The following is a 56,164-nucleotide window of genomic DNA, read 5'->3' on the forward strand; positions in this document are numbered from 1 at the left end:
GCACCCGCCGCGAGCACGCCGCCATCCACCGGGCCCTGGTGGCCCACGACCCGGAGGCGGCGCGGGCGGCGGCGGCCGCGCATGTGGGGGAGGTGGAGGAGTGGCTGCGGGCACAGCTGGGCGGCTAAGCGGTCCGGGTGAAGTCGACTGCGGTTCGGCAGCGCCCCAAAGGGGCGCGGGGAACTGCGCGACCAGCCACGACGGCGCCGCAGCCGAACGACGGCCCATCACGGTACATCCAGCGGAGCGCTCAGCGCCGAGGGGCCCGGCATCGCCCAGGCCCGGCATGGCTCAGGAGTCGCCGGGCGCGGCTCGGGCGGTCGGTTCAGGACCAGGCGATCTCGCCGTACCGGTCGACGAAGCGTCCTGAACCCGAGCCCGGCTTCTCGGTCGCGAGCGTCACGATCGCGTCCGTCCCCTCGGTGACGGTCTGCGGGCCGCTGTGGCCGTTGAGGTCGGTGGCCGTGTAGCCGGGGTCGGCGGCGTTGACGCGGATGTCCGGGAGAGCCTTGGCGTACTGGGTGGTGAGCATCGTGAGGGCCGCCTTCGAGGCGGTGTAGAGGGGCGCGAGGGCGTGGGACTCGGCGCGGGACGGGTCGTGGGTGAACGCCAGGGAGCCCATGCCGCTGCTGACATTCACGATGACCGGGTCCGAGGACCGGCGCAGCAGCGGCAGGAACGCGGTGGTCGTGCGGACCACGCCCGCGAGGTTGACGTCGAAGACGGCGAGGACGTCGGCGCCGGTCAGCCGACCGGGGTCGCCGGACGGCCCGTGGATGCCCGCGTTGTTGACCAGGACGTCGATCCGCCCCTCGCGCTCGGCGACATCGGCGGCCGCGGCGGCGACCGACGCGTCGTCCGTGACGTCGACGCGCACGAACCGCGCGCCCAGTGCGGCCGCCGCCTCCGCCCCCTGCTCGGGGTCGCGGGCACCGACCAGCACGGTGTGCCCGAGTCCGACGAGACGGCGGGCGGTCTCGCGGCCGAGACCCTTGTTCGCTCCGGTGATGAAAGTGATCGTCATGCCGTCCATGCTCGATCGCCCGACGACATCCGGGCCAGGGACGGCTCGACGGTAGGAAAAGCAGTACCACCCGCCCACGCCTCCGGTGCAGGACGATGGACACCATGACGACGCCCCCCGGTGCCGAGCTCGGCGCGACGATCCGCACCTGGCGTGACCGGCTGCACCCGTCCGCCGCCGCGCTGCCGGTCGGCCGGACCCGCCGCGCGGCCGGTCTGCGCCGCGAGGAGCTCGCCGAGCTCGCGGGCGTGTCGGTGGACTACGTCGTACGCTTGGAACAGGGGCGGGCGACGACTCCCTCCGCGCAGGTCGTGGCGTCCCTGGCCCGCGCGCTCCAGCTGTCCGCCGCCGAGCGTGACCACCTCTACCGCCTGGCCCACCTCGCCCCGCCCGCGGACGGCACGATCTCGGGTCACATCACCCCCGGTGTCCAACGCGTCCTCAGCCGGCTCGCGGACGTCGCGGTCGCCGTGTTCGCGGCCGACTGGCAGCTGGTGTGGTGGAACCGCGGCTGGGCCGCTCTGCTGGGCGACCCCTCCTCCTCGCCGGCGCACCTGCGCAACTTCGCCCGCGACAGGTTCCCCCTGGACGCGGGCCCGCCCCGCCTGGCGCGGTGGCCGGTGACCGAGCTCGACCCGGACACCACCGACGCCGCCGTCGTCTCCGACCTGCGCCGGGCCACCGGCCGCTTCCCGCACGACCCGCGCCTGGCACAGCTGATCCGCCAACTGGCCGCAGGCAACGCGCGGTTCGCCGAACTGTGGGCGAGCGGCACGGTGGCCGGCCACCGCGAGGACCACAAGACGATCGAGCACCCCTCGGTGGGACCGGTCACGGTCGACTGCGACGTCCTGACCGACGGCGACTCCGACCTCAAGATCGTGATCATGAGCGCCGTGCCCGGCAGCGCGGACGAGACGAACCTCCGCCTCGCCGCGCTCGCCGGCGTGCCGGACGCACGGTGACGCCGAGAGCCGGCTAGGCCCGCCGCAGCCTCAGCGTCACCAGCTCGAAAGGACGCAGTCGTACGGCGATGCGGTTGCCGTCGCGCTCCGGCGTGGCCGACTCGGCCCACGGGCGCTCCAGCAGGTCGGTGACCGTCACCTCGGCCACCTCGAAGCCGGCCGTCAGTACCGCCTTGGCCCGTCCGCCGTGCGCCTCATGGAAGCGGACCACCACGTCGCCGCTGCCGTCGTCCGCGAGCTTCAACGCCGTCACCACCACGGCTTCCTGATCGACCGTCACCAGCGGAGCGACCTCGCCGCCGCCGGTGAGGCGTCGTTCCGGAAGGTTGATCCGCCATCCCTCGCGCACCGCGTCGCCGATGCCCGCACCGGGGACCAGGGCGTGCCGGAAGCGGTGGACGCCCTGGTCGGTCTCGGGGTCGGGGAAGCGCGGGGCGCGCAGCAGGGACACCCGGACCGTGGTGGTCGTACCGCGGTCGCCGTCCGTGCGGACCGTGCGGGTGACGTCGTGGCCGTAGGTCGAGTCGTTGACGACCGCCACGCCCCAGCCGGGTTCCCCGAGGTGGACGAAGCGGTGGTTGCAGGCCTCGAACTTGGCCGCCTCCCAGGAGGTGTTGGTGTGCGTGGGCCGGTGGAAGTGCCCGAACTGGGTCTCGGACGCGTACCGTTCGGCGTGCACGTCGAGCGGGAAGGCGAGCTTGAGGAACTTCTCCGTCTCGTGCCAGTCCACCTCGGTGTCCAGCACCAGCCGCCGCTCCTCCGGCGGCAGCGACAACACCTGCGTGACACGTGACGCACCGAAGGTACGGACGATCCGCACCGACGCCCCGTCCTCGCCGGCGGTCACCTCGTCGGCGTCCGTCAGGTCGGTGACGGTGTTGCGGTAGAACTCGTCGACGTCCCAGGCGTCCCACATGTTCGGGAAGTCCGGGTGCAGCTGGAGCAGGTTGGCGGCCCGCCCGGGGGCGATGGTCTCGCGGTCGGCGGCGATGTCGTGGACCGACACGACGAGACCGTGCCCGTCGATCTCCACTCTGAGCAGGCTGTTGTGCAGCACGAAACCGCCGCCCGCGCGAGGCACGAGTGCCGTCTCGCCCTCGACGGCCGAGGTGCCCGCGCCGCCCGCCGCCACCCCGCCCCGCGCATGCGGAGCCGAGTTGAAGACGAGCGGCGTCGATCCCTCCCCGGCCAGAGCACGCTGGGCCGCGTCGATGATGGCGTTCAGCTCGGCGGCGAGGCGCTCGTAGGTCGCCCGCGCCTCGCGGTGGACCCATGCGATGGAGGAGCCCGGCAGGATGTCGTGGAACTGGTGCAGCAGCACCGTCTTCCAGATGCGGTCCAACTCCTCGTAGGGGTAGGGGAATCCGGTGCGTACGGCGGCCGTCGCCGCCCAGAGTTCGGCCTCGCGCAGGAGGTGTTCGCTGCGGCGGTTGCCCTGCTTGGTCCTCGCCTGACTGGTCAGGGTGGCGCGGTGGAGTTCTAGGTAGAGCTCGCCGACCCAGACGGGCGGTTCGGGATACTCGGCCTCGGCCTTCGCGAAGAACTCCCCGGGCGTCTCCCAGACGACGGTGGCCGAGCCCTCCAGGTCCCGCAGCCGGGCCGCCTTGGCGACCATCTCGCGGGTCGTGCCGCCGCCTCCGTCGCCCCAGCCGGTGGGGGCGAGGGAGTGCCTGGCGACTCCCTTGTCCTTGAAGTTGCCCGCCGCGTGGGCGATCTCGCCGCCCTTCATGGAGCAGTTGTAGGTGTCGACGGGCGGGAAGTGCGTGAAGATCCGGGTGCCGTCGATGCCCTCCCAACGGAAGGTGTGGTGCGGGAACTTGTTCGTCTGCGACCAGGAGATCTTCTGCGTCAGCAGCCACTTGGAGCCCGCCGCCCGGATGATCTGCGGCAGCCCCGCGGCGAAGCCGAAGGTGTCCGGGAGCCAGGCCTCGTCGTTCTCGATGCCGAACTCGTCGAGGAAGAACCGCTTTCCGTGCACGAACTGACGGGCCATCGCCTCCGAGCCCGGCATGTTGGTGTCCGACTCCACCCACATCCCGCCGGCCGGCACGAACCGCCCGTCCGCCACCGCCTTCTTCACCCGCGCCCACACCTCGGGCCGGTGCTCCTTCACCCACGCCCACTGCTGGGCCTGGGACATGGCGAACACGAACTCGGGCTCGTCCTCCAGCAGCGCGGTCATGTTGGAGGTCGTGCGCGCCACCTTGCGGACCGTCTCGCGCAGCGGCCACAGCCACGCCGAGTCGATGTGCGCGTGGCCGACGGCGCTGATGCGGTGCGCGGAAGGGACGGCGGGCGCGGACAGGACGCCCGCGAGATGCGAACGGGCCGCGTCCGCCGTGCCGTTGACGTCCTGCAGGTCGACCGCGTCGAGCGCCTTCTCCACCGCCCGCAGGATCTCCCACCGGCGCGCCGACTCCACCGGCAGCTCGGCCATCAGCTCGCCGAGCACCTCCAGGTCGATCACCAGCTGCCACACCTGCTCGTCGAAGACGGCGAGGTCCATGCGGGTGAGCGTGTACTGGGGTTCACTGCCGGCGGTCTCCTTGTCGCCCAACCGCGTGGGCAGGAAGGGGTGGTAGTCGAGGATGACGGGATTGGAGGCGGCTTCGACGTGCAGGCGCACCTCCTCGCCGCCCTCGACGGGCGCGCCGATCCGCACCCACTGGTTGCGTGGGTTGAGGCCCTTCACCGGCGTGCCGTCGGGCCGGTAGACCAGGCCCTCGCACTGGAAGCCGGGCATGTTCTCGTCGAAGCCGAGGTCGAGGATCGCCTCGACGGTCTTCCCGGCCCACTCCTCGGGGACTCTTCCGGTCACCCGGAACCAGCTGGTGCCCCAGGGAGCACCCCACCGGGCGCCGACCGCGATCGGCTCGGGCTCGGCCGCAAGCCCCTCCGCCACGGGCACCGGCTCGCCGGGGGCATGCCACACCGCGACCTCCAGCGGCACGGACCGCGGGTACACGGCGGGGCGGATGCGCTCGTCGAGAACGCGCTTGAGACGGGCTTCGACCAGGCTGCGGTCGTCATGCATGCGGGGTGCTCCAAGGCTGGTGGCGGACGGTTGCCGGGGGTGGGTCGCGGACGGTTACCAGGTGTGGGTCACGGTGACGGGATCCGAGGTGTCGTACAGCTCCCCCACGGACCGCAGCTCGAACCGCGCGGCCCGCTCACCCTGCTCGGGCTGGAGGCCGGCCACGAAGAAGGCCTGCTGACCGGTGCCGCCGAGGAAGCGCCGGGTGCCGTCGGGGAGGAGGCGGTGCAGCTCGTAGTGGCGGACGGGGCCGGGGGCGGCGCTCCAGGCGAAGCGGAGGTCGCCGGCGGTGGCCGCGGTGACGCGAAGGTCGGTGGGGGCTTCGGGGGACAGTGCTATGTCACATATCACCAGCCCGCCGAGCCGCCACCGCACCGCCCCACCGGCCCCCGTAAGCCGAACCCCCACCCTCCGCAGACCCCCGGCCCCCACCCCCGTGAGCGGCACAGTCACCGTCTCCCACTCGTCGACCGAGTTCACAGGCAGATAGGTGTACGACGGTGTCGCCCCGGGCGAACCCGGCTCCACGGTGGCCACGGCCAGCTCGACGTTCACGCTCCCCTCGTCCGTCCGGTGCGTGAGCTGGACAACCGTGTTCACACCGACCGGCAGCTGTGTCGCGTACAGCTCCACGACCGCCGGCTGGTCCAGTTCACCGTCCACCAGCACACTGCTGCCGCCCCGCCACGCGTCCGCGAAGTCGAAGGAAACAGCCGGCCGCTCCCCGTCCGTCCGCACCACCCATTGCCGCGACGGCAGCCGGTCCTGGAGTCCGAGGTGGTTCCAGGGCGCGTCCGAGGTGACCACCCCGTCCTCGTACCAGCGCAGCCCATGCCCCGTGTTGAACACGGTCCCGAACGGCAGCGAGCCGACCGTGGACCGGTCGGCCACGGACACGGCGGGCGCCCGCCAGGGGTCGCTCGCGTCCGGGCGCGAGGGGTCCAGCGACCTTCCGGTCCAGAAGCGCTGGTCGGCGGCGTGGAAGTCGCCGGGTGTCCGGGAGGCGGGCAGGTGGTTGCGGGTCCACTCCGGCCGGTAGAAGCCGATCGAGGTGACGTGCGCCTTGCTGCTCGGCACGATCGCGTCCCAGCTCACACTCGTGTCGGACCCGTTGGACTCGACGTCGACGCCCGCCCACAACTCGTAGCGGCTGCGCCCCAGTTGGTCGGCCGTCGTCCCGGAGGAGGCGAGCGACGCCGTACTCCACCGGAAGTCGACGAACATGTCGTCGGCCGCCTGGAAGAACGCCTGGTTCTGGCTGTCGAGCGCTCCCTGCCAGCTGACGCTCCCGTTCACGGTCATCGCGTCGTACCAGGTCACCCGCTGCCCCCGCGCGCCGGCCAGGGACTTCAGCTCTTTGACGAAGCCGAGCATGTCGGCGCCGAGCGCGGCGTTCCCGCCCCCGGTCTCGGCGTTGACGAACCAGCCGTCGAAGCCGTACGCGGCGGCGACGGCGACCAGTTGGGCGGCGAGCGGGTAGTGCCCGGCGGAGTCCTTCTGCACCAGGTCCCGCGTCCACTGCAGCTGGCCGCCGTACGCGGTCGGCGGCAGGAAGATGTTCCCGAGGACCGGCACCCCGTGCCGGTGGGCGGCGTCGACGATCGGCGCGTTCGGCGCGAGGATCAGCCCCTCCCCCGCCGACCCGCCCCAGAACACCAGCTCGTCCACGTACCCCCAGTGCGTGAAGGCGTAGTAGTCGGCGCTCGCCGACCCCTGCGACGGGTTGCTCGACGTCGGCCCGAAGGAGACCAGCGACTGGACACGGGCCTGCCCGGACCGGGCGGTGGTGTTCACCGGCGTCGGGGTGAAGCGGGGCGCGAGCGGCACGGACGCGGCGTTGAAGGCGAGGTCCGCGTCACCGGCGGCCGTCCAGGTCTTCAGGCTGCGCCAGGTGATGCCGGAGCCCGGCGTCCCGGACGGCAGCGAGTCCGGGTACCAGTAGGAGGCGTACGGCGGGGTGGCGGCGGCGTCGGCCTTCGGGGCCGCGGCGAAGGCGGGCAGCGGCGGCAGGAGCGCGGCCGCCGCGCCGGCGAGCAGGACGGTGCGTCTGGTGGGGTTCACGAGCTGGTGCCTCCTTGTGGGGTGGGGAGTACCTGTTCGGGAGTGACGACTTCGGTGATGCCGCGCGCGGCGAGGTGGTCCTTGTCGTCCGCGCGGGTGTCCAGGACGGTCGTGGGCCGGGCGCCGTCGGCGGCCAGCCGGAAGTAGGCGTCGAAGACCGGGCCGCCGGGGGCGCAGCGGGAGCGCGCCGCCGGATCGTCCGGCACGACCAGGGCAACGGTCCGGTGCGCGGCCGGAACGTGCGTCCGCCCGGCCGCCTCCGCCAGCACCCGTGCCGTGTCCTTGGGGCGCCGGTCGTTGGTCAACAGGCCGAGCCCGTACTCGAGTTCGGGGAAGTCGGCGAGGTCCCGGGCCACGTCGTGCGAGCACCACCAGGTCACGCCCCACAGGTCGGGGCAGTCCAGGGCGTTCGCGACGGTCGCCGCGGTGAAGGCGGCGGCGTGCTCGGGCGGGATCAGCGGGGCGGGCGCGCCGACCTCCTGGAGCCAGACGGGGCGGTGCGGGTCGTCGGACCAGGCCTTGCTCAGTTCGACGAGGTACGCGGCGTGGTGTTCGGTCGGGACGGAGGTACGGCCGTGGCGCTGGGCGGTGCCGTTGAAGACCCAGGAGTGCACGGCGGTGACCGCGCCCTGCCGGGCGGCCTGGGCCGGGGTGAACGGCATGTCGTCCTGGTACCAGGTCGCGTCGTACTCGGCGTGCAGGTGCAGCCTGCCGGGGGCGCCCTCCTCGCAGGCGGCCAGCATGCGCTCCAGCCAGGCGTCGATCTGCGCCTCGGACGCCCGGTCGGGGTCGGGGTGCGGGCCCGCGGAGAACTGGTTGACCTCGTTGCCGAGGGTCATGCCGAGGAAGTTGGGCCGGTCGGCGAGGGCGGCGGCGAGGGTGCGCAGGTAGGCCGCCTGGCCCTCGATCACCTCGGGGTCGGTGAAGAGGTTGCGCCGGTGCCAGGTGCGGGTCCACGCCGGCAGGAAGTCGAAGCTGCTCAAGTGCCCTTGCAGACCGTCGACGTTGACGTCGAGCCCGCGCTCGGCGGCCGCGTCCGCCAGCGCGACGAGCTGCTCGACCGCGCGCGGCCGGATCAGCGTCCGGTTGGGCTGGAAGTACGGCCACAGCGGGAAGACCCGGACGTGGTCGAGGCCGAGCGCGGCGATGGAGTCGAGGTCGGCCCGTACCGCGTCGAGGTCGAAGTCGAGCCAGTGGTGGAACCACCCTTCGCTGGGGGTGTAGTTGACGCCGAAGCGCACGGCAGCAGGCATGCGGTGTCCTTGAACTCGTAGACGGCGGTCAGCCCTTGACCGCTCCCTCGCCCACCCCGCGGAAGAAGTACCGCTGCAGACAGGCGAAGAGGGCGATCAGCGGTGCCACGGCGATGACCGTGCCCGCCGCGACCAGGCGTTCGTCGTTGGCGAAGGTGCCGTGCAGGTAGTTGAGGCCGATGGTCAGGGTGAACTTGGAGGGGTCGCTGAGCACGATCAGCGGCCACAGGAAGTCGTCCCAGGCGCCCATGAAGGCGAAGATCGCGACGACGGCCACGGTCCCCCGTACCGACGGCAGCGCGATGCGCAGGAACCGCTGCCAGGCGTTGGCGCCGTCGACGTAGGCCGCCTCCTCGATCTCGTAGGGCAGGTTGAGGAAGGCGTTGCGCATCAGCAGCACGTTCATGGCGCCGATGGAGCCCGGCAGGACGACGCCGATGAGGGTGTTGTTGAGGCCGAGTTCCCGCATGGTCGTGAACTGGGCGATGATGATGCCCTCCACGGGCACGAGCATCGCCAGGACGAAGACCAGCGTGGTCACGCGGCGGCCCCGGTAGCGCAGCCGGGCCAGGGCGTACCCGGCGAGGGCCGAGCCGACGCAGTTGGTGACGACGTTGGCGGTGGCGACCTTCAGGGAGTTGAGGGCGTAGTCCCACACCGGGATGGTGTCGGCGACCCGCTCGTAGTTGTGCAGGGTGGGGTGGCTGGGCAGGAACTTGGGCGGCGAGCTGAAGATGTCCTCCGTCGGGCCCTTCAGCGAGGTCGACAGCTGCCACAGGAACGGGCCCGCGGTCAGGGCGAGTACGGCGAGCAACAGGACGTAGCGCAGCACCAGTTCACGCGTCCGCACCGCCCTCATGACTCGCCCCTCCGGTCGGTCCGCAGTACGAGCAGCATCAGCGCGACGGTGACGACGAAGACGACCACGGAGATCGCCGACGCGTAGCCGACCCGTCCGGTCAGGCCGGTGCCGGTGCGCTGGACGAGCATCACGAGGGTGGTGTCCTCGCCCGCCGGTCCGCCGCTGGGGCCGGCCATCAGGTACACCTCGGAGAACACCTTGAAGGCCGCCACCGAGGACAGCGCGCCCACCAGTGCCATGGTCGAGCGGACGGCGGGCACCGTGACGGTCAGGAACCGGCGCACCGCTCCCGCCCCGTCCACGGCCGCGGCCTCGTGCAGCTCGCGCGGCACGTTCGCCAGCGCCGCCAGGTAAATGATCATGTAGTAGCCGAGGCCCTTCCAGACCGTCACGGCCATGGCGCTCAGCAGGAGCAGCCACTGGTCGCTGAGGAAGCCGACCCGGCCGATACCGACCGTCTCCAGCAGGGAGTTGATCAGGCCGCGTTCGTCGAGGAGCCACACCCAGATCAGCCCGACCACGACGATCGAGGCGACGACCGGGGTGTAGAAGGCGGAGCGGAAGAAGGTGATGCCGGGGATGTTCTTCTGCACGAGCAGCGCGAGCAGCAGCGGCAGGATCACCAGCGCCGGGACGACCCCGAGGACGTACAGGGTGCTGTTGCGCAGGCCGATCCAGAACATGTCGTCGTGCAGCAGCTCGCGGAAGTTGGCGAGCCCGACGAACTCGCCGGGGATCAGGGTCCGCCGGTCGGTGAAGGCGTTCACCAGCGTGGAGACGAAGGGGTAGAGGATGAACGCGCCGGTGATCAGCAGTCCGGGGGCGGCGAACAGCCAGGGGCTGGTGGGCAGTTGGCGCCGGACGCGGCGCACGCGCCCGACGCTCTCCGCGCGCCGCACCCCGGTGACGGTGGACGAGACCATCTCCGTGCCTAACCCTGCTGCTGGAGCAGCGTGTCGCACTGCTTGACAGCGTTGTCGAGAGCCGCCTTGGGGCTCTCCTTGCCCTGCAGGGCCTTCGCCACCTCGTTGCGCAGCGCGGTCTTCATCTGCTCGCTGAACAGCACGGGCGTGTAATTGACCGCGTTCTTCAGGGACTTGGCGGCGGCGATCCGCACCCGGGTCTCGTCGGTGCCGTCCTCCTTGGTGAAGTACGGGTCGTCCAGCGAGCCGGCGGTGCTCGGGAAGATGGCGACCTTCTTCGCGAAGGACATCTGGTGCTCGGCGTCGGTGACGAAGTGCGCGAAGGCGACCGAGGCCGGGGTGTGCTTGGTCTTGGAGTTGACCATGACGCCCATCACGTACATGTTGACGTGGCCGGTGCTGGTGATCTGGTCGGTGATGCCGATGTTCTTGTACAGGTTCGGCGCCTGCTTCTTGAAGTTGTCCAGGTCGAGGGCGCTGCCGGGGTTCATGGCGACGGCCTCGGTGAGGAACTTCTTGCCGGAGGACTCGGGGGTGGCGGTGAGCGCCTGCGGGTCGAGGGCCTTGGCGTCGTACAACTCCTTGTACTTGGTGAGGAGTTTGACGCCCTTCGCGTCGTTGAAGGCGAAGGCGGTGCCCTCCTTGTTCATCAGCTCGACGCCGTAGCGGCCGAAGTCCTCGATGGTGGGCACGTTGGCGAGGGTGGCGACCTTGCCGTCGCTCTCCTTCGCCATCCGGAGGGCGTCGGCGAACAGGTCGTCGTACGTCTTCGGCGGCTGGTCGGGGTCGAGGCCGGCTTCCTTGAACAGGGACTTGTTGTAGAAGAGCGGCCCGGTGTTGAGGTACCAGGGGAAGGCGTACGTGCCGGTCATGCCCGGTATCCGGTGGCTCGCCCAGGCGCCGGCGAGGTACTCCTTCTTGTACTTCGCGGCGGCCTTGTCGAGGTCGAGCGCGAGGCCCGCCTTGGCGAGCGGGGCGACCAGGTCCGGGGAGACGTTGACGACGTCCGGGAGGGTACCGCCGGCGGCGTCGGCGCTGATCTTGTCGGCGTAGCCCTCGGCGGGCTGGTCGATCCACTTGACGTGGGTGTCCGGGTACTTCTTCTCGAACTCGGCGATGACGCCCTCGAAGTAGTCCTTGAAGTTGGCGCGCAGGTTCCAGGTCTGGAACGTGATGTCGCCCTCGACCTTGCCGGAGGCGTCGGTCGAGCCGCCCGAGTCGTCTCCCGAGCCGCAGGCGCTCAGCGGCAGCAGGACGGCACAGACGGCGGCGACGGCTAGGGCTCTGCGGAAAACGGACACGGCGAACCGGCCTCCTTTGCAGGGGAGTCGACCAACGAGGCAGACCCTGCACGCCGTTTCACAGGCCCGTCAATGGCTCTCGCAGAGCTAATTTCATTAGTGACTAATACGCTTTAGGTTGGCCGAACTTAAGCGCATTAGTGCACACTGGCCCGGAACAGCTCGGCAGAAATGGGAGACCCATGTCGGACAAGCGATCACCGGCCCGCCGGCCGACGATGAAGGACGTGGCCCGGCACGCCGGCGTCTCCCAGAGCGCGGTCTCCTTCGCGCTCAACGGCCGCCCGGGCGTGTCCGAGGAGACCCGCGACCGGGTGCGCCGGGCCGCCGAGCAGCTGGGCTGGCGGCCCAGCGCGGCGGCGCGGCAGCTGTCCGGCGAGGGCGCGGCGACCGTCGGCTTCGTGCTGGCCCGGCCCGCCGACACCCTCGGCGTGGACTCCTTCTTCCTCCAGCTCGTCTCCGGCATCCAGGAGGTGCTGGCGGAGCGTCATCTCGGCCTGCTCTTCCAGGTGGTGGAGGACGTCGACGACGAGTGCGCGGTCTACCGGCGCTGGTGGGCCGAGCACCGGGTCGACGGTGTCCTGGTCGTGGACCCGCGCACCGACGACCCGCGCCCCGACCTCCTCGACGAACTCGGCCTGCCCGCCGTGGTGATCGGCGGCGCGCCCGACGAGCGCCACCCCGGGCTGTCGACGGTGTGGGCGGACGACGCGGGCGCGATGGCCTCGGTGGTCGACGAGCTGTACGCGCTCGGCCACCGCCGGATCGTGCACATCGCCGGCCTGCCGGGCCTGGCCCACACCGAACGCCGTATCCGCACCCTGCGCGCCGAGGCCGGACGGCGGGGCCTCGCCGAGGTGGAGTCGGTGACCACCAACTACTCGGACGCGGAGAGCGCGGCGGTCACCCGCCGGGTCCTGGGGCGGTCCGCTCCCCCGACGGCCCTGATCTACGACAACGACGTGATGGCCGTGGCCGGTGTGGCCACCGCGGCCGAACTGGGCTTCTCCGTACCGGCCGACGTGTCCGTGCTGGCCTGGGAGGACTCGGCCCTGTGCCGCATGGTCAAGCCCTGGCTGTCCGCCCTGTCCCGGGACAGCGTGGAGTTCGGGCGTACGGCGGCCAGGGAGCTGACCGCGCTGGTGGACGGCGGGCCCGCGCGGACGGTACGGGTGCCGGTGCCGCGGGTGATCGTGCGGGACAGCACCGGGGTCGCGCGGCGGGGGTGACTCAGTAGCGTGCCGTGCTCTCCAGGAGCGGCGGATACACGAGGCTCGGCTCGCCGTCGACCGTGGCGCCCGCGTACTTGAGCATGGCGCCCACATTGCGGTTGAGGTCGTAGGGGAAGTTCAGCGTCGGCGCCGACACCTCGTCCAGCCTCGCCGTCTGCTCGGGGGTGAGCCGGACGTCGAGCCCCGCGAGGTTGGCCTCCAGGTGGTCCAGGGTGCGCGGGCCGATGATCGTGGAGCTGACGCCGGGACGATTCTGCACCCAGGCCAGCGCCACGGCCGCCGGGGTCGCACCGGCCTCCTCGGCGACGGCCGCGAGCGCCTCGATCACGGTGAACTGGGCGTCGGTGGGCTGCCCGAGGACGGCCGACCGCCTGGCGTCCGCGGGACCGGCCTGGCCCCGGCGGTACTTGCCCGACAGATAGCCGCTCTTCAGCGGGCTCCACGGCAGTACGCCCATCCCCGCGTCCTGGGCGAGCGGGACCAGCTCGCCCTCGATGGTGCGCTCCAGCAGGGAGTACTCCATCTGCAGCGCGGTCACCGGGGTCCAGCCGCGCAGCAGGGCGGTGGTGTGGGCCTTGGCGGTGAACCAGGCGGGCGTGTCGGAGAAGCCGACGTAACGGATCTTTCCCGCGGTCACGAGGTCGTCCAGGGTGCGCAAGGTCTCCTCGATCGGAGTGGCCCAGTCGTAGTTGTGCAGCCAGTACAGGTCGACGTAGTCGGTCCGCAGCCGCCGCAGGGAGTCCTCCAGCTGCCCGACGATCGCCTTGCGGCTCGCGCCGCCGCCGTTGGGGTCGCCGAGGTGGAGGTTGCCGTAGAACTTGGTGGCCAGGACCAGTCGGTCGCGCAGTCCGGGGCGGGCGGCGAGGAAGTCGCCGAGGATCGCCTCGGAGTGGCCGTTGGTGTAGAAGTTCGCGGTGTCGACGAAGTTGCCCCCGCGGTCGAGGTAGGCCTGGAGGATCTTCTCGGACTCCTCGACGGAGCAGCCGAAGCCGCCGTCCTCGCCGAAGTTCATCGCGCCGAGACAGAACGGGCTGACCTTGAGCCCGGACCGGCCGAGGCCGACGTAAGAGTCGAGTGTCATGAAATGCTCCTTCGGAGATGCGCCGGAAAGGTCACGCTTCGAGGAAAGCAGCCTGACCAGCGCAGCCGTTAGTGCGATCCCACCGGGCTCTTGCACGATCCTGTCGATTTCGCGCGGACGGCGATTGCGCGGAATTCGTCCGCGGTCTTCAATCGGAGGGTGTCCCTGGATGAACTGCGCACCCTGATCGCCCGGCACGCGGCGCGGCCCACCGCCGTCGACTGGCTGATGTTCTCCGCCCAGGAGCGCCCCACAGCGCCGCAGGCCGGGATCGCCGATCCCGTGGTGGCGCTCGTCGCGCAGGGCTCGAAGCGGCTCGTCCTCGGGGACCGGGTCTACGACTACGGAGCCGGCCGGTATCTGGTCGTGCCGCTCGGGCTGCCGGTCACCGGGCATGTCACGCAGGCGAGTGCCGAGCGGCCGATGCTCGGGGCGGGGATCGCGCTGCGGCCGGCCGCGATCGCCTCGCTGCTGCTGGAGACGGGCTCGGGGCGCGGCGGCAGGGGCACGGTGTCCGGGCTGACGGTGAGCGACGCGCCCGGCGAGCTGATCGACGCCTTCGTGCGCCTGATCCGGCTGCTCGAAGCGCCCGCCGACCTGCCGGTGCTCGCGCCGATGATCGAGCGGGAGATCCTCTGGCGGCTGATCAACGGTCAACAGGGCGACCTGGTACGGCAGATCGGGCTGGCCGACAGCCGGCTCACCCAGATCGGCCACGCCCTGCGCTGGATCCGCGACCACTACGCCCAGGCGCTGCGCGTCGAGGACCTCGCCCGGATGTCCGGGATGAGCCTGTCCCCGTTCCACCGGCACTTCCGGGCGCTGACCACGATGACGCCGATCCAGTACCAGAAGCAGATCCGGCTCCAGGAGGCCCGGCTGCTGCTGATGAGCAGCACCGAGGACGTCTCGGCCGTCGGGTTCGCGGTCGGCTACGACAGCGCCTCCCAGTTCAGCCGTGAGTACCGCCGCCACTTCGGGCTGCCGCCGGGCCAGGACGCGCTGCGCCTGCGCGCCGAACGGCCGGACACCGCACAGCACTTCATGTGACGCTTTCCCCATGACTTCCGAAGACCCGCTGGCCGACCGGCTGCAGCTGGACCAGCCCCACTCCGCGCGCGTGTGGAACTTCCTGCTCGGCGGCAAGGACAACTACGCCGCCGACCGCCAGGCCGGCGAGATGATCCTCCAGATGTTCCCGGACATCGCCCTGCTCGCCCGGCTCCAACGGCGCTTCCTCGTCCGGGCCGTGCGCTATCTGGCCGCCGACGCGGGGATCCGCCAGTTCCTCGACATCGGCACCGGCCTGCCCACCGTCGACAACACCCACGAGGTGGCCCAGCGGGTCGCGCCCGAGAGCCGGATCGTGTACGTCGACAACGACCCGCTGGTGCTGGTGCACGCCGAGGCGCTGCTCACCAGCACACCGGAGGGCACCTGCGACTATCTGGACGCCGACGTGCGCGACCCGGAGCGGATTCTCGAAGCGGCCGCGCGGACACTGGACTTCGGCAAGCCCGTGGCGCTCACCATGCTCGGCATCCTGGGCCAGATCCCGGACTCCGACGACCCCTGGGCCCTGGTGGCGCGCTACCTCGAAGGGCTGCCGCCGGGCAGCTACCTCGCGCTGGCCGACGGCACCGACACCAACGAGGCGCTCAACCAGGCCATCGCGGTGTACAACGCCAACTCCGCCAGCTCGTACCACCTGCGCTCACCCGACCGGATCGGGGCCTACTTCGACGGCCTCGAACTCGTCGAACCCGGCATCGTCCCCACCTCGCAGTGGCACCCCGAGCCCGTCGACGTCGGCCGCTCCCCCTCCGACGTGGACGCGATCTGCGGGATCGGCCGCAAGGACTGAAAAACGCAATTACCGCTGCAATTGCAGACGATCTTGGTAGTGTCGTTCTCGTAGCAACTGCAGTGTCTGTCATGCGAGTTGATCCCGAAGAGGCCTCAGATGCAGCACGTGCGCAACGGCATGCCGGCGACGGAGCTGACCGGAGTGGACTGGCGCAAGAGCCACCACAGCAACCCCGAGGGCAACTGCGTCGAGCTGGCCGCACTCCCGGACGGCAGCGTCGCCGTGCGCAACTCCCGTCACCCCGAAGGTCCGGCACTCGTCTACACCGGCGCCGAGATCTCCGCCTTCGTCCGCGGTGTGAAGGACGGCGACTTCGACGGCCTACTCCCCGGCCGCTGAGGTCAGGCACACCCGCGGACCGCCCGAGGGCGTCGGCCTGTGGCCGTCGCCCTCCGGCATTTTCACACCCCGCGGCCGTACGACTCCGCGGTGCTACTCTCCTGTCAAGTCCCGACATCATTCAACGGGAGCCGGTGCGGCGGCGGTCCGAGGGGATGACCATGACGGCAGTTCGACCCGAACACGCTTCCCCTGCCCCCGAGTTCGTCGGCCTCGGGCACGGCGGGCCCACGGTGCAGCGCATCATGCTCGGCACGAGGCTGCGCCGGCTGCGCGAGTCCCTCGACATCAGCCGCGAGGCGGCCGCCGCCTCGATACGCGCCTCGGACGCCAAGCTCTGCCGCATGGAGCTGGGCCGCGTCGGCTTCAAGGTCCGTGACGTGGCCGACCTGCTGACGCTGTACGGCGTCCAGGACCCGGACGTACGACAGGAGTTGCTGGACTCGGTACGGCGGGCCAACGCACCCGGCTGGTGGCGGGCGTACGGGGACGCCTTCCCGAGCTGGTTCGAGCAGCATCTGGGCCTGGAGGAGGCCGCCTCCCTCATCCGTACCTACGAAGTCCAGTTCGTCCCGGGCCTGTTGCAGACCCCCGCCTACGCCGAGGCGGTCATCCGGCTCGGCCACGGCGTCACCACGGCGGAGGCGGTCCAGCGCCGGGTCGAGCTGCGGATGACCCGGCAGGCGCTGCTGTCCCGGCCCGACTCGCCGAAGCTGTGGGTCGTGGTGGACGAGGCGGCCCTGCGCCGCCCGCTCGGCGGCGCCGAGGTGATGCGCGAGCAGCTGAAGCGTCTTGTCGAGGCGGCGGCCCTGCCGAACGTCACCCTCCAGGTACTGCCCTTCCACGTCGGCGGGCACGCGGCGGCCGGCGGCCCGATCACCGTGCTGCGCTTCCCGGTGCCCGACCTGCCGGACATCGTCTACCTGGAGCAGCTCTCCAGCGCGCTCTACCTGGACAAGCCGGAGGAGGTCGACCACTACCTCGCGGTCATGGACCGCCTGAGCCTGGTGGCGCTGTCGGCCGCGGACTCCGTGCCCTTCCTGGAACAGGTCCTCGCCGAGACCTGAGCCGTCGGCGGGGGCGCCCGGCGGCTATCGTGCCGCGAATGGGAACAGTGACCACCACGCTGAGCGAGTCGGACTTCGCGGTCCCCGTCGAGGACCGCTGGTTCGAGGACTACGTACCGGGCTCGGTCTACGAGTACGGCAGCGTCACGATGACCGAGGAGGACATCCTCCGCTTCGCCGGCGAGTTCGATCCGCAGAGCATCCACACCGATCCGCGGGCGGCACGGCAGGGTCCGTTCGGCGGCCTGATCGCCAGCGGCTGGCACACCTGCGGCGTGATGATGCGGATGTACGCCGACCACTACGTCAGTCGCTGCGCGAGCCTCGCCTCCCCCGGCGTCGACGAACTGCGCTGGGTACGGCCGGTGCGGCCCGGTGACAGCCTGTCGCTGCGGACCACCGTCCGCGAGGCGCGCCCCTCCCGCTCCAAGCCCGACCGCGGAGTCGTCCACACTGGGATCGAGGTTCTCGACCAGCACGGCCGGCCGGTCCTGACCATGACCGCGATCAACATCCTGCTGCGCCGCCCGGCCAAGGACGAGGACGAGGGCACGGCTTCGCGCTAGCGGGGTACCCGTCGGAGGCCTGCCGGAAGGGAGTCCGCGGATGAGCGCCCTCACCCACTGGCTCTCCGAGTTGTCGGGGCCCGTGGTGTACGTCGTGGTCGCGGCCCTGGTCTTCGCCGAGGACGCGTTCTTCTTCGGGTTCGTCCTGCCCGGCGAGACCGCGGTGATCGTCGGCGGGGTGCTGGCCCGCCAGGGCGTCGTCGACCCGGTCTGGCTGTCGGTCGCCGTCGTCCTCGCGGCGATCGCCGGGGACGGCGTGGGCTACGAGATCGGCCGGCGCCTGGAGCCACGGCTCATCGGCGACCGCCGGCGCGCCCACCGGGTGGAGAAGGCGCGCGACCTCGTCCGGCGGCGCGGTCCGGCCGCCGTGTTCGTGGGGCGTTTCATCGCCTTCCTCCGCTCCTTCGTCCCGGCGATGGCGGGCGCCTCGGAGATGCCGTACCGCCGCTTCCTGCTCTACAACGCGCTCGGCGGGCTGCTGTGGGGTGTCGGCAACGTCGTCCTCGGCTATGCGGCGGGCGCCGCCTACGAACGCGCCGAGAGCCTCGTCGGCCGCACCCTCGCGCTGGTCGCGGCCCTGCTGGTGATCGTGGCCCTCGTCGTCTGGCGCATTCGCCGGCACCGTGAGCGCAATTCGTGACGGCATTCGCGGCCGCATTCCGGTGGAGTTGCCGGTGCCCGGGTTGCGTGAAAACCTGAAGGGAGTTATCCGGATTCACCGGATCGGAGGTCTCCCATGCGCCTCGGTCCATTCACCGGCATTGCGGCCGTCATTCTGATCGTGGTCTCCTTCGCACTGGGCGGTTCGACACCGGACATCGGGGATCCCGGCCCCAGGGTCAAGCTGTACTACCACCAGCACGACACCCGGCTCGCCGTCGCCCTCTACCTGCTGATCCTGGCCGGCGCGCTCCTGGTGTTCTTCGCGGGCAGCCTCCGGCACAGCCTCGCCGAGGTGGACTTCCATGGCTGGCTGCCCCAAGTCGCCTTCGCCGGGGGCATCCTGTCGGCCGTCGGGTTCTGGACCGCCTCCAGCCTGTCCCTCGCGCTGGTCGACGCCTCCGACAAACGCCAGGTCGGCGGCGAGGCGTTCAACGCGATGAATGCCATCAGCGAGGACTTCTTCATTCCCTTCGTCGCCGGAATCGGCATCATGCTGATCGCGGCCGGCCTGGGCACGGCCCGCTCCGGAATTCCGTTGCCGGGCTGGCTGGGCTGGGCCGGAATCGTCGTCGGTGTGGCCGTCTTCATTCCGTGGGTGGGATTCTTCGCCTTCATGGTCGCCGGGCTGTGGATCATCGCGGCCGCCCTGTTCCTGGCCCGCGGACCCGCCGCCGCGACACCGCGGAGCCGGCAGGAACAGGCCCAACCGGTCTGACCGGAAGGGGCGGTCACCAGATCGCCGACGCCCTGGTGACCGCCCCGCTTCGGGCCCCCGTCAGCCCGCGGACCGGAACAGCGCGAACTCTTCGATGTGTACGGCGGCCCGCGCCGCCGTCACCCGCAGCCGCCACCTGCGCGACCGTACCGGACTGTCGAGCAGCAGGATGCGGCTCGCGCCCATCGTGCCCGCCGCCGCGACCCGGCTCCAGGCACCGCCCACGAAGGCCTCCACCACGAAGCCCTCGACCTGCTGTCCGTACCGGATGTCCTCGGCGAGCCGGACGCGGTCCACCTCACGGACCGCGCCCAGGTCGACGGTCCGGGTGCCGGCCGCCTCGGTGACCCGGGCGCCGCGGGCCAGGTCGGCGGGCAGCTCGCGCTCGATCCGCTCCCGGAACTCGCGCAGCCGGGTGACGTCGGTGGCGTGCAGCAAGCCGTCCGTGTCCGGCGGCACGTTCAGCAGCAGCACCGAGTTCCGGCCGACCGAGCCGAAGTAGATCTCCGTCAACTGGTCGACAGACTTGGGCAGTTGGTCCGCATGATAGAACCAGCCGTCCCGGATCGACACATCGCACTCGGCCGGCCACCACTGGAGGTAGTCGGTCTTCGGCTGGGCGGCGACGAGCGCGCTGCGACTGCCCTCGTCCGGGGTGTCGTACGACAGCGCCCAGTCCGTACGGCCGTACTGGTTCTCCTTGACCGGCAGGACGCTCCACTCGTTCTCCCGCGCCGTGCCGCCCTCGTTGCCGACCCAGCGGACGTCCGGGCCGGTGACGGCGATCGCCGCGTCCGGGGCGAGGGAGCGGACGAGCGTGTACCAGCTGTCCCAGTCGTACTGCTCCACCTTGTCCGGCGGGATGTGGCCCTGGGCGCCGTCGAACCACACCTCGTCGACGGGCCCGTACTCGGTGAGCACCTCGTACAGCGTGTTGAGCATGTGCGCGCCGTAGTCGGTGGCGTCCAGCGTGTGGAAGCGGTCCGGGCTGCGGTCGTCGCCGTCCACCAGGGTGGGGACGGTGTGCGGGACGCGGGCGCTGCCGTTGGCGTACACGCCGTGCAGGTACTGGTTCTCGTCGGCGGGCGAGATGTACACGCCGACCTTGATGCCGTGGCCGCGCATGGAGTCGGCGAAGGAGCGCAGGACGTCGCCGTGGCCGCCGCGCCAACTGCTGGACGCCACCGAGTGATTGGTGTATCGGGACGGGTAGAGGACGAAGCCGTCGTGGTGCTTGACGGTGAGGATGGCGAGCCTGAAGCCGCCGTCGAGCAGGGCCCGAGCCCACTGGTCGGTGTCGAGGCCGGTGGGCTGGAAGACGTTCGGGTCCTCGTCGCCGGTGCCCCATTCGAGGCCGGTGAAGGTGTTCACCCCGAAGTGCAGGAAGGCTGTTCGCCCGAGCCGCTGCCAGGCGATCTGCCGTGCGGTGGGCCGGACCTGGGAGGCCTTGCGGACGAGTTCTTCGGGGGTGTCGTCGGGGCTCACGGGGATCAGGGAGCGGTCGTCGGCCGGGTGAGGGGCTCCGGATGCGGCCGCGGCCGGGAAGCCGGTCGAGGCGAGGGCGGAGACCGTCGCGGCGGCCGAGGCGACGAAGAGGCGTCTGGACAGTGCCATGGCGTGTGCTTCCTCGGGTCAGTGGGCGGTCAGCTGCCACACGGCGGGGGTGTGCTGGTCCGGCGGGTACTGCACGAGCCGGCCGTCGTCGGTCACGTCCACCGCCATCTGCGTGATGGCGTTGACGAGGCGGTAGCCACCCGCGACCGGCTCCAACTGCCAGCGCTGCAAGGTGTTCGAGGTGTCGCAGGCCGCCCGGTCGAGTTCGACGCCGGGCTGCAGCGGCACGTTGAGCGTGAGCCTGCCGCCGGTCACCTCCAGACAGCCCTCGGACGTCTTGAGGGCCGCGTATCCGTCGGCCGTGCGGCTCACCTCGGCGTCGAAGGAGACACCACCGGCCTGGAAGGTGTACGCCCCCTGGGCCACCGGGAGTTGCGCGAGGTCCCGCCAACCGGGCGCATGCCCGACGGTCGTGCCGCGCGCGGTGAACTCGGCGTAGGTCGCGTCCGGATGCGGGTCGCCCCAGGTCGCCTGGGCGATGTGCCGCAGGGCGGGCCAGAGTCCGACGGCGACCTCGTTCTCGGTCTCGCCGCGGCCGTTGTCCGGCCAGAGGCTGATCTTCGCTCCGGTGATGCCCTTGCTGGAGGCGACCTTCTCACCGTCGAAGCTCCGCGGGTCCCAGCTCTGGTCGTACAGCGACCCGGTGTCGGAGTGGAAGCCGCCGCGGATGAGGTAGAGCGAGTAGGCGGCGTTCATCAACGGGTAGCCCTGGGCGATGAGCCGGCTCGGCTTCACGGCCACGTCCAGCCAGTGCTCGACGGTCGTACCGGCCGCCACCGGCACGGTGTTGGCGCCGGTCAGCCCGTCGTTCCAGATGCGCAGCCTCTTGCCCTTGCCCGCCGCGTAGGCCTGCACGCGGTTGATGAAGTCGACGTACGCGTCCTGCGGGGTGGCGTTCGAACCGTACTTCTCCCGGGCGTACTGGAGCATCTGCGGGTACTTGGAGTAGTCCGAGCCGAGCATGTACTCGTCGGCGCCCATGTGCCAGGACTTCGCGGTGAAGACCTGCGCGTACTCGTCCATCAGGCTGGTGTAGTAGTCGAACGCCGCCTGCCGGGTGACGTCGAGCCGTGCCGTCTGCTTGTTGCCGTCGGAGTCGGTCAGCTGCAGATCGGGGCGGTTCTCGATCCAGGGGTCCATGTGGCCAGGGGAGTTGATCTCCGGGATGATCTCGACGTGGTACCTGGCGCCGAGCGCGACGAGCCGCCGTATCTCGTCCTTGGTGTAGTAGCCCCAGGTGTTCGCCTCGGGGTGGGTGTCGCTCTTCACCTTCAGCTCGACGAGCAGCTGGTTGAGCTTGTCATACGCCATCTCCCGGACGAGGTTCTCCAGCCAGGGCAGCGTGATGTGGATGTAGCAGGCGCACACCCCGACGCCCCGCTCCTTGTAGCGCGGCACGTCGACCGTGCGCCCGGCGGGGACGCGGTCGCCCCGCGCGAGGAGTTGCAGGACGGTGCGGGTGCCGTAGAAGGCGCCGGTCTCGGTGGCACCGGTCACTGACAGCCGCCTGCCGGAGTCGAGTCGGTAGCCCTCGGCGCCCAGGGAGCCGCGGGAGGCCTGTACGTCGATCACGATGTCGCCGTTGCGGGCCGGACCGCCGACAACCGGCACGATCCCGTGCCCCGCGGCCCGCAGATCCCCGGCGAGCGTGTCGGCGACCCGCCGTTCGGCAGGGCTGTCTGCGACGAGCCGGGTGCTCTTGCCGTAGACGTAACTCCCCTGCTCCGCAGTCCAGTTGGCCAGCGCGGGCACCGTCACCGGCACCACCGCATCCCGCTGCTCCTGCGCGACCGCCCGCACCGGCGCCACCAGCAGCGTCAGCGCCGCCGTGACGCCGAGCAGCCTCAGGAGTCTCCTTCTCGGCTCACCCATGCCACTCCACCTTGAACACCCACACGTGCTGTCCCGTCTTCCGGGCCGTCTCGGGTACGTCGATCACCAGGGCTCCCTTGCCGACCGTCCAGGTCAGCGGCCGGTCGTGGCCGAGCAGGGTCACCTTGTCGCCGGCCCGGACCGGCACCGGCGCCTCGACGGTGACCTTGGCCCCCGGCCTGCTCAGGGAGTGGATGTAGAAGGCCTCGCCGGGGCGGACCGTGAACCGCAGGTCCTCGCCGAGCTGGGCCATGCGCGACCAGTAGGTGGTGTCGTAGATCGCCTCGCCGTTGACCTCGAGCCAGGCGCCCACCTCGCGCAGCCGGGTCTGCATGACCTGTGCGATGGTGCCGTCGGCGCGCGGGCCGATGTCGAGCAGGAAGTTGCCGTTCTTGGAGACGATGTCGACGAGGCTGTGCACGACCTCGTCGGCCGTCATGTAGGCGTCGTCCGGGGTCGCGGCGTTGTAGCCGTAGCTGAAGGGATCGAGCCCCCGGCTGGACTCCCACTTCGCGACGACCGTGTTCTCGTACGTCGTGTACTCGGGCGTCGTGAAGTCGTGGAAGGCGATGCCCGCACGGTTGTTGACCGTCACGTCCACCGGGCGGGCCCGGTTCTTGGCGTGGTTGAAGTACTCGGCGAGGACATGGAGGCTGTCGTTCACGCCGCCGATGTCGCACCAGATGATCTCGGGGTCGTAGCCGTGGACCAGTTCGAGCATCTGCGGGGCCTGATAGTCCCTCACATAGTCCTTGCCCGCGGTGTATCCGGTGTACGGGACCGGCTCCAGGGTGTAGGGATTGCGCGGGGCGTGGCCCATCCAGGGGTTGTCGGGGTTGAACCACTCGGGCATCGAGAAGTAGAGCCCGCGGTGGAGTTCGGGCGCGTACCGCCGGGAGGCGTCGAACAGCTCCCTGACCAGGTCCCGCTTCGGTCCGAGCCGCACGGCGTTGCGGTCGGAGACCTTGGTGTCCCACAGCGCGAAGCCCTCGTGGTGCTTGGACGTCAGCACGTGGTACTGGGCGCCCGCGTCCCGGAACAGCTCCACCCACGCCCGCGGGTCGAACTTCTCAGCGGTGAAGCGCGGGATGAAGTCGTCGTACGCGAAGTCCGCGCCGTAGGTGTCCCGGTGGTGGGCGTATGTGGGGTTGCTCGGGTCCTGCATCTGGTCCCAGTACCACTCGGCGTACTGCGTGCCGACGGGCGCCCAGGCGGGTACGGAGTACACGCCCCAGTGGATGAAGATGCCGAACTTGGCGCCCTGGAACCAGTAGGGCGCCTGGTGACCGGCCAACGAGGCCTCGGTGGGCCGGTAGTCGGCGGTGCCGAGGGTCAACGTGCGCTTGCTGGAGGTCACTTGGGAGCCTCGGCCGACCACGGAGACCGAACCGTCCTGCGCCGTGCCGGGTGCCGTGCCCGCGCGGTTGCGGATGCCGACGCGGACGCGGGCCTGCTCGCCGGGGTCGAGGCGGCGGACGCGCGCGGGCTCGACCGTGCGGGCGCCGGGGACGTCGACGCGTACGGACACCTCGTCGGCGGCGAGGATCACGACGGTGCCCGCGTTGACGACGGTCGCCTCGACGCTCTGGGCGCCGCTGCCTTCGAGGAGGGAGCTCGTGGAGTGGGCGTCGCGCAGGGCCAACGCCCGTCCCTGGGCCACGGGTTGGAGGGTGAGCGCGAAGACGTGCAGCGAGGTCTTCCCGGCCTCGGCCGGGTCGGTGACCGGCAGGGTCACGGCGACGGCTTCGCGCTGCGGGTCGGTCCACACCTCCGCGGTGCCGATCCCGACGCTGTGCTCGTCCTTGGTGCCGTCCGGCCGGTAGCGGTACGGAGCCGACAGCGACCCGCCCGCCGAGTACCAGTCGGCGCCGCCGAGGCCGGCGGTGGTGGTCGTACCGTCGGCGTAGTGGACGGTGGCCGTGCCGGAGGCGTCGCCGTAACTCCCGGCGGTGAGGAACACGGCCGACAGATAGCGCCCCTGGGGCAGGTCGATGCGTTGGCCGAGCGCGACAACGTTGTTCTTCGCGCCGGCCGTCGAGGCCGGGAAGAGGAAGGGGACGCCGTCGACCTCGACGCGGCCGGCGGGGAGTTCCTCGCCCGGGAACGTGTAGCCGGAGCCGTCGAAGTCGCCGCCCCGGGCGTCGGCGGTGTCGATGCCGTCGTTGTCGTACAGGCCGTCGAGCGGGACGGGAAGCGGGTCGGGGACGGGGACCCAGGGGGACACCGGCCGTTCGGCGGCGCGCGCCGGGTGTGCCGTGGCGAGGGGAAGGGCGGCCGCGGCGGCGACTCCCGCCGCGGCACCCAGTACCTGACGTCTTGGATACGGACTCATGCTCATGAGCGGCTCCCAATTCATCGGAGGTTTGATGATTGAGCGAGCCCAGAGGCCTGTCAATGGGGCGCGATCGGACGGGAGTTGAGCGAGTGATCGGATGACCTGCGGGTCAGGGCGCCGTGGCCGACTTGCACCCCTCGAAAAGTCCAACAACAGCCGTCCGAATGTCCAAGAGCGGATGCTCTCGACGTGGGGCGCGCGCCGGGGCAGAGTGCTGCCCGTAGTGACGTCGTACCGACGAGTAAGCCTTCGTTCCGCACCCCCGAGGAGCGCCCGTGACCAGCTGGGTCGGCCGGACCGCCGCCGAGATCGCCACCGCCGTACAGGAGAAGCGGGTCACGCCGCGGGAGGTGGTGGCCGAGCACCTCGACCGGATCGGGCGGCTCGACGGACGGGTCGGGGCGTTCCGGGTGGTGCGTGCGCAGGCGGCCCTCGCGGAGGCGGACGAGGTGGGCTCGCGCGGTGATCTGGCGGAACTGCCGCTGGCCGGTGTGCCGGTGGCGGTCAAGGACAACCTCGCGGTGCGCGGCGAGTCCACCCGGGTCGGCTCGGCGGCGACGCCGGACACGCCCGCCGCCGAGGACCATGTCACGGTGGCCCGGCTGCGGGCCGCGGGCGCGGTGGTCGTGGGGCTGACGAACGTGCCCGAGCTGTGTGTCTTCGGCACCACCGAGGGCGTGCACGGAAACGCCCGCAACCCGTGGGACCTGTCCCGCACGGCGGGCGGCTCCTCCGGCGGCAGCGGGGCCGCGGTGGCCGCCGGGATGGTGCCGGTCGCGCTCGGCAACGACGGGATGGGCTCGCTGCGCATCCCCGCCGCCAACTGCGGTCTGGTCACCATCAAGCCGGGGCACGGAGTGGTGCCCGCGGGCATCGGCGACGGGGACTGGTTCGGCATGTCGGAGAACGGGCCGCTCGCGACGACGGTCGAGGACGTCCGGCTGCTGCTGTCGGTCCTCGCCGACGAGGAGCCCGAGGCGCTGCGGCCCGCCGAGCCCGGCATGCGCCGGATCGCCGTCTCGGTGCGCAGCCCCCTGCTCGGCGTCACCATCAGCAGGCCGTACGCCACCGCGGCGCGCGACGCCGCCGGCGTCCTGATCAAGGCCGGCCACCAGGTCCGCCGGGCCGACCCGCCCTACCCGGCCTCGCTGAGCACGACCTCCCTCATGCACTGGACGGCGGGCACGGCCGTCGACGCCCAGGGCCTGGACCCGCGACTTCTGACCAGGCGCACCCGGGTGCACGCGGCCGTCGGCCGCCGCTTCGTGAACAGCGTGCGCACCGGCGACAGCAGGGACCGGCTGCGCAGCCGTATGGAGGAGTTCTTCTCCTCGTACGACGTCCTGCTCACGCCCGCGCTCGCGCGCCGCTCCCCCGCGTCGGTGGACTGGCACGAGCGGGGCTGGCTGCGCAACATCCTGATCAACACGAACTACTCGCCGCTGACCCCGCCCTGGAACCTCACCGGCTGGCCCGCGATGGCCGTCCCCTTCGGCAGCCTGCCCTCCGGCGCCCCGACCGCCGTACAGCTGGTGGGGCGGCCCGGTTCGGAGGGGATGCTGCTGGAGCTGGCGGGGCAGCTGGAGAAGCTGCATCCGTGGCGGCGGACGGCTCCGCTGGAGGAAGGCTGACAGCCGCGGGAAAATTGGGCTGAAGCCCTGCCCGTCCCCGTGCTGTCATGGACCGCATGATGTCCACCGACCGACTGCTCGCCTTCGCGGCGCTGTCCTTCCTGCTGATCGTGATACCCGGCCCGAGTGTGCTGTTCGTGATCGGCCGGGCGCTCGCGCAGGGCCGCCGGGCCGCGCTGCTGACCGTGGTCGGCAACACCCTCGGCGCCTATCTGCTGGTGGTGGCCGTGGCGGTCGGGATCGGGTCCGTGGTGGAGCGGTCGGTCCTCGTCTACACGGTGCTCAAGCTGGCCGGCGCCGCCTATCTGGTGTACCTCGGCGTCCGGGCCTGGCGTGAACGCGGCTCGCTGCGGGCCGTGTTCACGGGTGACGCGGTGGCGCACAGCCCGCTGCGCACCTTCTGGGAGGGGTTCGCGGTCGGCGTCTCCAACCCCAAGACCATCGTGTTCTTCGCGGCCGTTCTGCCCCAGTTCGTCGACCGGGACCACGGCCACGTCACGCTGCAGATGCTGCTGCTCGGCCTCGTCTTCAACGCGATCGCGATCGCCTCGGACAGCGTGTGGGGCCTGGCCGCGTCCACGGCCCGCGACTGGTTCGCCCGCTCCCCGCGCCGCCTGTCGCTGGTCGGCGGCATCGGCGGCCTGACCATGATCGGCCTGGGCGTGACGGTGGCGGCGACGGGGCGCAAGGACTAGGGCCTGTCCTATGCGGTTCCGGTCGGGGTGCCGTCGAGGGTGTCCGGTGTGCGCAGCAGGCGGAGGAAGGCCTTCACGCCGGTGATGATCTCCTGGTTGTCGGTGAGGCGGTTCACCGTGGACTCGAACTCCCTGCCCAGCGCGGCGATCCTGCGGTCCGCGTCCTCGGCCCGCTCGTAGGTGCTCATGGTCAGCGCGTCCACCGTGCGGCGCAGCTCGGCGAGGGCGCGGTACTGCTCCTCCGCCTTCTCCTCCAGGACCCGCGTGCCGGACTCGGCGCGGTCCAGCCGGGAGCGCAGCTCGACGACGTCGTCGCGTGGGTGGGTGACGTCCTTGAGGAGGGTGCCAAGGCGGCCCCGGAGCTGGCTGAAGTAGGCGCCGGCCGGCCGGAAGAAGGTGCTCAGCAGGAAGAAGGCGGCGAACCAGTATCCCGTGAACCCGCCCGTCGCCCAGGTGACCGCGACCACGAGCGCCGCCGTCAGGACATGGCCCGCGACCGCCACCCGGAGCATCGTGCGGGCGATGCGCGCGGCCTCGGCGTCCCGGGCCGCCGGCACCTCGATGCCCTTCTCCCGGCTCACCGCGATCTCGGCGAGCACGGCATGCGCCCGGAAGTACAGGTTCCACGGCAGCGTGAGCAGGAACAGCAGCCACAGCAGGCTCAGCACACCCGCGGCGACGGCGAACACCACCGCGGTCGGCGCCCCTGCCGCGTACGCGAGGACCAGCGCCGCGGCCGCCGCACCGACTGCCGCCACCGCGGCCAGAAACCTGCCCATGCCCCCGCCCCCGTCCCCCGTCGGTACGTCGACACGCTCCAGCGTCCCGCGCCGGGCGCGGGCCGGCATGAGTAGGCGTACTCAGTCCAGCGAGCGGTACATCACGTGCAGCCCCACCAGCCCGTGCCGCGGGTGCTCGAAGGCGTCGGGGACGGTGCCCAGGATCGTGAACCCCAGGGACAGCCACAGCTTCAGCGCCGGGTTGGTCTCCACGACCGCGTTGAACACCATTCCGCGGTAGCCGTCGGCCCGGGCGGCGGACAGGACGTGTTCGGCGAGGGCCCGGCCGATGCCGCGCCCGGCGTGGTCCGGATCGACCATGAAGCCCGCGTTGGCGACGCGGGCGGCGGGTCCGCCGTAGTTGGGGGTGACGAAGGCGGAGGCGACGAGCGTGCCGGTCTCGTCCTCGACGACGTACACGCGCTTGGCCGGGCCCATCCACAGGGACCGGGCCGCCTCCTCGGAGGTGTCCCGGTCCCAGGCGTAGGTCTCACCGGCGGCGACGATGCGGTGCCAGAAAGGCCAGATCCGCGGCCAGTCCTCGGCCGCGGCTTCTCTGATCTGCATGGGCGTGAGTCTGGCACGCCCATGCGGTCGGCGATCGCGAATATCCCGCGGGGCCGGTGTCAGTCGACGCTGGGCAGGATGTGGGGCTCGGCGAGGTCGTCCTCGTAACCCGCCAGGCGGATCGGGGCCGCGTGGGCCCACACTTCCAGGCTGCCGAGTTCGTCCGACCGTCGGCCGGCGCGCTCCGTGCGTTCCTTGGGGCGCTGTTCGCGATTCGTCTTCTCCGGTGTCACCGCGCACTCCTTATGTGTCGGGTCACCCTCGGGGCGTGCCGGCCACTCTGCGGTCCGGCGCCTGACGCTCCCTCGGGTATCAGTCGAAAGCAGTTCGGACGCGGTGGCGCCGGTAACTCCTGCAGAGCAGACGGTTGTCGACCGGCCTGCCCCGGGACGGACGTGGGTGTGGGTGGGACCCGGTGGTGCTGTCCGTCCGCTCCAGATTAACCAAATGAGCGGTCCCCCGCTCTATGGGGCTGAAAACTCGGGGTTACTGTCTTAAGTCGCCCCGTTTCATCCCTGTCTCCTGTCACTCGTTCGGGCTAGAGGCGTGCCGAACGGCAACAGCCGTTCCACTCTGGGTTCGAGGACCCGTCCGGGAGGGGGCTGTCATGGCGTCCGTCACCTTCGAGAAGGTCACCCGGCGCTTCGCGTCGGGCGGCCGGCCGGCCGTCGACTCGCTCGACCTCGACATCGAGGACGGCGAGTTCATGGTGCTGCTCGGACCTTCCGGCTGCGGAAAGTCCACCTGCCTTCGTCTGCTCGCCGGACTCGAGGACGTCGACTCGGGGTCGATCCACATCGGCGTCCGGGACGTCACCCATCTTCCGCCGCGGGAGCGGGACGTGGCGATGGTGTTCCAGAACTACGCGCTGTACCCGCATTTGTCGGCTGCCGACAACATCGGCTTCGCGCTGAGGATCGCCCGCATGCCCCGGAAACGGGCCCGGCAGCGCGTGCAGTTCGCCGCCTCCGTGCTGGACATGGAGGACTATCTGGGGCGCAGGCCCAGGTCGCTGTCGGGTGGCGAGCAGCAGCGGGTGGCGACCGGGCGGGCGCTGGTGCGGGATCCCCGGGCCTATCTGATGGACGAGCCGTTGTCGAACCTCGACGCCCGGCTGCGGGTGGAGACCCGCGCGCAGATCGTGCGGATGCAGCACCACCTCGGCATCACCACCGTGTACGTCACCCACGACCAGACCGAGGCGATGTCCATGGGAGACCGGCTCGCCGTGCTCAAGGACGGCGTGCTGCAGCAGGTGGGCCGACCGCGGGAGGTCTTCGCCCGCCCGGCCAACACCTTCGTGGGCGGCTTCATCGGCTCGCCCGCGATGAACCTGTTCCGGCTGCCGCTGTCCGCCGAGGGCGTCCGCCTCGGCACCCTGGACGTCCCGCTGCCCCGGGGCGTCCTGCGGGCGGCTACCGCCGAGCGCTCCGCGCGTATCGTGGTCGGTGTCCGCCCGGAACAGTTCGAGGTGCTGCCGCCGCAGGACCGCACGACACCCGCGCTCGATCTGGTGGTCGAGGCGGTCGAGGACACCGGAGCCGTCGTGTACGTCCACGCGAGCGCGCGGTCCGGCGAGGGTCTCGGCGACATCGTGGTCCGCCTCCCCGGCCGCCCCACCCACACCCAGGGAGCACCCCTGCGCGTCGCACTCCGCCCCGACGACATGCACTGCTTCTCGGCGGTGACGGGCCTGCGTCTCGAACATCCCTGACGCCACGGCGATCACGCACCGCACCGAAGTGGCCACGCAGTTCAGGTCCCGTTGGCCGAATCGAAAGCCGGCCATGATCTGCTGGCGGACGGCAACGGCTTGTCCGGCGGGAGGACTGACGCATGGAGCTGCGCAGTGTCGAAGAGCTGATGGATCTGCTGTACGCCTGCCGGCATCAGCATGCGCTGCGCACCGCCGCGCTGCTGCGGCGAAGTCGCCCCGCCGACAAGGAGCTCCAGGTGGCGGGCCTGGTGCACGACATCGGGCAGGTGATCTCCCCCGGCGACGAGTCCCGCCGGGCGGAGTGCGCCGCCGAGGCCGTACGGCCGCTGCTCGGCGAGCGCGTCTACCGCCTCGTACGCCGGGACGGCTCGGCCGCCGAGGACGACCTGCTGCGTCTCAGGCTGGCGGACGAGGAGAGCCTGGCCGCCGGCTTCGACGCCGGGGTCCTGGAGGACTGGCGCACGGTCCTGGAACTCGTCGCCGCCCGGAACTCCCGTCTCGGGGCTGTCGACTGACGGTCCGTCATGAGACGGTACGGCGATGACGTCGTCGTACGGGCTGGAAGGCAGGGCCGCCGTCGTCACCGGGGCGACGCGCGGTATCGGGCGGGCGGTGGCCGAGCGGCTGGCCGCGGCCGGGGCGCTGGTGTGCGTGACCGCGCGGGACGCGGACGAGGTGCGGCGCACGGCCGCGGAGCTGGGCGGGATCGGGGTGAGCGGAAGCGTCGCCGATCCGGGGCATCTGCGGGACGTCACGGACACCGCTCTGCGTGAGTTCGGCCGGATCGACGTCGTGGTCAACAACGCGGCGACCAACCAGCCGTACGGGCCCCTCATGGACGCCGATCCGGGGGCGTGGCGGGAGGCGTTCGCGGTGAACGTCGAGGCGCCGCTGCGGCTGGTCCAGGGGGCGTGGCACGGCTGGATGCGGGAGCACGGCGGGTCGGTCGTGAACATCTGCACCGAGGGGGCCGGGCATGTGGGCCCGAATGTGGGCGCCTACGGCACCAGCAAAGCGGCCCTGCTGCATCTGACCCAGCAGCTCGCGGGCGAGCTCGCGCCGAAGGTGCGCGTCAACTCCGTCTCCCCCGGGCTCGTGCGCACCGAGATGGCGCGGTTCGTGTGGGAGGCGGGCGAGGAGCAGCTCGCCGCGGGGCTGCCGCTCGGGCGGATCGGGGAGCCGGCGGACGTGGCGCGGGCGGTGGTGTGGCTGGCCTCGGACGCGGCGGAGTGGATCACTGGCGCGGATCTGCTGGTGGACGGGGGCACACGCGTGAGGACGGCGCACTCCGCGCGGGAGTACGCCGTCCACGACCGCCTTCGTTCATACGCACCACCTCGCTCATGACGGTGGCTGGGGCTCCCTCACGGGAACAGTGCGATCCCGAGGAGGATCAGCAGGATGATGCCGGCGACGAGCGCGACCGTGGCCCACGTGCCGCGGTGCTTCACCTGGCCCGTGTCGCCGCCGCCGCGCGGGCGGTCCTCCGGCAGTACGGCGTGGTCGGGGCGGTCGCTGCCGTAGAACTCTTCGTCGGTCGGGTAGCGATTGCGCGGGTCGTTCTGCGCTCGCGGATCGATTCCGTGCGGACTGCTCATGGTCACACTCCCTGGCGCGGTTCTCACCAGGGTCCGGGTTCCCGACCGGCGCCGGGACACACACGTCACGGCCGGCGGATCACCACTTGCCGGGCGCGTAGTCCTTCAGGAAGACGCCGTACAGGTCCTCGCCCTGCTCGCCGCGCACAATCGGATCGTAAACCCGGGCGGCCCCGTCGACCAGGTCGAGCGGGGCGTGGAAGCCCTCCTCGGCCAGGCGCAGCTTGTCGTAGTGCGGGCGCTCGTCGGTGATCCAGCCGGTGTCGACGGAGGTCATGAGGATGCCGTCGGTCTGGAACATCTCCTGGGCGCTGGTCCGGGTGACCATGTTCATGGCGGCTTTGGCGGCGTTGGTGTTCGGGTGCCCGGCGCCCTTGTAACCGCGGCCGAAGACGCCCTCCATCGCGGAGACGTTCACGACGTAGGCGCGCCCCGCGGCCGCCTTCCGCGCCGCGTCCGCCATGACCGGGCGCAGGGCGCTGATCAGGATGAACGGCGAGGTGTAGTTGCACAGCTGGGTCTCCAGCAGCTCCACCGGGGAGATCTGGTCGATGGTCTGCACCCAGGTGTTGGTGTCGACGACGTCGGGGACCAACCCGCCGGCGTCGATCGCGGTGCCGTCGAGGTGCCGGGCGACGCTGGCGTTGCCCGCGACCAGGGCGAGGTCGGCGACCTTCTGGGCGTCGAGGCCGCTGGTGCCCACGGGCAGCGCGGCGAGGCCGTCCACTGCGCCGGAGTTGAAGGCGCCGATGACATGGTGGGCGGGCAGCTCGCCGGCGGGCAGCGGGGCGCTCTCGCCGTCGACCAGGGCGGCGTACGCGGACGGCAGGCGCCGTACGGTCTGGGTCGCGTTGTTGATCAGGATGTCGAGGGGGCCCGCCGCGGCGACCTGCTCGGCGAGGGCCACGGCCTGGGCCGGGTCGCGCAGGTCGATGCCGACGACCTCCAGGCGGTGGATCCAGTCCGCGGAGTCGTCCATGGCCTTGAACCGGCGGATGGCGTCCTTGGGGAAGCGCGTGGTGATGGTGGTGTGCGCGCCGTCGCGCAGCAGCCTGAGCGCGATGTACATGCCGATCTTGGCGCGGCCGCCGGTGAGCAGGGCGCGCTTGCCGGTGAGGTCGGCGCGGGCGTCGCGCTTGTCGCGGTTGAGGCGGGCGCAGTCGGGACAGAGCTGGTGGTAGAAGTAGTCGACTTCCACGTACCGGGTCTTGCAGGTGTAGCAGGAGCGCGGGCGCTGGAGTATCCCGGCGATCCGCCCCTCCTCCGTCGCCGAGGATGGCAGCAGGCCCTCGGTCTCGTCGTCGATGCGCTGGGCGGAGCCGGTGGCCGTGGCCTCGGTGACCGCCTTGTCGTGGGCGGTCTTGGCGGCCCGGCGCTCCTGGCGGCGGCGCTGCTTGACCGTGCGGTAGACGCCGGCGGTGGCGCGGCGCACGGCGATCGCGTCCGGGTGGTCGACCTCCAGCTTGTCGAGCTCTTCGAGCACGCTCAAACAGACGGCGAGCCGCTCCGGGTCGATGCCGGGCCCGTACACGACCTCGTCCGTGGTCGCCGGGCCTTCCTCTGTCACCGTCATCGCGCTGCCGTTTCCCTGATCACCCGAGCGGCGCTCCGATCGCACCCGCTGTCGAACCGCGAATTTTACGGAGCGCCTGCCCGGTCCTCCAAATACACGCGAGACGAAAAGGCGCTCAGGAGCCGCAGGCCGTGATCAGCGTCTCCACCTCCGCGGTCAGCGCGGCGGCCAGTCGGTCCAGGTCCGGTACGGCCTTGGCGTCGGCGACGAGGCCGTAGTGGACGTGTCCGCGGTACGTGGAGACGGCGACCGCCAGGGCCTGGCCGCGGGCCAGCGGGGCGAGCGGGTAGACCTCGGTGACCGGGTTGCCGCCGAGCTTCAGGCCGATGCCGGGCAGCGGGACGCTGGTGACCAGGATGTCGAACCAGAGCCGGGCGGCCTGGCCGGCCAGCGGTCCGCCGAGCCGGTGGGCGAGCGGTGGCACGTGGTCGGCGAGCAGGGCGACGGCACCGGCGCCCCGGTTGGGCCCGGCGTCCTTGTTGCGGTCCATGGCCTCGCGGACCGTGTCGAGCCGGGCCAGCGGGTCGGGGTCGTCGACCGGGAGCCGTATCAGGTAGCCGGAGAGGCGGTTGCCCTGGGGTGTGGCGGTGCGCGGGCGGCGCTTGGAGACGGGGATCAGGGCGCGCGGGCGGACGCCCTCGCTGCCGTCGCCGCGCTCGTCCAGCCAGCGGCGCAGGGCGCCCGCGACGACCGCGATCAGGACGTCGTTGACGGTGCCGCCCTCGGACTTGCGGATGCGGTGCACGTCGTCGAGGTCGACGACCACGCCGGCGGTGCGGCGGGTGCCGGTGGGTTCGGCGGCGAGCGCGGCCGAGGAGCGTACGCCCAGGCTGGACACGGCCAGGGAGGCGCCGATGTCGAGGGCGCGGCCCACGTCGGACACCGCGCCCCGGACCAGCCCCGGCAGCCTGCGCACGTCGGGCAGCAGTCCGCGCTTCGGCTCCGCGGGCCGCGGCTTGCGCTCCGGCATGTCCATCGGGTCCATGACCGCGGCGGCGAGCGTCAGCGCGCGCAGCCCGTCGGCCAGGGCGTGGTGGAACTTGAACAGCACCGCGAAGGAGACCCCGTCCTCCCCCGGCAGCACATGCGCCTCCCACGGCGGCCGGCCGCGCTCCAGGGGGCGCTCCATCAGCCGCCCCGCGTCCGCGTGGAAGTCGGCGGTCGGGGCGTGCAGCCGGACGTGGTGCAGCGGGTCGAAGTCGGGGTCGGGCTCCCGGGCGGCGCCGCCGAACGCCAGCGGCCGGAAGGAGAACGGCTGCCATACGTCCCGGATCCGCATCCGCAGTCCCGGGACCCCGGCGGCGCGGGAGGCCAGCAGGTCGGCCGCGTGGGCGCCCGCGGTGGGCGAGTGGGCCGAGAAGACGCCGAGGGCGCCGAGGTGCATGGGGTGCTCGGCGGACTCGATGTTCCAGAACGCCAGGTCGAGAGGAGCGAGCAGGTCAGAAGTCAATGGCTTGCCTCGCGTCGACGACGGGTGGACAAGCAGTCAAGCGCCCTCGCGCGATTACGGTCAAGTACGATCAAGCTACACACAGTTAACAGCAGATTAAGTCCCGCCCCTTTCGGAAGGGGCGGGACTCTGTGCGACTCATGGGGCCAGGGTGATCACTTCAGTGCGGGCGGCGCGGCCCCCGGTGACGTACCCCACTCCGACGGGTGCGGGCCGACCGTGAACGCGAGCGAGCGCAGGGTGCGCAGATCGCCGGTCGTCAGGTAGGTCCGGTCGTACGCCGCCCCGTCCGTGCGGGCCGACTGGATGTACCGGTCGGTGGCGGAGGTGCCGGGTGCGGTGACGGTGAGGGCGCCGCGCGGGTAGTACCGCCGGTCCAGGGTCAGGTCGACCCGCTCGAACACCGGCGTGGACAGGCCCCAGGTGTCGTAGCCGGGCTGCACCGGGAAGATCCCGATGGACGACAGCACGTTCCAGGCGGACATGGTGCCGAGGTCGTCGTTGCCGGTCATGCCGGTCGGGGCGTCGGTGAAGAGGGTCAGCGCCGCGTGCACGACGTCGGTGGTTTTCCAGGGCTGACCGGTGGACAGGTAGGTGTACGGGGCGATCAGATCGGGCTCGTTCTGCGGGTTGTACTTGTCGGCGTTGTAGTAGTCGTACGGCCCGTTGACCCACACCTCGCGCGCGGTCTTCGCCGGGTCGGCCAACAGCTGGTCGTAGGCGAAGAAGGAGTCGAGCCGGGCGTTGGCGGCCTGCTCGCCGCCGATCAGGCCGACCATGCCGGGCAGGTCCTGCGGGACCAGCCACTGGTACTGCCAGGACGTGCCCTCGTGGAAGCCCTCGCTCTGCGCCGGGTCGGCCGGTCCGGTGAAGGCGCCGGAGGCGTCGCGGGCGCGGAAGAAGCCGGTGGAGGGGTCGAAGATGTTCCGGTAGCTCTGCGAGCGGGCGGCATAGCGCGCGGCGTCCGCGTCGTGCCCGAGGTCGCGGGCCATCTGCGCGAGCATCGCGTCGGACAGGGCGTACTCCAGGGTGGCCGAGGCCCCGTGGTCGTAGTCCGAGTCGCCGGGCTTCACATGCGGGCGGCCCTTGACGTACGGCGCGAACCCGTCGGCGATGTACTCCTTGTTCGCCTCGCGCCCCACCGCCGGGGAGTCGGCCGGCGGCACGCCGTCGGCGTTCCGCTTCAGCGCCCGGTAGGCCCGTTCCTCGTAGCCCTTGAGCAGTCCCTGCTGGTAGGCGTTGGTGAGGAAGGGGGTCACCGGGTCGCCGGTCATGATGTTCGTCTCGACCGTGCCGTAGCCCCACTTGGGCAGCCAGCCGCTCTCCTCGGAGATCCTGATCACCGAGATCGCCATGTCCCGGGCCTCGCGGGGCGCGAGCAGGGACAGCAGCTGGGACTGGGTGCGGTAGGTGTCCCACAGGGACCAGTTCTGGTAGTACGTGAAGCCGTCGGTGCGGTGGATCCGCTGGTCCCAGCCGGTGTAGCGGCCGTCGGCGTCGCTGCCGATGTTGGGCGCGAGGAAGGACCGGTACAGGGACGAGTAGAAGGTCCGGCGCAGGCTGTCGTCGCCGCCTTGCACGCGCACGTCGTCGAGCCGGTCCTCCCAGGCCTGCCGGGCCCGGTCGCGCACGGCGTCGAAGGAACGGCCGCCCTCCGCACGGAGGTTGACGGCCGCGCCGTGCGCGTCGACGTACGAGAGGGCGGTGGTCGCCTCGACGGTACGGTCCTTCGTCGTGTCGAAGCGGACGTAGGCGCCGCCGGCTCCGGTCTTCGAGCCCGCGGTCACCGTCGAGCCGTCCCAGGTGCCGTAGGCGGTGAAGGGGCGGTCGAAGCGGGTGACGGTGTAGACGGTGTACGGCTTGGTGTCCTGGCAGAAGCCGCGGCCCGTGATGGCGGTGCGCACGGTGCGGTTGTCGAGGACCTCGACCTTGCCGGCGACCCCGGTGTGCAGCGACTGGGCCGCGTTCAGCAGGACGTTGGCCTTGTCGGTGGCCGGGAAGGTGTAGCGCTGCACGCCGGTGCGCTCGGTCGCCGTCAGCTCGGCCTCGATGCCGGTCTTCAGGCCGACCCGGTAGTAGCCGGGGCTCGCGGTCTCGTCGTCATGGCTGAACTCGGCGGCGTACCGGGCGTAGTCCGTCTGCGTGACGTCGCCGGTGGTCGGCAGCACGGGCAGGTCGCCGCCGAGGCCGCAGCCGACGCCGGACAGGTGGACCAGGGAGAAGCCGCGGATGTGGTTCTGGGAGTAGTCGTAGCCGGTGTTGTGGCCGGTGTCCGGCGAGAACTGCACCATGCCGAAGGGCACGGCGGCGCCGGGGTAGGTGTTGCCCTCGTTCTCGGTGCCGATGAACGGGTTGACCAGATCGGTGAGTTGAGCGTCCTTCGGCTGGGTGGCCTGCGCGGCAGCGGGTGCGGCGAACAGCGCGGACGCTGCCACCGCCCCGGCCACGCACAGGCGCAGGCGCCGGGTCCGTCTCATGTCGGGAGTCCTCCGGGGTTCAGGGGGTCGGGCAGCCTGCGGGAGCCGCCTGGGAAGCGTCGCGGATCAGGGCCTGCTGGGCGGCGCGCACACGCTGGACGTCCGGCTTGAGCACCCGCCGGTCGTACGTCGTCAGGCCGTTCAGCTCACCCTCGACGTCCGAGATCTGGGTGTAGACGGCGCCGTTGCTCCCCTTGCAGGCCAGGGGGTGCACCTCGGCGAGCTTGGTCAGGTAGTCGTCGGTGTAGGTCGCCGGGTCGACGTCGACGTACGACTGCTGCACGGACCAGGCGTGTCCCGGTACCGCGAGGCCGAGGCCGCCGTACTCGCCGCTGACCAGGGCGCGTTGACCGTCGGGGTGCGGTGGGAGGGCGGGGCTGGGATAGCCGTGCTCGTCCATGATGTCGCCGGTGCCGCCGTCGGCCCCGAGGTTGAGCCCGGACATGGAGTTGACCAGGCGGGTCGGGTCCCAGGCCTTCGCCTGGTCGGCGATGCGGGCCATGTCGTACTGGCCCCAGCCCTCGTTGAAGGTCACCCACATGACCACCGACGGGCTGCTGATGTGCTCGTCGATCATCTGCTTCATCTCGCGCTCGTACTCGGCGCGGGCCGCGGTGCCCGGGTCGACGCCGGCGGTCATCGCGGGCATGTCCTGCCACACCATGAGGCCGAGCCGGTCGGCCCAGTAGAACCAGCGGTCAGGCTCGACCTTGATGTGCTTGCGCACGGCGTTGAAGCCGAGCTGCTTGTGCACCTTCAGGTCGTGGGCGAGGGCCTCGTCGGTCGGGGCCGTGTAGAGGCCGTCGGGCCAGAAGCCCTGGTCGAGGGTGGCCATCATGAAGACGGGTGTGCCGTTGAGGACCGTGCGCGGGACGCCGTTCACCTTCTCGACGGCGATCGAGCGCATACCGAAGTAGCTGCCGACGCGGTCGGCGCCGACGGTGACCTTCAGGTCGTAGAGGAAGGGGTCGTCGGGCGACCACAGGTGCGGGTCGTGGATGGTCAGGGTGAGCGGTCCGCCGGTGCGGCCGCGGGCCGTGGCGACCTTGCGCTTTCCGTCGTACGCCGTCGCCGTGATCGGTACGCCGTCCCGGACTCCCCTTGCCTCGACGGCGAGTTGGCCCTTGGTGACGTCGGGGGTGAGTTTCAGCGAGTCGACGTGGTCGGGGGCGACCGGCTCCATCCACACCGTCTGCCAGATGCCCGAGGTCGGCGTGTACCAGATGCCGCTGGGGTCGAGGCGCTGCTTGCCGAGGGGCGGGTTCTCGCCGTCAGCCGCGTCGGTCGGGTCGTACACCCCGACGATCAGCTCCTGGGTGCGCCCCGGCTTCAGCGCGTCGGTGATGTCGGCGCCGAACTTGTCGTAGCCGCCCTGGTGTTCGGCGACCTCGGTGCCGTTGACGTACACCACGGCACGCCAGTCGACGGCGCCGAAGTTGAGCCGCAGCCGCTTGCCGGAGCCGATCTTCCAGTCGGCCGGGACGGTGAAGGTGCGGCGGTACCACATGCGGTCCTCGTGCCGCTCCAGGCCGGAGAGCTGGGACTCGACCGGGTACGGGACGAGAATGCGCTCGGCGAGGTCCTTGCCGACCGGGGGCTGTTCGCCCGCCGTGGCCGCCGCGAACTGCCAACGGCCGTTCAGGTTGCGCCAGTCGGCGCGGGTGAGCTGGGGGCGCGGGTACTCCGGGAGGGCGTTGTCGGGGCCCACCTGGTCGGCCCACTTGGTGCGCAGCTCGTACGTGGAGCGGTTGGGGCCGCTGCTCCAGAACGCCTTGACAACGTTGCCTTCCGCGTCGGTGAGGCCGCCGTTCCCGTCGTAGCGGACGTCGGCGGTGCCGCGGGCGGTGCCGGTCTTGTTGCCGACGACGGGTTCGCCGAGGGAGACAAGGAGGGCGCGGGCGTCGGAGGGGTCCGGCTCGGCGCTCTTCAACGGCCACTTGGCGCCGCCGATCACCGCCACGAGGTGGTCGGTGAGGCCGGCCGGGGGCGCGGCGAGGGGCCGGGCGAAGTCGAGCCTGAGGGTGCGGCCGGTGCCGAGGACGGTCGTCGCGATCGCCCCGTCGTAGTCCCATCCGTCGGGCAGGCGGAACGCGGACTGCGGGACCGGCACCTTGGTGCCGCCCGGCTCGGTCCAGCGCAGGTGGAGGTTGGAGCCGCCGTAGTGCTCGAAGTACTCGACCTTGATGTCGTAGGCCTGCCCGGCGGTCAGGTCGACGGGTTCGGCGGTCTGTTCGCGGTCCCAGTCGTCGACCCAGTGGTCGATGACGAGCCGTCCGCCGACCCACAGGCGGAAGCCGTTGTCGCCGATGATCGAGAAGGTGTGCGGTCCGGTCTTCTCCGGCACGATCTTCCCGGTCCAGCGGACGCTGACGTCGTCGGACTGCCCGGTGGTGAAGGCGAGGCGCGGCTCCAGGTTGTCGAAGTCGAGGTTCGGGTCGAAGCCGATGGCCCTGAGCCGGTCGAAGTCGAAGGCGCCGGGGGCGGACTGGGTGTAGTACTCGCCCTTCAGGCCGTGGATCTCGACGGGGTCCGCGGCGGCGTGCGCGGTGGAGACGGCGGTGAGCCCGGCGAGGCCGAGCGCCACGGCGAGCAGTAACGAGAGTCGTTCTCTGAGGCGTCGCAAATGCACGGAACCTCCCATAACAACGTTGTCATGGACAGCAGTTGGCATGACAACACGGATTCCGCTTCACGTCCAGGGACATGACAAAGCCCCGGTGGCCGAAGCACACCGGGGCCGTCGATCGGCCACAAGGAGTCAGCCGCCAGAGTCAGCCGCTAGGACACGATCTGTCCCTTGCCCAGCGCGATCACGCCACCCTTGGAGACGGTGTACAGCTCGGCGTCCCGTTCCGGGTTGACGCCGATCGTGGCGCCCGGGGGCACCTCGACGTTCTTGTCCAGCACCGCGCCCCGCACCACCGCACCCCGGCCGATCTTGACGTTGTCGTGCAGGATCGAGCCCTGGACCACGGCGCCCGGGTCGATCAGGACGCCCGGGGACAGGATCGAGCGGGTGACCTGGCCGCGGATCAGACAGCCGGCGCTGATGATCGACTCGCTGGCCATGCCGCCCGCGTTGAAACGGGCCGGCGAGAGCTGGTTGGAGTGGGTGTAGATGGGCCACTGCCGGTTGAAGAGGTTGAAGGCGGGGCGCTCGGCGATCAGGTCCATGTGGGCGTCGTAGTAGGCGTCCAGGGTGCCGACGTCCCGCCAGTAGCCGCGGTCGCGGTTGGTCTCGCCGGGCACGTGGTTGGCGCTGAAGTCGTAGAGCTGGGCCTCGCCGCGGTCGGTGAGCTGGGGCAGGATCGAGCCGCCCATGTCGTGCACGGAGTGCTCGTCCTCGGCGTCCCGCTGCAGGGCCTCGATCAGGGCCTTGGTGGTGAAGATGTAGTTGCCCATGGAGGCGAACACGCACTCCGGGTCGTCGGCGAGACCGGGCGGGTCGGCCGGCTTCTCCAGGAAGCGTTCGACCGTCAGGCCGTCCGAGCCCGGCGTGATCACGCCGAACTGGGAGGACTCCGAGCGCGGCACCCGGATGCCGGCCACCGTCACGCCCGCGCCGCTCTCGATGTGCTGGGCGAGCATCTGGCGCGGGTCCATGCGGTACACGTGGTCGGCGCCGAAGACGACGACGTACTCGGGACTCTCGTCGTGCACCAGGTTCAGCGACTGCAGGATCGCGTCGGCGCTGCCCAGGTACCAGCGCTTGCCGAGCCGCTGCTGGGCCGGGACCGGGGTGACGTAGTTGCCGAGCAGGCTGGACATCCGCCAGGTGGTGGTGATGTGCCGGTCCAGCGAGTGCGACTTGTACTGCGTGAGCACGCAGATGCGCAGGATGTCGCCGTTGACGAGGTTGGACAGGACGAAGTCGACGAGGCGGTACGTACCGCCGAAGGTGACCGCTGGTTTCGCCCGGTCCGCGGTCAGGGGCATCAGGCGTTTGCCTTCTCCGCCCGCCAGTACGATCCCGAGCACCGAAGGTCCGCCACGACGCATGGCCGCTCCCCTCACCGTGGTTGATCCATGCTTGCCCCTGCCCAGGGCGGTGTAAGCCTGTTCGAGGAACTCCCCTGCCGTTCTATTCCTTTTTGAGGATCTCCTCGTAAAGCCGGACCGTACGGCGGGCGACGGCATCCCAGCCGAATTCCCCCACCGCGCGCTCGCGCCCCGCTTCTCCCATCCGCCGCGCGGTCTCCGGATCGCCGGTCACCGCGTCCAGCGCCCGTGCGAGACCCGCCTCGAAGTCCTCGTCCACGTCGACGAGCAGTCCCGTCTTGCCGTCGTCGACGACCTCGGGGATGCCACCGACCCGGGACGCGACGACGGGTGTCCCGCAGGCCATCGCCTCCAGGTTGACGATACCGAGGGGTTCGTACACCGAGGGGCAGACGAAGGCGGTCGCGTGGGTGAGCAGCTGGATCACCTCGGGGCGGGGCAGCATCTGCGGGATCCAGTGCACGCCCTCGCGGACGCGGCTGAGCTCCTGGTAGAGCTCGCGGAACTCCCGGTCGATCTCCGGCGTGTCGGGCGCCCCCGCGCACAGCACGACCTGCGCGGCCGGGTCGATGTCCCGCACGGCGCGCAGCAGGTGGGGCACGCCCTTCTGCCGGGTGATGCGGCCCACGAACAGGATGTACGGGCGGCCGGTGTCCAGGCCGATGCGGTGCAGTACGTCCGTGCCGTGGTCGGGGCGGTAGAGGGCGGTGTCGATGCCGTTGTGCACGACGTGGACCTTGTCGGCGTCCAGCGTCGGGTAGCAGGTGAGGATGTCCTCGCGCATGGCCCCGGAGACGGCGACCACGGCGTCGGCGCTCTCGATCGCGGTGCGCTCGGCCCAGCTGGACAGGGCGTATCCGCCGCCGAGTTGCTCGGCCTTCCAGGGGCGCAGCGGCTCCAGCGAGTGGGCGGTCATCACGTGCGGGACGCCGTACAGCATCTTCCCGAGATGGCCGGCGAGGTTGGCGTACCAGGTGTGCGAGTGGATCAGCTCGCGGCCTTCGAGGCCGGCCGCCATGGCGAGGTCCACGGAGAAGGTGCGCAGCGCGTCGTTGGTGGCGTCGAGGGCGGCCCAGGGCCGGTGGCGTACGACGCCCACTCCGCGGCCCTCGCCCCAGCAGTGCACCTCCAGGTCGACCAGGGAGCCCAACTCCCGGGCGAGGAACTCGACATGGACACCCGCGCCGCCGTACACGTCCGGCGGGTACTCCCGGGTCAACAGGCCCACTCGCACCCGGAACCCCCTGTTCTCAGCGGCTGGTCCCCCACATGGTCACCCAGATGCGGCGCGCGGGGAAGAGCGCGGCGGTCGTGTGAAGCAACAGTCACCGCACACTCCCCCGCCGGGTACCCGGTAGTAGAGGCAGCAACTGCGGCGGCGGAAAGCCGTGCCGGTGAGGGTGCCGGTACCTGCGAGGAGGGGGTGGGCGAGGAGTCCGTCGGTGAGGGCGCGGACGGCCGGCGGGGCGCCCAGCTGGCGGGCGGTGGCGACCAGGGCGGAGGCCGCGTTGCCCCGCAGCAGGCCGGGGGCGACGCGGTAGTGGGCGCGCAGGGCGGCGGCCAGCGGTTCGAGGTGGCGGTGCAGGACGATGTCCGCGATCGTCGCCGGATCCGCGGGCAGCGGGCGGACCTCGGACAGCCACAGGTCGTCGGGGGCGCTCGCGTCGGGGTTCCAGTGCAGCAGCTGCGGGTCGAGGTCGGGGACCTGTCCGTAGGCGGCGGCGCAGCCCAGGGCGACCGACCAGAGGCGGGCCGCGAGTCCCTGCTGGAAGACCGAGGCACCGATCCGCAACTCGGGGGCACGCAGGGCCGCCGTGACCTTTTCGGTACGGAAAGTTATGGAATTTCCGTAAACCTCTGTGGGTCGGTTTTCGTATGCCTGTGCCAGCGTGGGGAGAGCGGAACTCGGCGCTCCGCCCGTGCGTAGTACGAAGAAGCCGCCGAGCGGGGCGAGGGCGGCGAGTTCCTGGTCGAGGTCCACGAGAAGCAGTAGTACCAAGGCCCCTAGGGGGCCGCCTCCAGGGGGCGTCCCTCGCGGGTCCCCCACCCTGGGTATGAGGGTGCCCGATTCGTACTCCATCGGCAGTAGGACACATTGGGTGCTCAGGGACGACGACGGGAACAGATCGACAAGGCATCGTGTTGGTTATGAAGGCCGACCGTTCGTCGCGCGGGGCTCACCCCCGCCACACGCAGAGGAGCAGCTCATGAGTGCCCTCGCGTTGTCCGTCCTGCTGTCGCTCGTCTCCGCCGTCGCCTACGCCGGCGGGGCGATCGTGCAGGAGCACGTGGCGGTCTCCTCCCCCGACGAGCACTACGCGCCGCTGCGCCGCCCCACGTGGTGGGCCGCGGTCGCGCTGAACGGCCTCGGCGGTCTGCTGCACGTGGTGGCGCTGGCCTACGGCCCGCTCAGCCTGGTGCAGCCGCTGGGCGCCCTGACGATCGTGTTCGCGCTGCCGATGGCGGCGCTGTTCGTGGGCCGCAAGGCCGGCGCGACCGCCTGGCGGGGCGCGATCATGGCGACGGTGGGCCTGGCCGGTCTGCTGGCCCTGGTCGGCACCTCCGACGGGCAGTCGCTGGACACGGCGCAGCGGGTGGCCGTGGCGGTGGTCACCGGCGGTGTGGTCGTGGCGCTGATGATCGCGGGCCGGGCCGCCCACCGGCATCCGGCGGTGCGCAGCATGCTGCTGGCGACCGCGTCCGGCATAGCGTTCGGCATGTCCTCGGTCTTCACCAAGACGGTCGCGGTCGACTGGACCGGCGGCGTCACCCTCTCCGACCTGCCGTCGCTGGCCGTCATCGGCGTCTTCGCGACGGCCGGCATGCTGCTGTCGCAGGCCTCCTACCGCGGCGCGGGCCTCGCGGCCCCGCTGGCCACACTGACGGTGGTCAACCCGGTGGTGGCGGCCGCGGTCGGCATCACGATGTTCGGCGAGACCTTCCGCTACGGCACCACGGGCACGATGCTCGCGCTGAGCTGCGGCGTGGTCGCGGCGGGCGGCCTGATCCTGCTGACGACGGAGCGCATCGCCCGCACCACCGCCGAGTCCGCCCCGGCCGAGCAGGCGCCCACGGAGCCCGCGCCCGTCGAGGACCTCCTCGCCGCGCTGCCCGAGCAGCCGGTGGCCGCGCTGCACGAGAAGGTCGTCGTCCCCGCCCAGGCGGGGCCCACGGTCCTGGCGGTGGCATACGACGCGGAGGACGCCGAGCAGCCCGCCGACCCGGCCCGGTACCGCTTCTACGGCCCCTTCTACGGCGGCTCGTACGTCGCGGCGCCGGACCTGGACCGGCACCGGGTGCGCGTCAAATCCTGACGCCGCCGGCCCTCAGATAGGCCAGAGGGTCGATGTCCGTACCGAAGCCGGGCCCCGTCCGCACCTCGAAGTGCAGATGCGGGCCCGTCGCGTTGCCCGTGGCCCCCGAGCGCCCGATCCGCTGGCCGCCGCCGACGCTCTGCCCGGCCCGCACGGAGATCGCCGAGAGATGGGCGTACTGCGTGTAGCGGCCGTCGGCATGCCGGATCACCACCTGGTAGCCGTAGGACCCGCCCCAGCCGGCGCTGACGACCGTGCCCGCCCCGACCGCCTTGACGGAGGTGCCGGTGGGGACGGGGAAGTCGACGCCGGTGTGGTAGCCCTTCGACCAGGAGGAGCCCGCCACGTGGTACGCCGTGCCGATCGGCCCGGGCACCGGGGCGACCAGGGAGTGGCTGCTGGTCCTGGCCTTCTCCTCGGTGACCGAGGACGCCTTCTCGGTCTTGTCCTCCTTCTTCGTGGAGGACTTGGCGGAGGACTTGGTCGACTTGGTGGTGGACTTCGTCGACGCGGGGTGCGTCGCGGGGGCCTTCCCGTTCAGGTTCAGCCGCTGTCCGGGGAGGATCAGGTCCGGGTCCGAGCCGATCGTCTTCCGGTTCGCGGCGTACAGGCGCTGCCAGCCGCCCCGTACGTCCTCGGTCTCGGCGATCTCGGAGAGGCTGTCGCCGCGCACGACGGTGTACATCTCGGCCGTGCCCGCCCGCGACTGGGGCGTGGTCTGCGGCTGTACGTCCCGCACGGAGGTCTTCTTCGTGGTGCCGCCCGCCGGGTGGACGTCCGGTGTGTCCCCGCCCCGCGTCAGTCCGGCCTTCACCGAGCAGACCGGCCAGGCGCGCGGGCCCTGGCCCGCGAGGACCTTCTCCGCCACGGCTATCTGCTGGTCCTTGGTGGCCAGATCGGCCCGGCTCGCGTACTTCGCGCCGCCGTACGCCTCCCAGGTGGACTGGGTGAACTGGAGCCCGCCGTAGAAGCCGTTGCCGGTGTTGATGCTCCAGTTGTCGCTGGACTCGCACGCGGCGACCTTGTTCCAGGTCGACACGTCGGCCGCGTGGGCGGTGCCGGCGCCGATCAGCGGGATCGCCATGCCGGCGCTTCCGGCGGTGACGGTCAGTGAGGCCCGGTTGATCCTGTTCGGCTGGTACCGGCGGTGCCGGCCGCGTACGGCCATGGAGATCCCCCTCGACAAGCGTCAGGAGGGCCAAAAGTAAGCGCCGCGAACAGGCCATGACAAGACGGCAATCGGCCGCCCTGTCCCGCAAGGGGCCAGGAATGAACCGCAGTTGCGGAAACGCTGAGGCAGGTGGGGCCTGTCGTGCGTATCTGCCTTCGGCAGGCCGGGCGGCTCGGATGTGCGCCCGGCGTACCGGCAAGTCAGGATGGTCGGTGGGGCGATACTGACGGGCACGACCGGCACCACCGATACCGGATCCTTTAGGAGCCAACCGAATGAGCAACTCAGCCCAGATCGGCGTCACCGGACTCGCGGTCATGGGCCGCAATCTCGCCCGGAACTTCGCGCGCAACGGCTACACGGTCGCACTGCACAACCGGACGGCGGCGCGTACGCACGCCCTGGTGGAGGAGTTCGGGGACGAGGGCGACTTCATCGCGGCGGAGACCGCGAAGGAGTTCGTGGCCGCGCTGGAGCGGCCGCGGCGCCTGGTCATCATGGTCAAGGCGGGCGGTCCGACGGACGCGGTGATCGACGAGTTCGCCCCGCTCCTGGAGCCCGGCGACATGATCATCGACGGCGGCAACGCGCACTTCGCGGACACCCGCCGCCGGGAGAAGGCACTGCGCGAGCAGGGCATCCACTTCGTCGGCATGGGCGTCTCCGGCGGCGAGGAGGGCGCGCTGAACGGGCCGAGCATCATGCCGGGCGGCCCGAAGGAGTCGTACGACTCGCTCGGCCCGATGCTGGAGAAGATCTCCGCGAAGGCGAAGGACGGCGCGCCCTGTGTGACGCACGTCGGTCCCGACGGCGCCGGGCACTTCGTGAAGATGGTCCACAACGGCATCGAGTACGCCGACATGCAGCTGATCGGCGAGGCGTACCAGCTGCTGCGCGATGTCGCCGGGTACTCCCCCGCGCAGATCGCCGAGATCTTCCGCACCTGGAACACCGGCCGCCTCGACTCGTACCTGATCGAGATCACGGCCGAGGTGCTGTCCCACGTGGACGCGGCGACGGGCAAGCCGTTCGTGGACGTGGTGGTGGACCAGGCCGAGCAGAAGGGCACCGGCCGCTGGACCGTCCAGATCGCCCTGGACCTGGGCGTCCCGGTGTCGGGCATCGCGGAGGCCGTCTTCGCCCGGTCCCTCTCCGGCCACGCGGACCTGCGCGAGGCGTCCCGCGGGCTGGCCGGCCCGAAGGCGACTCCCCTGTCCGAGGCGGAGGCCGGGGCCTTCGCGGACCGCGTCGAGCAGGCGCTGTACGCCTCGAAGATCGTCTCCTACACGCAGGGCTTCCACGAGATCCAGGCGGGCAGCGAGGAGTACGACTGGGACATCGACCTGGGCGCGGTCTCCGCGATCTGGCGCGGCGGCTGCATCATCCGCGCGGCCTTCCTGGACCGGATCCGGGCCGCCTACGACGCCCGCGCGGACCTGCCGAGCCTGCTGTCGGACGAGACGTTCGCGCAGGAGATCGCGGCCGCCCAGGACGACTGGCGCGAGGTCCTGATCGCGGCGACCCGCCAGGGCGTCCCGACGCCGGGCTTCGCCGCGGCCCTCGCCTACTACGACGCGCTGCGCGCGGAGCGCCTGCCCGCCGCGCTGACGCAGGGGCAGCGGGACTTCTTCGGTGCGCACACCTACCGGCGCACGGACCGCGAGGGCTCGTTCCACACACTGTGGGGCGGGGACCGGTCGGAGGTCGACGCGTAGCGGTTCACGGTACGAGGCGGCGGGCGGCCAGGGTGGCCGGCCGCCGCCTCTTCCGTTGCCGCGACGGTGGGCACGGGCCGGGCGGCCGCAGCCCGGCCTCGTGGGCCTCGCTGGCCAGTCGCACGGTGGGGTCGATGCGGTGCTGAAGGCTGAGCGCTGCGCCGTGACATCCGGGCCAACCGGCGTGCGGGGAAAGGGCATTCCCGGTGGCGGGCAGACGGGTGTGCCGCGGCGCCGGGGCCCGGGGGCCGGATCGCCCCCGGGCTCGGGACGGCCGCCGTTCGAGCGGTGCTCAGGTCAACGGCGGTCCCGGTTCCGGGTTCGGTACGGGTTCCGGGCCGGGCGGGACCGGTGAGGGCGACGGGTCCGGGGGTTGGCCGGGGGTCGGCGAGGGGTTCGGGGGCGGCCCAGGTGTCGGCGAGGGGTCCGGTCCCGGTGCCGGAGGGGTGGGTTCCGGTCCCGGGGCCGGTGGGGGCGTGGGGACCGGTGACGGGTACGGGTCCGGGGGCCGGGGATCCGGTCCGGGCGTGGGTCCGGGTGGCGTGGGGGTGGGGTACGGGTCGGTCATGGCGTCCTCCGGCCAGTCGGTCGACATCGGCTCTGGACTACTCCCCCGCGTACCCGGCGCCCGCCTCCCCCACTCACCCGCCCGCATGACGGCAAGGGACCAGCCGGTCTACTCGCCGGACACCACCCGCGCGCCCGCCGCGAGCCCCCGCCGCGGACTCGACAGGACCGGGATCGTGGTCGTCGTCAGTCGCTCTGCCGGTGCCAGGGAGCCCTGGGCCAGGACGATCGCGTCGGCCCCGGTGATCGCGTCGGCCGCGTCCGCCACCAGGCGTGCGCACCCCTCGCCGTCTCCGGCCGCGAAGCGGTCCCAGGCGCCCTCGACCAGGCGGGTCCGCACCTCGACGGGGCGACCGGCGCGCCGGGCCTCCTCCTCGATCAGGGACGTCGTCGGGCCGAACGTGCTCTCCACGCTGGCCAGCACGGCGATCCGGGGCCCGAGCGCCACCGCGGCGGCCGCCATCGGGCGGTCCGAACGCAGCACCGGGATCGGCACGTCCGCCGCATCCGCCACCGCGCCGATGGTCGAGCAGGTGCACACGACCGCCCGCGCGCCCTCGCCAACGGCCTTGTCCAGCACGGCCCGTACCTCGTCCGCCACCGCCTCCGGGCTTTCGCGCCGGGCCCGGGCCAGCAGTTCCTCGTCGACGAAGTGCCGCAGTTCCAGGCCCGGATGGTCCTCGTCACGCAGCGCTTCGAAGACGGGGACGTGCGCGGGTGAGGTGTGCAGGAGAGCGAGCAGCATGGCGGTCCTCGCTCTCAGAAACGTCCGGGGTGCGCCACGAGCCACTCCTTCGCCGCCCGCAGCAGCTCGGGGTCGGTCGCGGGGGCCACGTCGGGGTGGCGCTCGGCCCACTTGGTGACGTACGGGCAGAGCGGGGCGACGACGACGCCCTCGCGCTCGGCGATGGCGTACAACTCCCGTGCCAGCGAACCCGCGATGCCCTTTCCCTCGTGGGCCGGTTCGACGATCGTGTGGACGGGGACCAGGGCGCGCGCGGGCGATTCGAGGACGAAGTACTCGATGTGACCGACGACTTCGCCGTCCGTGCCGTCGCCGAAGGCCTCCAGGCGGCCCGCCGCCCGGTCGTCGCGGATCTCGATGTCGCTCATGGGCACGCTCCTGGTCCGAGGGTCGGGGTTCGGGATCAGGCCGGTACGGCCTGCGGGCTGCGCTCCTGGTCCGAGCCCGGCACCGGCTCGGACGGGTCGGCGCCGAGGGCCACGACACGGTTGTCGCGGTCCACGTGCACCACCCGGGGTTCGAGTGCCCGCGCCTCGGCGTCGGTCACCTGAGCGTAGCTGATGATGATCACCAGGTCGCCGGGGTGGACGAGATGGGCGGCGGCCCCGTTGATCCCGACGACGCCCGAACCGCGTTCGCCCTCGATGACGTACGTCTCCAGGCGGGCGCCGTTGGTGATGTCCACGATGTGCACGAGCTCGCCGGGCAACAGGTCCGCGGCGTCGAGCAGTTCGGCGTCGATGGTCACCGATCCCACGTAGTGCAGGTCGGCCTGGGTGACGGTGGCACGGTGGATCTTGGACTTGAACATGGTGCGCAGCATGCGGTGCTCCCAGGATTCGGCTCCCTGCCCGCGTGCGGGTCAAGGGCTCTCAGTCGAGGCGCAGCCCAGGGTACGGAACGGCTCCGGGACCCGCACCGAGAACCGCGTCACACCGCGCGCACGCGAGCGGGGGCGGACCGCGCCTGGCGGCCCGCCCCCGCATCCCGTACGCCGGCTACGAGGCCGCCGGGCTCCCCGGCGCCGGAAGCGCCGGCAGGGAGGGCAGCGAGGGCAGGGACGGGAGGCCGCCGCCCAGGAGGCCCGTGACGATGGAGAGGACGGGTGAGAGCAGGCCGGTCACCGCGCTGAGCACTCCGCCGAGGTCGAGCGAGGTGAGGGCCTTGAGCAGGTCGGCGACCGTGGACTGGAGCTGGGCCACGGCGTCCCCGATCGGGTCGGCCGCGGGTGCCGCGGCCCGGTCGGTGCCGCCGGCCCGCTGCTCGACGCCGCGCAGCGCGGAGGCGTAGGCCTTCTCGACGGCCTTGCGGTAGTCGGCCGCCTCCTGGACGCCGAGCGGAGCGGTGCCCCGCTGCGTGAGGTCGGTCAGCACACCGAGCAGCGGAGCGAGCGCGTCGGTGCCGTGGACGTGCACGTCGTCCCGCATCTCGTGCTTCATCTCGTCGAGCCACCGACCGATGTCCTCGGTCTCCTCGGCCGCGACGGACCCGGGGACGGACGACCGCGAGGAGGCCGGGTCCGCGGCTCCTCGGTACGCGCCGACCGTGGCGGCGGCGGTGCCGACGGGGCCGAAGACCAGCGCGGCGCAGATGACGGACGGCAGCAGCAGTCCACGGGTTACGAGGGGGGACATGCAGGTTCCTTTCGGGGCTGGCTGAGAGCAGCTGTCTTGCGCTCACCGTGAGAACCCGTCAGGTGCCCCGCAACCGGTCGCACGCCGCACGCCCTGCCCACCGACCGCCCTCAGAAGGCGCCCACCTGCGGGTTTTCCGTCCCTTACGGGGTGTCCGGGGCACTGCGCCGTCAGGGTGCGGGCGGCCTCAGGCGACCGCCTCCTCGGCCGCGATCGGCGGCACCGCGTCGCCGCGCTCCTCGAACTGCGTCCGGTACAGCTCCGCGTACCGGCCGCCCGCCGCCAGGAGTTCCTCGTGGGTGCCGCGTTCCACGACCAGGCCGCCCTCGATCACCAGGATCACGTCGGCGGCCCGGACCGTGGACAGGCGGTGGGCGATGACCACCGCGGTGCGGCCCTCCAGGGCCTCCGTCAGGGCCTCCTGGACGGCGGCCTCGGAGGTGTTGTCGAGGTGGGCGGTTGCCTCGTCGAGGATGACGACGTGCTGGCGGGCCAGCAGCAGCCGGGCGATGGTCATCCGCTGGCGCTCGCCGCCGGAGAGGCGGTAGCCGCGCTCGCCGACCACCGTGTCCAGGCCGTCGGGCAGGGACCGTACGAGCTCGTCGAGGCGGGAGCGGCGCAGGGCGTCCCACAGTTCGGTCTCGGTCGCCGTGGGCCGGGCCAGCAGCAGGTTGGCGCGGACCGTGTCGTGGAAGAGGTGGCCGTCCTGGGTGACCATGCCGAGGGTGGCGCGCAGGGAGCCGGCGGTCAGGTCGCGGACGTCGACGCCGCCGACGCGTACCGCACCCCCGTCGACGTCGTACAGGCGCGGCAGCAGTTGCGCGATGGTCGACTTGCCGGCGCCGGAGGAGCCGACCAGGGCGACGGTCTGGCCGGGTTCGGCGCGGAAGGAGATGCCGTGCAGCACCTCGGCGCCGCCTCGCGTGTCCAGGGAGGCGACCTCTTCGAGGGAGGCGAGGGAGACCTTGTCGGCGGACGGGTAGCCGAAGCGGACGTCGTCGAACTCCACGGCGACCGGGCCCTCGGGCACCTCGCGGGCGTCCGGTTTCTCCTCGATGAGCGGCTTGAGGTCCAGTACCTCGAAGACCCGCTCGAAGCTGACCAGGGCGCTCATCACCTCGACGCGGGCGCCGGCGAGCGCGGTGAGCGGCGCGTACATGCGGGTCAGCAGCAGGGCGAGGGAGACGACGGCGCCGGGTTCCAGGCTGCCGCGCAGCGCGAACCAGCCGCCGAGTCCGTAGACCAGGGCGAGGGCCAGGGAGGACACCAAGGTCAGCGCGGTGATGAACACCGACTGGGCGGTGGCCGTCCGTACGCCGATGTCCGCGACCCGGCGGGCGCGCGCCGCGAACTCCTCGGACTCCTCCTCGGGGCGGCCGAAGAGCTTGACGAGGGTGGCGCCGGGGGCGGAGAAGCGCTCGGTCATCCGGGTGCCCATCGCCGCGTTCAGCGTCGCCGCCTCCCGCTGCATCCGGGCCATCCGGGTGCCCATGCGGCGGGCCGGGACCACGAACAACGGCAGCAGCACCAGCGCGAGCAGGGTGATCTGCCAGGACAGGGTCAGCATGACGGCGAGGGTGAGCACGAGCGTGACCAGGTTGCTGACCACTCCGGAGAGTGTGTTGCTGAACGCACGCTGCGCGCCGATGACGTCGTTGTTGAGACGGGAGACCAGCGCGCCCGTACGTGTCCGTGTGAAGAACGCGACCGGCATCCGCTGCACATGATCGAACACAGCCGTGCGCAGATCGAGGATGAGACCCTCGCCGAGCGACGCCGACAGCCGCCTGCCGAGGATGCCGAGCGCCGCCTCGGCGACCGCGATGAGCGCGATGAGCAGGGCCAGGCGTACGACCGTGCCCTCGTCGCCGTGCGACACGATCGCGTCGACGACATGTCCGGCGAGCACGGGGGTCGCGACGGCGAGCAGTGCGGTCACCACCCCGAGCAGCACGAACTGCGCGATGCGGGCGCGGTGCGGACGGGCGAACGCTCCGATGCGCCGCAGTGTGGCGCGCGCGAAGGGCCGGTGTTCCGGCTGGGCGGTCATGACACTGTGCAGCTGTGTCCAGGCTGTGGTCTCCATGCTCATGGGAGAGAACGTAGAACCTCGAGCGTCGTTGAGGTCAACACTCCCGCTGATTCGTCCCCGTCCCCGAAGGACCCCATGGCACTGCCTCCCCAGCCGCTTTCCGTCCGTAAGGCGCCCGCCGCAATCCCGCAACCCGCAGTTGGCGCGGTGCGGAAAACCTCTTCGAGTGTGACTGCGGTTCAACTTCCCCAAGGCCCCACGCCGGGACGGTTCCCCCGTCGCGTCCCGGTCCGCCAGATCCTGTGCCTGCTTCCGCTCCTGCTGGTCACCGTCATCGCCGTGCAGCACCGTGACGTCCTCGCCGAGGGCTTCGGCCATCTGCGGTCGGCCGAGTGGCCGTGGCTGCTCGCCGCGGCCGGTGCCACCTGTCTGACCTGGGTGGCGGCCGCGTTCACCCGGCAGGGCGCGGTGGTCGACCGGCTGCCCCGGCGGCGGCTGCTGGCGACCCAGTTCGCGGCGGGCTCGGCCAACCACCTGCTGCCGACCGGCCTCGGCGCCGGGGCGGTCAACCTGCGTTTCATGACCGTGTGCGGCATCCCGCTCGCCCGCTCCTCGGCCGCGCTGGCGCTGTATCTGCTGGCGGAGTCGGTCACGCGGGTGGGTCTGCTGCTCGCCCTGCTGCTCGCCTTCCCGGACGCGCTGCGGTTCGGCTCGCTGCTGCCGGACGACGCGATGGGCCCGCTGCTGCTGACGATCGGCGCGCTCGCCGTCGTCGCGGCTCTGGTCCTCGCCTTCGTACGACGGCTGCGCACGACCGCGGTGTCCTTCCTGCGCACGGCCCTCGGTGAACTGCGCTCGGTGCACACCCGTCCGTCCCGGGCGCTGGCGCTGTGGGGCGGTTCGCTCGCCTTCCCCGCGCTCCAGGCGGCCGGGCTGGTCCTGGTGGGCCTGTCGCTGGGGCTGCCGGTGCCGCCGGTGCACATGGCGGTCGCCTACCTCGCCGCGACGGTCGCGGTGGCGCTGGTGCCGACGCCGGGCGGGCTCGGCTCGGTGGAGGCGGCGCTGGTCGTGGCGCTGGTGGCGGCGGGCGGCCCGGTGGCAGTGGCGACGGCGGTGGTGCTCGCCTACCGGATCATCACGGTGTGGCTGCCGCTGCTGCCGGGGGCGCTGACGCTGGGGGCGCTGGTGCGGCTGAAGGTGATCTGAAGTCGTGGTCCCTCACCACGGCACCGGTTTGCCGTCGCGGAAGAAGCCGCCGGTCGGGCCGTCGTCCGGGAGGGTGGCCGCCCAGACGACGCCGGCGGCGCCCTCGGTGACCGGGCGGCCGCCCCGGCCGCCCATGTCGGTGGCGACCCAGCCGGGGCAGATCGCGTTGACGAGGACGCGATCGCGGCGCAGTTCACCGGCGAGCAGCCTGGTGAGCGCGTTGAGAGCGGCCTTGGAGACGCTGTAGGCGGGGGTGCCACCGCTCATCGACTGGAGTGAACCGCCCTCGCTGCTCACCATGACGACCCGTGGATGCGGGCCGCGCCGCAGCAGCGGGAGCAGTGCCTGGGTGACCCGCCAGGCGCCGAACAGGTTGGTGTCCAGGGCCCGTTGCACCTCGCCGAGGTCGGCGGACCGGGCCTGGGCCCAGGTGTCGTACAGGATCGCCGCGTTGTTGACGACCACGGACACACGTCCCAGCTCGCGGGTGACGCGGTCGGCCATCGCGGACACGCTCGCCTCGTCGGAGACGTCGAGCTGCACGGCGGTGACGCGCTCGCCGCCCGGGTCGATGCGTGCGGCGGCGGCGCGGCCCCGGTCGAGGTCGCGGGAGCCGAGGACCACGTGGTGTCCGCGGTCGGCGAGCTGCCGTACCACCTCGTACCCGATGCCCCGGTTGGCGCCGGTCACGACGGCGACCGGCGGGGTCGTGCGATCGGCTGCCATCGCGACCACTCCCTCACTGTTGACCTTCAGCCTCGCACAGCGGCCCGCCCCCGGGACGGCCGGTCGACGTGCGCACCGGCACTATCGGAGATGACCGTCCGACCCACGACAGGAGCCGACATGCCGGTGCGAATCGAGCGCCAAGGACCCGTGACCACGGTCGTCCTCTCCCGACCCGAGGTCCGCAACGCCGTCGACGGGCCGACGGCCGGTGAACTCGCCGCCGCGTTCCGGGAGTTCGAGGCGGACGAGGAGGCCGCGGTGGCGGTGCTGTGGGGCGAGGGCGGCACGTTCTGCGCGGGTGCCGACCTGAAGGCGCTCGGCACGGAGCGGGGGAACCGGGTCGCGGAGGACGGGGACGGTCCGATGGGGCCGACCCGGATGCGGCTGTCCAAGCCGGTGATCGCCGCGGTCGCCGGGCATGCGGTGGCGGGCGGTCTGGAGCTCGCTCTCTGGTGCGATCTGCGGGTGGCCGAGGAGGACGCGGTCTTCGGGGTGTTCTGCCGCCGCTGGGGCGTGCCGCTGATCGACGGCGGGACGGTACGGCTGCCCCGGCTGATCGGGCGGAGCCGCGCGCTGGACATGATCCTCACGGGTCGGGCGGTGGGGGCGCCGGAGGCCCACGAGATGGGGCTGGCGAACCGGGTGGTGCCGACCGGGACGGCCCGCGCCGCGGCGGAGGCGCTGGCCGCCGGGATCGCCCGCTTCCCGCAGGCCTGTCTGCGGGGCGACCGGGCTTCGGTGCTGGAGCAGGACGGGTTGGACGAGGCGGCGGCGATGGGCGTGGAACTCCGTTACGGGACGGGCGTGTTGGCGCAGAGCCTGGAGGGGGCGGCGCGGTTCGCGTCGGGGGCGGGGCGGCACGGGTCGTTCACGGATCTGTGAGGTACGGTCGGAAGCGGCCCCGAGTTCTCAGGGGGAACGAATGACAGGCCAGTCCGCGACACCGAGGGACATCTGCCCGAGCTGCCGGCACTCATGGTCCCACCAACAGGGCTGTGAGCTCTCCGCGTTGAGCGTGCAGGACGCCTCCCTCCTCGGTTACGACGGCGCGCGCGAGCACCTCCGGGCGCGTGCCGCCGGTGAGAATCCGCCCGGCCCGGCGCCGCCGTACAGCGGTCTGCGTACCTGGCTGCGCCGGGTTCTGCGGCACTGACCGGAGGTCCCGGCGGGTGGCGTCAGGTGGGTACCGCCTGTGGGGTCTGTTCCGGTTCGGGGCCGGCCGCCGCCCTCGCCGTGTCCCGGCGGTCGAGCCAGGACAGCACCGGTGCGGTCATCACCGTGGTCACCAGGGCGACGAGGACGAGGACGGAGAAGAGCGACTCGCTGACGATCCCCGCGGACAGGCCGACGTTCAGGGCGATCAGCTGCATCAGCCCGCGGGCGTTCATCAGGGCCCCGACCCGGACCGCCACCGCCCGCGGTTCGCGACGCAGGCGGGCCGCGGCCCAGCAGCCGCCGAACTTGCCGACCACGGCCAGCACGACGGCCGCCGCGCCGAAGAACAGGACTCCGGGGTCGGCGAACACGTCGAAGCGGGTGTTGAGGCCGGAGTAGGTGAAGAACATCGGGACGAAGACCACTTGGGTGATGGACTGGGTGGTGCGTACGACGCGTTCGGCGGCCTCGCCGCGGGGCATGGCCATGCCCACGCAGAACGCGCCGAACACGGCGTACAGGTCGATGACGTCCGTGAACCAGGCGGCGCAGAACAGCACCGCGACGGTGCCGAGGAGACGGGTGTCGTCGCGCAGGCCGGGCCGGTCGACGATCCAGGCGAGCAGCCGGCGGCCG

General features: G+C 71.6%; 50 protein-coding genes (2 of these 50 running past the window's edge). 20 read left to right on the top strand and 30 right to left on the bottom strand.

The window, feature by feature from the left end:
• Positions 1 to 128, top strand: the final stretch of a protein-coding gene (locus tag MQP27_RS43900; RefSeq protein WP_242776269.1) for a FadR/GntR family transcriptional regulator. The gene continues 574 nt to the left of window position 1, outside the view; 128 of the gene's 702 nt are visible here — the last part of the coding sequence; the start codon falls outside the window, past its left edge; it ends in the stop codon at positions 126 to 128.
• Between the two features lie 197 nt (positions 129 to 325).
• On the opposite strand, the gene MQP27_RS43905 is transcribed toward MQP27_RS43900, so the two are convergent.
• The gene (locus MQP27_RS43905) at positions 326 to 1,024 is read right to left on the bottom strand and encodes an SDR family NAD(P)-dependent oxidoreductase (protein WP_242776271.1); all 699 of its coding nucleotides are present in this window, start codon (positions 1,022 to 1,024) and stop codon (positions 326 to 328) included.
• 95 nt (positions 1,025 to 1,119) lie between these two features.
• Here MQP27_RS43905 and MQP27_RS43910 point away from each other — a divergent pair, with 95 nt between their 5' ends.
• Complete coding sequence (locus MQP27_RS43910) at positions 1,120 to 1,989, top strand: helix-turn-helix transcriptional regulator (RefSeq protein ID WP_242776273.1); 870 nt, start codon at positions 1,120 to 1,122, stop codon at positions 1,987 to 1,989.
• Between the two features lie 13 nt (positions 1,990 to 2,002).
• Here MQP27_RS43910 and MQP27_RS43915 read toward each other — a convergent pair whose 3' ends face one another.
• Genes MQP27_RS43915 through MQP27_RS43940 form a run of 6 tightly spaced genes read right to left on the bottom strand, consistent with a single transcriptional unit; the run spans position 2,003 to position 11,423 of the window.
• A complete protein-coding gene (locus MQP27_RS43915; RefSeq protein WP_242776275.1) occupies positions 2,003 to 5,023 on the bottom strand; it encodes an alpha-mannosidase in 3,021 nt (1,006 codons plus the stop codon).
• Between the two features lie 54 nt (positions 5,024 to 5,077).
• Positions 5,078 to 7,084 (bottom strand): endo-beta-N-acetylglucosaminidase, encoded by a 2,007-nt coding sequence (locus tag MQP27_RS43920; RefSeq protein ID WP_242776277.1) that lies wholly within the window; start codon positions 7,082 to 7,084, stop codon positions 5,078 to 5,080.
• Positions 7,081 to 8,337: a glycoside hydrolase 5 family protein gene (locus tag MQP27_RS43925; protein ID WP_242776279.1), complete on the bottom strand. Its 1,257-nt coding sequence runs from the start codon at positions 8,335 to 8,337 to the stop codon at positions 7,081 to 7,083. Before MQP27_RS43925 ends, MQP27_RS43920 begins: the two co-directional genes overlap by 4 nt.
• 28 nt (positions 8,338 to 8,365) lie before the next feature.
• Entirely contained in the window at positions 8,366 to 9,196 is an 831-nt protein-coding gene (locus tag MQP27_RS43930) for a carbohydrate ABC transporter permease (RefSeq protein ID WP_242776281.1), read from the bottom strand.
• Entirely contained in the window at positions 9,193 to 10,122 is a 930-nt protein-coding gene (locus MQP27_RS43935) for a carbohydrate ABC transporter permease (RefSeq protein ID WP_242776283.1), read from the bottom strand. Before MQP27_RS43935 ends, MQP27_RS43930 begins: the two co-directional genes overlap by 4 nt.
• Positions 10,123 to 10,130: 8 nt before the next feature.
• On the bottom strand, positions 10,131 to 11,423 hold the full coding sequence (locus MQP27_RS43940) for an ABC transporter substrate-binding protein (RefSeq protein WP_242776285.1): 1,293 nt from the start codon (positions 11,421 to 11,423) through the stop codon (positions 10,131 to 10,133).
• A 182-nt stretch (positions 11,424 to 11,605) separates the two neighbouring features.
• Here MQP27_RS43940 and MQP27_RS43945 point away from each other — a divergent pair, with 182 nt between their 5' ends.
• Entirely contained in the window at positions 11,606 to 12,652 is a 1,047-nt protein-coding gene (locus MQP27_RS43945) for a LacI family DNA-binding transcriptional regulator (protein WP_242776287.1), read from the top strand.
• Between the two features lies 1 nt (position 12,653).
• On the opposite strand, the gene MQP27_RS43950 is transcribed toward MQP27_RS43945, so the two are convergent.
• The gene (locus tag MQP27_RS43950; protein WP_242776289.1) at positions 12,654 to 13,736 is read right to left on the bottom strand and encodes an aldo/keto reductase; all 1,083 of its coding nucleotides are present in this window, start codon (positions 13,734 to 13,736) and stop codon (positions 12,654 to 12,656) included.
• Positions 13,737 to 13,895: 159 nt separating this feature from the next.
• Here MQP27_RS43950 and MQP27_RS43955 point away from each other — a divergent pair, with 159 nt between their 5' ends.
• The 7 genes from MQP27_RS43955 to MQP27_RS43985 all read left to right on the top strand — a co-directional run bounded on the left by MQP27_RS43955 (position 13,896) and on the right by MQP27_RS43985 (position 18,953).
• Positions 13,896 to 14,786: an AraC family transcriptional regulator gene (locus MQP27_RS43955; RefSeq protein WP_242776291.1), complete on the top strand. Its 891-nt coding sequence runs from the start codon at positions 13,896 to 13,898 to the stop codon at positions 14,784 to 14,786.
• 10 nt (positions 14,787 to 14,796) lie between these two features.
• Positions 14,797 to 15,600 carry an SAM-dependent methyltransferase gene (locus MQP27_RS43960; RefSeq protein ID WP_242776293.1) on the top strand — a complete coding sequence of 268 codons (804 nt, stop codon included), beginning with the start codon at positions 14,797 to 14,799 and terminating at the stop codon, positions 15,598 to 15,600.
• 99 nt (positions 15,601 to 15,699) lie between these two features.
• Complete coding sequence (locus MQP27_RS43965; RefSeq protein WP_242776295.1) at positions 15,700 to 15,942, top strand: DUF397 domain-containing protein; 243 nt, start codon at positions 15,700 to 15,702, stop codon at positions 15,940 to 15,942.
• Positions 15,943 to 16,103: 161 nt separating this feature from the next.
• Positions 16,104 to 17,009, top strand: a complete 906-nt coding sequence (locus MQP27_RS43970) for a Sco1979 family transcriptional regulator (protein ID WP_242776297.1) — start codon at positions 16,104 to 16,106, stop codon at positions 17,007 to 17,009.
• 38 nt (positions 17,010 to 17,047) lie between these two features.
• Complete coding sequence (locus MQP27_RS43975; protein ID WP_242776299.1) at positions 17,048 to 17,575, top strand: MaoC family dehydratase; 528 nt, start codon at positions 17,048 to 17,050, stop codon at positions 17,573 to 17,575.
• A 40-nt stretch (positions 17,576 to 17,615) separates the two neighbouring features.
• Positions 17,616 to 18,215: a DedA family protein gene (locus MQP27_RS43980; protein ID WP_242776301.1), complete on the top strand. Its 600-nt coding sequence runs from the start codon at positions 17,616 to 17,618 to the stop codon at positions 18,213 to 18,215.
• 96 nt (positions 18,216 to 18,311) lie between these two features.
• Positions 18,312 to 18,953 carry a hypothetical protein gene (locus MQP27_RS43985; RefSeq protein WP_242776303.1) on the top strand — a complete coding sequence of 214 codons (642 nt, stop codon included), beginning with the start codon at positions 18,312 to 18,314 and terminating at the stop codon, positions 18,951 to 18,953.
• Between the two features lie 60 nt (positions 18,954 to 19,013).
• Here the strand turns inward: MQP27_RS43985 and MQP27_RS43990 are convergent, their stop codons facing one another.
• The 3 genes from MQP27_RS43990 to MQP27_RS44000 are packed head-to-tail and all read right to left on the bottom strand — an operon-like array spanning position 19,014 to position 24,771.
• Entirely contained in the window at positions 19,014 to 20,567 is a 1,554-nt protein-coding gene (locus tag MQP27_RS43990; protein ID WP_242776305.1) for an alpha-L-fucosidase, read from the bottom strand.
• An 18-nt stretch (positions 20,568 to 20,585) separates the two neighbouring features.
• A complete protein-coding gene (locus MQP27_RS43995) occupies positions 20,586 to 22,439 on the bottom strand; it encodes a glycoside hydrolase family 20 protein (protein ID WP_242776307.1) in 1,854 nt (617 codons plus the stop codon).
• Positions 22,432 to 24,771, bottom strand: coding sequence for an alpha-L-fucosidase (locus MQP27_RS44000; RefSeq protein WP_242776495.1), 2,340 nt, complete (start codon positions 24,769 to 24,771; stop codon positions 22,432 to 22,434). Before MQP27_RS44000 ends, MQP27_RS43995 begins: the two co-directional genes overlap by 8 nt.
• A gap of 278 nt (positions 24,772 to 25,049) precedes the next feature.
• On the opposite strand from MQP27_RS44000, the gene MQP27_RS44005 reads away from it, so the two are divergent.
• Together MQP27_RS44005 and MQP27_RS44010 are read left to right on the top strand one after the other, a co-directional pair.
• Positions 25,050 to 26,405 (top strand): amidase, encoded by a 1,356-nt coding sequence (locus MQP27_RS44005; RefSeq protein ID WP_242776309.1) that lies wholly within the window; start codon positions 25,050 to 25,052, stop codon positions 26,403 to 26,405.
• 47 nt (positions 26,406 to 26,452) lie between these two features.
• On the top strand, positions 26,453 to 27,100 hold the full coding sequence (locus MQP27_RS44010) for a LysE family translocator (protein ID WP_242776311.1): 648 nt from the start codon (positions 26,453 to 26,455) through the stop codon (positions 27,098 to 27,100).
• An 8-nt stretch (positions 27,101 to 27,108) separates the two neighbouring features.
• Here the strand turns inward: MQP27_RS44010 and MQP27_RS44015 are convergent, their stop codons facing one another.
• The 3 genes from MQP27_RS44015 to MQP27_RS44025 all read right to left on the bottom strand — a co-directional run bounded on the left by MQP27_RS44015 (position 27,109) and on the right by MQP27_RS44025 (position 28,679).
• Positions 27,109 to 27,879 (bottom strand): hypothetical protein, encoded by a 771-nt coding sequence (locus MQP27_RS44015; protein ID WP_242776497.1) that lies wholly within the window; start codon positions 27,877 to 27,879, stop codon positions 27,109 to 27,111.
• Between the two features lie 81 nt (positions 27,880 to 27,960).
• Positions 27,961 to 28,446 (bottom strand): GNAT family N-acetyltransferase, encoded by a 486-nt coding sequence (locus MQP27_RS44020; RefSeq protein WP_242776313.1) that lies wholly within the window; start codon positions 28,444 to 28,446, stop codon positions 27,961 to 27,963.
• 59 nt (positions 28,447 to 28,505) lie between these two features.
• Positions 28,506 to 28,679 (bottom strand): hypothetical protein, encoded by a 174-nt coding sequence (locus tag MQP27_RS44025; protein WP_242776315.1) that lies wholly within the window; start codon positions 28,677 to 28,679, stop codon positions 28,506 to 28,508.
• 374 nt (positions 28,680 to 29,053) lie between these two features.
• Between MQP27_RS44025 and MQP27_RS44030 the strand changes: the two genes are divergently transcribed.
• The 3 genes from MQP27_RS44030 to MQP27_RS44040 all read left to right on the top strand — a co-directional run bounded on the left by MQP27_RS44030 (position 29,054) and on the right by MQP27_RS44040 (position 31,510).
• Positions 29,054 to 30,160 carry an ABC transporter ATP-binding protein gene (locus tag MQP27_RS44030; RefSeq protein WP_242776317.1) on the top strand — a complete coding sequence of 369 codons (1,107 nt, stop codon included), beginning with the start codon at positions 29,054 to 29,056 and terminating at the stop codon, positions 30,158 to 30,160.
• Positions 30,161 to 30,282: 122 nt separating this feature from the next.
• The gene (locus MQP27_RS44035; protein WP_242776318.1) at positions 30,283 to 30,678 is read left to right on the top strand and encodes an HD domain-containing protein; all 396 of its coding nucleotides are present in this window, start codon (positions 30,283 to 30,285) and stop codon (positions 30,676 to 30,678) included.
• Positions 30,679 to 30,703: 25 nt separating this feature from the next.
• Complete coding sequence (locus MQP27_RS44040; RefSeq protein WP_242776320.1) at positions 30,704 to 31,510, top strand: SDR family oxidoreductase; 807 nt, start codon at positions 30,704 to 30,706, stop codon at positions 31,508 to 31,510.
• A 17-nt stretch (positions 31,511 to 31,527) separates the two neighbouring features.
• On the opposite strand, the gene MQP27_RS44045 is transcribed toward MQP27_RS44040, so the two are convergent.
• The 8 genes from MQP27_RS44045 to MQP27_RS44080 all read right to left on the bottom strand — a co-directional run bounded on the left by MQP27_RS44045 (position 31,528) and on the right by MQP27_RS44080 (position 43,241).
• On the bottom strand, positions 31,528 to 31,761 hold the full coding sequence (locus MQP27_RS44045) for a hypothetical protein (protein ID WP_242776322.1): 234 nt from the start codon (positions 31,759 to 31,761) through the stop codon (positions 31,528 to 31,530).
• A gap of 79 nt (positions 31,762 to 31,840) precedes the next feature.
• Positions 31,841 to 33,334, bottom strand: a complete 1,494-nt coding sequence (locus MQP27_RS44050; protein ID WP_242776324.1) for an SDR family NAD(P)-dependent oxidoreductase — start codon at positions 33,332 to 33,334, stop codon at positions 31,841 to 31,843.
• A gap of 115 nt (positions 33,335 to 33,449) precedes the next feature.
• On the bottom strand, positions 33,450 to 34,784 hold the full coding sequence (locus tag MQP27_RS44055) for a wax ester/triacylglycerol synthase family O-acyltransferase (RefSeq protein ID WP_242776326.1): 1,335 nt from the start codon (positions 34,782 to 34,784) through the stop codon (positions 33,450 to 33,452).
• 155 nt (positions 34,785 to 34,939) lie between these two features.
• Complete coding sequence (locus MQP27_RS44060; RefSeq protein WP_242776328.1) at positions 34,940 to 37,261, bottom strand: GH92 family glycosyl hydrolase; 2,322 nt, start codon at positions 37,259 to 37,261, stop codon at positions 34,940 to 34,942.
• A gap of 19 nt (positions 37,262 to 37,280) precedes the next feature.
• Positions 37,281 to 39,890 (bottom strand): PA14 domain-containing protein, encoded by a 2,610-nt coding sequence (locus tag MQP27_RS44065; protein ID WP_242776330.1) that lies wholly within the window; start codon positions 39,888 to 39,890, stop codon positions 37,281 to 37,283.
• A 149-nt stretch (positions 39,891 to 40,039) separates the two neighbouring features.
• Positions 40,040 to 41,260: a glucose-1-phosphate adenylyltransferase gene (glgC, locus tag MQP27_RS44070; protein WP_242776332.1), complete on the bottom strand. Its 1,221-nt coding sequence runs from the start codon at positions 41,258 to 41,260 to the stop codon at positions 40,040 to 40,042.
• Between the two features lie 82 nt (positions 41,261 to 41,342).
• Positions 41,343 to 42,494: a glycogen synthase gene (glgA, locus tag MQP27_RS44075; protein ID WP_242776334.1), complete on the bottom strand. Its 1,152-nt coding sequence runs from the start codon at positions 42,492 to 42,494 to the stop codon at positions 41,343 to 41,345.
• A 39-nt stretch (positions 42,495 to 42,533) separates the two neighbouring features.
• Entirely contained in the window at positions 42,534 to 43,241 is a 708-nt protein-coding gene (locus MQP27_RS44080; RefSeq protein WP_242776336.1) for a (2Fe-2S)-binding protein, read from the bottom strand.
• Between the two features lie 226 nt (positions 43,242 to 43,467).
• Between MQP27_RS44080 and MQP27_RS44085 the strand changes: the two genes are divergently transcribed.
• Positions 43,468 to 44,574, top strand: a complete 1,107-nt coding sequence (locus MQP27_RS44085; protein WP_242776338.1) for a DMT family transporter — start codon at positions 43,468 to 43,470, stop codon at positions 44,572 to 44,574.
• Here the strand turns inward: MQP27_RS44085 and MQP27_RS44090 are convergent.
• Positions 44,564 to 45,742 carry a transglycosylase family protein gene (locus tag MQP27_RS44090; protein ID WP_242776340.1) on the bottom strand — a complete coding sequence of 393 codons (1,179 nt, stop codon included), beginning with the start codon at positions 45,740 to 45,742 and terminating at the stop codon, positions 44,564 to 44,566. The two genes, MQP27_RS44085 and MQP27_RS44090, sit on opposite strands and share 11 nt — an antisense overlap.
• 278 nt (positions 45,743 to 46,020) lie before the next feature.
• On the opposite strand from MQP27_RS44090, the gene gnd reads away from it, so the two are divergent.
• A complete protein-coding gene (gnd, locus tag MQP27_RS44095) occupies positions 46,021 to 47,460 on the top strand; it encodes an NADP-dependent phosphogluconate dehydrogenase (protein ID WP_242776342.1) in 1,440 nt (479 codons plus the stop codon).
• A gap of 676 nt (positions 47,461 to 48,136) precedes the next feature.
• On the opposite strand, the gene MQP27_RS44100 is transcribed toward gnd, so the two are convergent.
• The 5 genes from MQP27_RS44100 to MQP27_RS44120 all read right to left on the bottom strand — a co-directional run bounded on the left by MQP27_RS44100 (position 48,137) and on the right by MQP27_RS44120 (position 52,492).
• Positions 48,137 to 48,769, bottom strand: coding sequence for an aspartate/glutamate racemase family protein (locus tag MQP27_RS44100; RefSeq protein WP_242776499.1), 633 nt, complete (start codon positions 48,767 to 48,769; stop codon positions 48,137 to 48,139).
• Between the two features lie 17 nt (positions 48,770 to 48,786).
• On the bottom strand, positions 48,787 to 49,140 hold the full coding sequence (locus tag MQP27_RS44105) for a GNAT family N-acetyltransferase (protein WP_242776345.1): 354 nt from the start codon (positions 49,138 to 49,140) through the stop codon (positions 48,787 to 48,789).
• A 35-nt stretch (positions 49,141 to 49,175) separates the two neighbouring features.
• On the bottom strand, positions 49,176 to 49,595 hold the full coding sequence (gene panD / locus MQP27_RS44110; RefSeq protein ID WP_242776347.1) for an aspartate 1-decarboxylase: 420 nt from the start codon (positions 49,593 to 49,595) through the stop codon (positions 49,176 to 49,178).
• A 175-nt stretch (positions 49,596 to 49,770) separates the two neighbouring features.
• Positions 49,771 to 50,406, bottom strand: coding sequence for a hypothetical protein (locus MQP27_RS44115; protein WP_242776349.1), 636 nt, complete (start codon positions 50,404 to 50,406; stop codon positions 49,771 to 49,773).
• A gap of 187 nt (positions 50,407 to 50,593) precedes the next feature.
• Complete coding sequence (locus MQP27_RS44120) at positions 50,594 to 52,492, bottom strand: ABC transporter ATP-binding protein (RefSeq protein WP_242776500.1); 1,899 nt, start codon at positions 52,490 to 52,492, stop codon at positions 50,594 to 50,596.
• Between the two features lie 174 nt (positions 52,493 to 52,666).
• Here MQP27_RS44120 and MQP27_RS44125 point away from each other — a divergent pair, with 174 nt between their 5' ends.
• The gene (locus tag MQP27_RS44125) at positions 52,667 to 53,644 is read left to right on the top strand and encodes a lysylphosphatidylglycerol synthase transmembrane domain-containing protein (protein WP_242776351.1); all 978 of its coding nucleotides are present in this window, start codon (positions 52,667 to 52,669) and stop codon (positions 53,642 to 53,644) included.
• Positions 53,645 to 53,656: 12 nt separating this feature from the next.
• Here MQP27_RS44125 and MQP27_RS44130 read toward each other — a convergent pair whose 3' ends face one another.
• Complete coding sequence (locus MQP27_RS44130; protein ID WP_242776353.1) at positions 53,657 to 54,370, bottom strand: SDR family oxidoreductase; 714 nt, start codon at positions 54,368 to 54,370, stop codon at positions 53,657 to 53,659.
• 120 nt (positions 54,371 to 54,490) lie between these two features.
• On the opposite strand from MQP27_RS44130, the gene MQP27_RS44135 reads away from it, so the two are divergent.
• Both MQP27_RS44135 and MQP27_RS44140 read left to right on the top strand, forming a co-directional pair.
• Complete coding sequence (locus MQP27_RS44135) at positions 54,491 to 55,255, top strand: crotonase/enoyl-CoA hydratase family protein (RefSeq protein ID WP_242776355.1); 765 nt, start codon at positions 54,491 to 54,493, stop codon at positions 55,253 to 55,255.
• Positions 55,256 to 55,382: 127 nt separating this feature from the next.
• Positions 55,383 to 55,526 (top strand): hypothetical protein, encoded by a 144-nt coding sequence (locus MQP27_RS44140; RefSeq protein WP_242776357.1) that lies wholly within the window; start codon positions 55,383 to 55,385, stop codon positions 55,524 to 55,526.
• 22 nt (positions 55,527 to 55,548) lie between these two features.
• Here MQP27_RS44140 and MQP27_RS44145 read toward each other — a convergent pair whose 3' ends face one another.
• Positions 55,549 to 56,164: the 3' end of a cation:proton antiporter gene (locus MQP27_RS44145; protein ID WP_242776359.1), read on the bottom strand. 659 nt of this gene lie beyond the right edge of the window; only the last 616 of its 1,275 coding nucleotides appear in the window; the start codon falls outside the window, past its right edge; it ends in the stop codon at positions 55,549 to 55,551.

The organism is Streptomyces cylindrosporus, assembly GCF_022698165.1.
GTDB lineage: Bacteria > Actinomycetota > Actinomycetes > Streptomycetales > Streptomycetaceae > Streptomyces > Streptomyces cylindrosporus.

Bases quoted from the DNA above. Each gene is read 5' to 3' on its own strand.
- MQP27_RS43905 (WP_242776271.1), bottom strand. From the start codon at position 1,024: ATGACGATCACTTTCATCACCGGAGCGAACAAGGGTCTCGGCCGCGAG.
- MQP27_RS43910 (WP_242776273.1), top strand. From the start codon at position 1,120: ATGGACACCATGACGACGCCCCCCGGTGCCGAGCTCGGCGCGACGATC.
- MQP27_RS43915 (WP_242776275.1), bottom strand. From the start codon at position 5,023: ATGCATGACGACCGCAGCCTGGTCGAAGCCCGTCTCAAGCGCGTTCTC.
- MQP27_RS43925 (WP_242776279.1), bottom strand. From the start codon at position 8,337: ATGCCTGCTGCCGTGCGCTTCGGCGTCAACTACACCCCCAGCGAAGGG.
- MQP27_RS43930 (WP_242776281.1), bottom strand. From the start codon at position 9,196: ATGAGGGCGGTGCGGACGCGTGAACTGGTGCTGCGCTACGTCCTGTTG.
- MQP27_RS43935 (WP_242776283.1), bottom strand. From the start codon at position 10,122: ATGGTCTCGTCCACCGTCACCGGGGTGCGGCGCGCGGAGAGCGTCGGG.
- MQP27_RS43945 (WP_242776287.1), top strand. From the start codon at position 11,606: ATGTCGGACAAGCGATCACCGGCCCGCCGGCCGACGATGAAGGACGTG.
- MQP27_RS43950 (WP_242776289.1), bottom strand. From the start codon at position 13,736: ATGACACTCGACTCTTACGTCGGCCTCGGCCGGTCCGGGCTCAAGGTC.
- MQP27_RS43960 (WP_242776293.1), top strand. From the start codon at position 14,797: ATGACTTCCGAAGACCCGCTGGCCGACCGGCTGCAGCTGGACCAGCCC.
- MQP27_RS43965 (WP_242776295.1), top strand. From the start codon at position 15,700: ATGCAGCACGTGCGCAACGGCATGCCGGCGACGGAGCTGACCGGAGTG.
- MQP27_RS43970 (WP_242776297.1), top strand. From the start codon at position 16,104: ATGACGGCAGTTCGACCCGAACACGCTTCCCCTGCCCCCGAGTTCGTC.
- MQP27_RS43975 (WP_242776299.1), top strand. From the start codon at position 17,048: ATGGGAACAGTGACCACCACGCTGAGCGAGTCGGACTTCGCGGTCCCC.
- MQP27_RS43980 (WP_242776301.1), top strand. From the start codon at position 17,616: ATGAGCGCCCTCACCCACTGGCTCTCCGAGTTGTCGGGGCCCGTGGTG.
- MQP27_RS43985 (WP_242776303.1), top strand. From the start codon at position 18,312: ATGCGCCTCGGTCCATTCACCGGCATTGCGGCCGTCATTCTGATCGTG.
- MQP27_RS43990 (WP_242776305.1), bottom strand. From the start codon at position 20,567: ATGGCACTGTCCAGACGCCTCTTCGTCGCCTCGGCCGCCGCGACGGTC.
- MQP27_RS43995 (WP_242776307.1), bottom strand. From the start codon at position 22,439: ATGGGTGAGCCGAGAAGGAGACTCCTGAGGCTGCTCGGCGTCACGGCG.
- MQP27_RS44000 (WP_242776495.1), bottom strand. From the start codon at position 24,771: ATGAGTCCGTATCCAAGACGTCAGGTACTGGGTGCCGCGGCGGGAGTC.
- MQP27_RS44010 (WP_242776311.1), top strand. From the start codon at position 26,453: ATGGACCGCATGATGTCCACCGACCGACTGCTCGCCTTCGCGGCGCTG.
- MQP27_RS44015 (WP_242776497.1), bottom strand. From the start codon at position 27,879: ATGGGCAGGTTTCTGGCCGCGGTGGCGGCAGTCGGTGCGGCGGCCGCG.
- MQP27_RS44020 (WP_242776313.1), bottom strand. From the start codon at position 28,446: ATGCAGATCAGAGAAGCCGCGGCCGAGGACTGGCCGCGGATCTGGCCT.
- MQP27_RS44030 (WP_242776317.1), top strand. From the start codon at position 29,054: ATGGCGTCCGTCACCTTCGAGAAGGTCACCCGGCGCTTCGCGTCGGGC.
- MQP27_RS44035 (WP_242776318.1), top strand. From the start codon at position 30,283: ATGGAGCTGCGCAGTGTCGAAGAGCTGATGGATCTGCTGTACGCCTGC.
- MQP27_RS44040 (WP_242776320.1), top strand. From the start codon at position 30,704: ATGACGTCGTCGTACGGGCTGGAAGGCAGGGCCGCCGTCGTCACCGGG.
- MQP27_RS44045 (WP_242776322.1), bottom strand. From the start codon at position 31,761: ATGAGCAGTCCGCACGGAATCGATCCGCGAGCGCAGAACGACCCGCGC.
- MQP27_RS44050 (WP_242776324.1), bottom strand. From the start codon at position 33,334: ATGACGGTGACAGAGGAAGGCCCGGCGACCACGGACGAGGTCGTGTAC.
- MQP27_RS44060 (WP_242776328.1), bottom strand. From the start codon at position 37,261: ATGAGACGGACCCGGCGCCTGCGCCTGTGCGTGGCCGGGGCGGTGGCA.
- glgC (WP_242776332.1), bottom strand. From the start codon at position 41,260: ATGCGTCGTGGCGGACCTTCGGTGCTCGGGATCGTACTGGCGGGCGGA.
- MQP27_RS44085 (WP_242776338.1), top strand. From the start codon at position 43,468: ATGAGTGCCCTCGCGTTGTCCGTCCTGCTGTCGCTCGTCTCCGCCGTC.
- MQP27_RS44090 (WP_242776340.1), bottom strand. From the start codon at position 45,742: ATGGCCGTACGCGGCCGGCACCGCCGGTACCAGCCGAACAGGATCAAC.
- gnd (WP_242776342.1), top strand. From the start codon at position 46,021: ATGAGCAACTCAGCCCAGATCGGCGTCACCGGACTCGCGGTCATGGGC.
- MQP27_RS44105 (WP_242776345.1), bottom strand. From the start codon at position 49,140: ATGAGCGACATCGAGATCCGCGACGACCGGGCGGCGGGCCGCCTGGAG.
- panD (WP_242776347.1), bottom strand. From the start codon at position 49,595: ATGCTGCGCACCATGTTCAAGTCCAAGATCCACCGTGCCACCGTCACC.
- MQP27_RS44115 (WP_242776349.1), bottom strand. From the start codon at position 50,406: ATGTCCCCCCTCGTAACCCGTGGACTGCTGCTGCCGTCCGTCATCTGC.
- MQP27_RS44120 (WP_242776500.1), bottom strand. From the start codon at position 52,492: ATGGAGACCACAGCCTGGACACAGCTGCACAGTGTCATGACCGCCCAG.
- MQP27_RS44130 (WP_242776353.1), bottom strand. From the start codon at position 54,370: ATGGCAGCCGATCGCACGACCCCGCCGGTCGCCGTCGTGACCGGCGCC.
- MQP27_RS44135 (WP_242776355.1), top strand. From the start codon at position 54,491: ATGCCGGTGCGAATCGAGCGCCAAGGACCCGTGACCACGGTCGTCCTC.